This window comes from Vibrio sp. B7 (assembly GCF_963888765.1).
GTDB lineage: Bacteria > Pseudomonadota > Gammaproteobacteria > Enterobacterales > Vibrionaceae > Vibrio > Vibrio anguillarum.
This window is the reverse complement of the sequence record NZ_CAWPKR010000011.1, coordinates 57,672-115,342: the sequence shown is the minus strand read 5'-3', so window position 1 is coordinate 115,342 and position 57,671 is coordinate 57,672. Positions and strand designations below refer to the sequence as shown.

Genomic DNA, 57,671 nt, shown 5'->3' with positions numbered 1-57,671 from the left:
TTTAGACGTATCGATGTGGGATGCATTGATTTTGGAAGCTGGGTTTCTGACCTTTTTCTTTATCTACACCACACTGTTTAACTGGGGATATGATCGAATTCAGCCCTATCAACGTTGGATTGAGCGAATGGCCAAATAAAGAAGGGCGGTTTTTTAAAGGGGCAAGGCAGCCAGCAGAGTCTCGGCTGCCTTTGCAGGCTAGATTAAGAGTTCAAAACGCGCAGCACGCGCTCTGCATGCTCGGCCACTTCGATGCCTTCATCCGTCAAATAGCCACCATCAGGTAATGTACATAGACCTTTTTCGTAAAGACGTTGAACGGCGGATTGCATGTCGTCAGACGCATCATTACGGACTTTAATACCAGTCGCAGCGCTGCTTAAATCAAATTGGAGGAGTAGATTGAGCTCGGCGATATTTTGTTGAGTAAATTTCATCTCGACACCTATATAGTGAATGATTTTTTGTCACCATAGATGGCAGCGCTGTTGGCTGCAATCAGTTGTTGTAAGAAATGTTATCTGCAACCAAATTGGGGATATTTCACACAGTTATATTCATCATTGGTTTGCAAGAGAGTGGCTATCTATAGATGCTGGATATGGGCTACCAATAAATTTTTATGATTTTCATCACGCTAAACACATTTTTTGTAAACATAGAAAATAGCTCTTGAATTGTCATAGGAATGGAGCGATTATCCGCGCCTTATATAACTTGTTTCAAAATGTTACTTGCCATGAACTTAAACCAATTTGATTCCCTATTGCCACCGCAAATGGCAGAGCGCGCCGCAGAAACTGGCGTTGGAAAAGCGACGAAAGATCCGATGAAGTCTTTCCTTCTTGCCATTTCTGCTGGCATTCATATCGGTATTGCTTTCGTTTTTTACACTACAGTGACGACAGGAACGGGCGATATGGCTTGGGGTCTGAGTCGTTTTATCGGCGGCTTTGCGTTTAGCTTAGGTCTTATTTTGGTGGTGGTCACCGGTGGTGAGTTATTCACTAGTTCAGTGCTAACGTTGGTTGCACGTGCGAGTGGCAAAATTTCTTGGAGCATGCTGATTAAAAACTGGGTCATCGTCTATTTTGGCAACCTTGCTGGTGCGCTGATGCTTGTCGCTTGTATGCTTGTTTCCAAACAATATATGTTTGATGGTGGACAAGTTGGCCTCAATGCGATGGCCATTTCTCAGCATAAGTTGCATCACGAGTTTATGCAGGCAGTAGCGCTTGGCATTATGTGTAACGTGTTGGTGTGCGTGGCGGTCTGGATGACTTTCAGTGGTCGCACCTTGACTGACAAAATTATGGTGATGATTTTACCTGTCGCCATGTTTGTCGCCGCGGGTTTTGAGCACTGCATCGCTAATATGTTCCAAGTTCCAATGGCAATTGGTATCAAATATTTTGCACCCGCTGAGTTTTGGCAGATGACGGGTGCCAATATCGCCGACTACGCAGACCTTAACTTAATGGGTTTTTTGATCAATAACCTATTACCCGTGACGATTGGCAATATCATCGGTGGGGGTGTTTTTGTTGGCATTTGGTACTGGTTAATTTACCTTCGAGATGGCTCTCACGAATAACTCCTGATTGAAGAGATGATCTTAGAAGCGGCTTTAAGGGCCGCTTTTTGTTGTCATCCCTAAACCATCACCTTAGGTGATGTTGACTGCTTCTGCTAGTGTTTATTCACTATTTATACCTTTAAAACAGCTTATCCACATTTTCTGTGGATAAGCTGTTTTAAAGCCAGTGTGTAAGATCAATTCTATCAAGAAGTGCACAAAAACCCAGCAGTGGGCAGTGCATCATGCACTGAAGTGGGGCGAATATAACACCGATTCCTGAGCGGTGATCGACATCTAACCATACCTCATCTTATTAACAATGGCGTTACATTTCGGTTGTCATTTGAGCGTTTAGCGGGAAGGAATTCGTACCTCAATCCTATCTTGCAATTCATTTTGTTTCTTTTTTGTTTCTTGTTTAACGTTTGTGAAAAGAAATTAAACTGACACAACTACTCACATTTCTATACATAAATTCTTAATCAAACACAACTCCGTGTGAGCTCAAAAAAGTAGTGGATTCCTTGCTATATAAGGTAGGAATCGATTGAACCCTACAAAGAGTATGGTCTAACATTTCGTATCAGAAATGGTAATAAGCTGAGCTCTGTCGTCGAGCTGCTCAAAATGACTGAAATACAAAACAGGCAAATGTATGAGTGATGTTAATAAAATAGAGAGTAATGAGAAACGTTCGCTTGAGTGGAAGTCTTTCCTCTTAATCACAGTGGTTCTCTTTCCGATCTTAAGTATCGCCTTTGTCGGCGGTTATGGATTTATTGTTTGGATGCTGCAAGTGTTCCTCTTTGGTCCTCCTGGTGCGCACGGTTAATTCCACGGTTCACCCGTAATCCTTTTGATCGAAAATTTAAGAGAGCGAATCATGAAATCATTGTTAGTCAAAATTTGGCGCACTATGACTCGTCCAGCCGTGCACATCAGCCTTGGTGTGCTCACGATGGGCGGTTTTATCGCCGGTGTGATTTTCTGGGGCGGTTTTAATACTGCACTGGAAGCCACCAACACAGAAGCATTCTGTATCAGCTGCCACACAATGCGCGACAACGTTTATGTTGAGCTGCAAGAAACCGTGCACTGGAAAAACCATTCAGGCGTACGTGCCACTTGCCCAGACTGCCACGTACCACACGAATGGACCGCTAAAATTGCGCGTAAGATGCAAGCCTCTAAGGAGGTATTTGCGCAAGTTTTTGGTGATTTAGGTACCCCTGAAAAATTCGAAGAGCGCCGTATTGAATTGGCCAAGCATGAGTGGGAGCGCTTTTCAGCCAACAACTCATTGGAATGTAAAAATTGCCACAATTACGATTCGATGGATTTCGAACAGATGTCGGCAACCGCGCGTATTCAGATGAAACAAGCAGCGGAAAAAGATCAAAGTTGCCTAGATTGCCATAAAGGGATCGCCCACAACCTGCCTAAAAATATGGATAGCTCAGGTGGACTGATTGGCGAGCTAGAGCAGTTGGCATCTAAAACCGATTACTCGGTCGGCAAGCAAGTGGTGAGCGTTCGCTTCTTACCTATTTATGAAGATGCGCAAGCCAAAGTCGAAGCAGGCCTTCTGAACCCAGCATCGGCAGTCACGGTATTGGATGAGAAAGGCGAGATGATTCAAATCGAAATTGATGGTTGGCGTAAAGCAAAAGGCTTTGGTCGTGTGATCCAAGAAGATTTTGGTATGAACATCGCTGTGGGCTCCTTGATGAAAGAAGCGGCACAAAATGATGCAATCGTCACTGTTGGTGAAAAGCGTGTCGATGATCTCACCGGTCTACCTTGGGAAAAAGTAAACGCGAAAGTGTGGATGAAAAAACAAGCCATGCTCGATAGCGTGGATCCAATTTGGGAAAAAGCGGGTGAGGCCTATAAAACGAACTGCTCTGTCTGTCATAGCCAACCGGATGAAGCGCATTTTGATGCGAATACTTGGCCGGGCATGTTTAACGGCATGATGGCATTCGTCAACTTCGACACAGACAGCGAAGCGTTAGTCTTGAAGTATCTACAAAAACACTCTTCAGATTTTGCTGAAGGTCACCATTAATCCACGTCAAACGGAGTTTTAAATATGGCGATTACACGAAGAAGTTTTCTTAAAGGTGTAGCAACCACCAGTGCGGCGTCGGTTATTGGGCCAAGTTTATTGGTCTCGACATCGGCTAACGCGGCAGAAACAACAGGCAGTTGGAAAGTATCAGGCTCTCATTGGGGTGCATTTCGCGCACATGTGTATGGCGGAAAAGTACAATCGGTCAAGCCGCTAGAGTCAGACACGCACCCCACTGATATGCTCAACGGAATCAAAGGCATTATCTATAGCCCATCACGAGTGCGTTACCCAATGGTTCGCCTTGATTGGCTCAAAAAACATAAATACAGCGGCGAAACACGTGGCAACAACCGTTTTATCCGCGTCACTTGGGATGAAGCGTTGGATCTGTTTTATCGTGAACTTGAGCGCGTACAAAAAGAGTACGGCCCTTGGGCGCTGCATGCAGGACAAACGGGTTGGAACCAAACGGGGTCATTTCACAACTGTACAGCGATGATGCAACGCGCTGTAGGTATGCACGGTAACTTCATCACCAAAGTGGGCGATTACTCAACAGGTGCAGGCCAAACCATTCTTCCTTACGTGTTAGGTTCGACAGAAGTGTATGCCCAAGGAACCTCTTGGTCTGAAATTCTTGAGCATTCAGACAACATTGTTTTGTGGGCGACCGACCCGGTAAAAAACCTGCAAGTTGGCTGGAACTGTGAAACGCACCAATCCTTTCCTTATCTTGATCAGTTGAAAGAAAAAGTGGCGAAAGGAGAGATTAACGTTATTTCGGTTGATCCAGTCAAGAATAAAACCCAGCGCTTCTTAAACAGTGACCATTGGTACATTAACCCACAGACCGATGTGGCGTTTATGTTGGCGGTGGCACATGTGTTGTATAACGAAGATCTGTATGACAAGGCGTTCATCAAAACCTATTGCTTAGGATTTGAACCTTTTATTCAGTACGTTCAAGGCGAAACGAAAGATAAGATTGTTAAGTCGCCAGAATGGGCCGCCGAGATTTGTGGCGTAACAGCCGATAAGATCCGCGAATTTGCACGTATGCTCGTTAATGGCCGAACTCAGTTACTGTTTGGTTGGTGTATTCAGCGTCAAGAGCATGGCGAACAGCCTTACTGGGCTGGTGCGGTTGTGGCTGCGATGGTTGGTCAAATTGGCCTGCCAGGCGGGGGGATCTCCTACGGGCATCACTATTCTGGCATTGGGGTTCCATCAACCGGTTTTGCCTCGCCCGGCGGTTTTCCACGTAACCTAGATACGGGTTCAAAACCGAAATGGGACAACGAAAACTACAACGGCTACAGTAAAACGATTCCTGTTGCCCGTTGGGTCGATTGCTTGCTAGAGCCGGGTAAAGAGATCCGCTACAACGGTTCGAGCGTAAAACTACCTGATTACAAAATGATGGTTATTTCAGGCAATAACCCGTGGCATCATCACCAAGATCGTAACCGAATGAAGAAGGCGTTTCGCAAGCTTCAAACCGTCGTCACGATCGATTTTGCTTGGACGGCGACTTGCCGTTTCTCCGACATCGTTCTTCCTGCCTGTACTCAGTTTGAGCGCAATGATATTGATGTATACGGTTCTTATTCGGGCAAGGGTTTGATTGCCATGCACCGCTTGGTTGATCCTTTGTTCCAATCACGTACTGACTTTGAGATTTTCACTGAATTGACGCGTCGCTTTGGCCGCCATGAAGAGTTCACACGCGGCATGGATGAGATGGAGTGGGTCCGTTCGCTCTATGACGAGTGTAAAAAAGCCAACGCGGGTAAGTTTGATTTACCAGAATTTGAACAGTTTTGGCAGCAGAGCGTACTGGATTTTGGTGAAGGCCAACCTTGGGTTCGCCACGCCGATTTCCGTAAAGACCCTGAGATAAATGCATTGGGTACACCGTCTGGCTTTATCGAGATTACGTCACGTAAGATTGGGCGTTATGGCTATGAACATTGCCAAGATCACCCGATGTGGTTTGATAAAACCGAGCGTTCGCACGGTGGCCCAGGTTCAGATAAGCATCCATATTGGTTACAATCTTGTCACCCAGATAAGCGTTTGCACTCACAAATGTGTGAGTCAGAAGAGTATCGCGCGACCTATGCTGTCAATGGCCGTGAGCCCGTGTATATCAACCCAATCGATGCGAAACAAAAAGGCATTAAAGCAGGGGATTTAGTTCGCGTATTTAATGATCGCGGCCAGCTATTAGCTGGTGCCGTCTTAAGCGATGGCTACCCGCGCGGCGTGATCCGTATCGAAGAGGGGGCGTGGTATGGCCCGTTGAATGAAAAAGAGGGAGCTATTTGCACCTATGGCGATCCAAATACACTCACACTCGATGTCGGCTCATCTGAGCTGGCGCAAGCCACTTCAGCCAATACTTGCATTGTCGATTTCGAGAAATTTACTGGTAAAGTACCACCAGTGACGTCATTCGGTGGACCAATCGAAGTGGCGTAATTCCGTCATTAGCTCAACGAAACGCCAGCAAACATGCTGGCGTTTTACTTGTCACATCCAAACTTGTACCTTGGGCGTTCTCATTGTTGAATAAAACAGCATACGGAGCCACGTCAAAGAGAAAACGTGATCAAAACAACTTACATGCAACGCGAATTCATTAGACACTGCCAGAACAACAATTTGTACTTTGTACTGAGGTGTTATGACAACGATCACTCTGCCATGTCATCGAGAAGTTGAGTTACTTCAACCGGATTTGATTGCCCAATTGCAAGGCGATGAGATCAGTTTTTCATATTCAGGAATACATAACTCGCCCATTTCCGATCACTACTCGCTGTTTCGCACTCTATTTGACGTTGAATCGGACGCACGAGTGATTGGTGACGGTTTTCAAATGCTAGCGCAAACTGCAGGTTCGCCGCATCATCCGGTGGATGTGGGGCGTTGCCCTGACAATAGCTTGAGCTACCGGATTTACCCGCTGCAAGACAGCCAACGTTATTACAACACGCTGGTGATTGAACAATCCACCGGATACCAACTGTTTGGTTTTACCTCTTGCCACCGTTTTGCTGGCTATTTTGAAATTCTTGAGGGAAGGACGGGCACCTATTTAGTCGCTTCCATTGACGGCGAGCAGACCCATCCACAAGATTGGACAAATAACAGTTTAGAATCCGTCGTTATTTTGCAAGGTGATTCATTATCAGGTTTGTATCAACAGTATGCGCAATATATTAGTTGTCACCATACGCCGCGTGCTGGTGTGGCACAACCTGCGCCCGTTGGATGGTGTTCATGGTATGCCTATTATGCCGATGTTAATGAACAGCACATCCTAACCAACCTTGCGGTAATGCAAGGAGAACTTTCGGGGCTAGAATGGGTGTTGCTGGATGATGGCTATCAGGCGTTTATGGGCGATTGGTTGACGCCGTCTGATAAGTTTTCTCGTGGTGTTAAAGCGCTGATCCAAGAGATCAAACAAGCGGGCAAAAAACCTGCAATTTGGCTCGCTCCCTTCATTGCACAAGCTGAATCTCAATTGTTTAAGCAACATCCAGATTGGTTTGTACAAAATGCTCAAAGACAACCACTGAAAGCTGAAGAAGTAACCTACGGTGGCTGGCGCTGTACACCTTGGTATGTGCTGGATGGCTCTCATCCTGACGTGCAGGAATACTTAACCCATGTGATCAAAACCATGAAAGAAGAGTGGGGGGTTGAGCTGTTTAAGTTGGATGCGAACTATTGGGGAGCACTTAAAGGACGGCGTTATCAGTCGGGAGTGACGGGTGTTGAAGCGTACCGTTTAGGGATGCAGGCGGTAGCAGAAGGCGCGGGAGAGGCATGGTTACTTGGATGTAACGCGCCGATGTGGCCGTCACTGGGTTTAGTAGATGCCATGCGTGTTTCGGACGATGTCGAGCGTTCGCCACAGCGCTTTGAACAAATCGCTAAAGAGACTTTTTATCGCAGTTGGCAGCACCGCAAGTTATGGCAAATTGATCCTGATTGCGCAACACTGACGTCGCTTGCGAATCAATCGACCGATCGCATCAGCTATGAATTTCATCACAATGTATTGCTTGCGTGTGGTGGCTTATTGCTTTCAGGTGATCCACTCCCAGAATTGACCTCTTTTGCTAAGCAGAGCCTAAATAAGTTAATGATTAGGCGCAAACACAACCAAGATGCGGCTAAGCCAACTTCATTGGCTCTCAATCACCTATTTTTAAAGTTAACAGAACGCAATGATCTGCACTGCTTATTCAATTACCAAGGTGAGGCGTGTGACTATACCTTAACAGCGAGCCAGCCAGTGGATTGGTACGACTACTGGACAGGAGATAAGCTTTCGCCAGAGCCAGTCAAAGTATTTGAAGTCTCCTTGGCAAGTGGCTTAACCAGCCGAGCAGTGATTACCTCTTGTTAGTGGAGTGCCCTTGTTAACAGAGTGCTCTTGTTAAGAGTGCTCAGGTTAACTGAATGATTCGGGGTAGCGGAATGCTGCGCTAAATTAGCCATAATTTCTTAACCACAAGCCATGACAAATTCTGAAAATCAGGTAAAGTATCGGCCTTTGTGAGCAATCTCGCCTATCACCTTCGATAGGCCATCAAATAGCATTAAAATAGGAAGAAAGATGATTTTCGTTGTCGGTCATAAAAACCCAGATAGTGATAGCATTTGTGGTGCATTAGTTGCTGCTGAATTACTTAAAGCACGTGGTCTAGAAGCAACGCCTGTTCGTCAGGGTGAAATTAACCGTGAAACTCAACACATTCTTGCAACAGCCGGTGTTGATCAACCTGAACTTCGTACTAGCGTCGCGGGCGAAAAAGTATGGCTTGTGGACTATACCGATCTTGCGCAAGCACCTGATGACATCAACCAAGCGGAAATTCTCGGTATTGTTGACCATCATCGCCTAGGCGACGTAATGACAGTGAATCCGCTAGAAGCATGGATTTGGCCGGTCGGCTGTACCTGCACTATCTTGTTCAACCTATTCAAGATGGAAAATGCACCAATCACACGTCCTTTAGCCATATTGATGATGTCTGCGATTTTGTCTGACACGGTCGGTTTTGCGTCTCCAACGTGCACACCAAAAGATAAAGAAGCTGTGCTGGCACTGGCTGAAATTGCTGAGGTTGAAGACCTTGATGCCTTTATTAAAGCGCTTTTGATTGCGAAAACAGACATTGAAGGTTTATCTGCCGCTCAACTTGTTGAGAAAGATTTGAAAGCTTATCCATTCAACGGCCGTGATGTGGTGGTTGGTCAAGTGGAATTGGCAACGCTTGAACAAGTCGATGGCATGATTGACGCCATTCAAGCAGACCTAGTTCGTCGCTGCGAAGAGGAAGGCCTTGCGTTTGCCGCCGTGATGTTGACCGACATTACCACCGCGCAGACTCGTCTTCTTTATACTGGTGAATGGGCTGAAAAACTGACTAAACACGAACAAGATGGCATGTTGATGATGAAAAATACCTTAAGCCGTAAGAAACAAGGTTGGCCTTGGCTGCAAGCTGAATTGGCTTAATCCTTTTTATCATCTTATTGTTTAAGATTCTAAATTTAACGCCTGCAGTGCTACACTGTAGGCGTTTTTATATTCCCCAACTTTCGCATGGAGCCGGGCTATGGCAGACGCATTAACCACAGAACAGATAGAAGCAATCAATCGCTATAATGAAGAAGAACGTTTTAAATACTGCATTAAAGCCATTGTTGCAAACCGTGAAGTTTGGATACTAAAAGATGAACACGGTTGTGTCATGCTCAACACAGAAGAAGATGATTGTGTTCCTGTGTGGCCTAACCAAGAGTTTGCCAAGGCATGGGCAACAGGCGAGTGGCAAGCGTGTGAAGCGGAAGCGATCTCTTTGAACAAATGGCACAGCCGTTGGACTTCAGGCCTAGAAGAAGATGAACTGTCGGTGGTGGTGTTCCCCAATGAGAATGAAGAGGGCGTTGTGTTATTTCCCGACGAATTTGATTTTGAATTGAAAAAGCAAGCCAGTAAAACGCGCTAACTCAAAGAGCTTCTGATAGAAGCTCTTTTTCCAACACGATTAAATGTTAGATGGCACTCTCCGGCTGTCAGACAAAGTACTTCACAATGCTCTTGACAGCCCTGCCATAGGCCTTACTCCAGTCTAGGCCTCAACGCTTTCCAAATACCCTGAATTCCAGTTTGTAACGCTCGTTTTGCCGTTACAAACCGCATGACACAGTGGGATGGGTGAATGTATTTTCAGACAGTTTTGATGTGTACCCAAAAGTGGCATTACTGGCTTAGTTTGACAATGAAGTGCAGCGCAAGGTACTCACTGTCTTTTACCTGAATAGAAGACGTCAGTGGCAGGCTGGGACTGCTAACAGTACTTCTCTTTTTCTGACTGTCCCCTATGCTGTCTCCACCTCACGTTTTGTATTAGGTAACCTATGGAAAGCTATTAGTATGAGAACAAGGTGGTTTACTTTCACCAGCACGAAATGGGGCAGAAGTGTTTCAGCCAGAACGGGCTGAAACCTTAAAGCTTTAAACACTTGAACGCGAATATGCCAACTCTGAAAATTGAATAATGTGGACAAAGAGCATTCCTTTAGTCCACAGTCTTGGTACAGCAGAGAACTTATGTTAATTATTGAAATTCATAGCCAAATACTCAGCTAAATTTCTTCACTTAACCATGTCGCATACTGCTTAGTGTAGTAGCTGACAATTAAATCTGCTCCAGCTCGTTTTAGCCCAATAAAAGTTTCGTTCACCACTAACTTTTCATCGAGAGCACCAGCTAGAGCCGCAAATTTAATACTCGCATACTCTCCACCTACTTGATAAGCGGCTAACGGTAAATGAGTCTCTTGCCTTAAGCGGGAAAGCACATCTAAATAAGGTGTGCCTGGTTTGACCATAAGGATATCAGCACCTTCAGCTTCATCAAGAGAAGCTTCGAGTAAAGCTTGTCGACCGTTGGCATAGTCAAGTTGATAGCCTTTCCTATCACCATTGAGTTCACAATCTACTGCCGTTCTAAATGGCCCGTAAAAGGAAGAAGCAAACTTTGCTGAATGTGCCAAAATTGCCACGTCATGATAACCGGCGGCATCAAGACCCAGACGAATCGCTTTTACTTGACCATCCATCATTGCTGAAGGAGCTAACATGTCTGCACCCGCTTGAGCTGCTGTTAAAGCTTGCTTGACCAAGTTTTCAACCGTAAGGTCGTTACACACTTTACTACTCTTTATTACTCCACAATGCCCATGATCAGTATATTCACAGAAACAAATATCTGGAATAACCATCATATCAGGCACAGCAGACTTTATTATTTTAATCATACGTGCAAGTAAACCATGATCATTCCATGTGTCGCTTCCTTGCGCATCTTTAGTATGAGATATTCCAAAAGGCATCACATAGCGTATACCTAAAGCATGAAGTTCTCGGACCTCATCCGCTAAATGAAACTCTGGGATTCTGCTTATGCCAGGTAGAGTAGAAATTGGCACAGGTTGCTCTATATGCTCCTCGACAAATATAGGATGAATTAAATCACCTAGCTGCACATGATTTTCTCTTAATAAGTCTCGCATAGCTTCGGAACTTCGGAGGCGTCTTAGGCGTCGTATTGGGGCAGTATTCAAAATATCATATCCTAATTTAAGTTACTCGATACAAAGGTTCGTTAGTCAGAGCTTATGATTTCTCTTTAGTAAAAAATCACTTTTTGATCTAAAAAATACAGTTTTTTCACTCTGATTTTCAATACAAAATCAGTCAATAGTTATGTCAGAAATGAGGTGGCAGCCTACTACACAATACTTTTCTATATTCAGGCTTCGTATAACTTTTAGTATGGAAACATATGCCTTCAAAATTTAAAAGAGCATTTGTACTAAACGATTTTGGAGAAAAACTATTTTAGCAACACGCATCTATCATCATAAATGAAATACTCTCAACGCTAACGAAACTAATTCCCTCCCCTTTTAGGGGAGGGTTAGGGTGGGGTGAACACTGTCAATCCTCCCCTTCAAGAGGAGGGCTAGGGTCTGAACACCCCCTCCTAACCTCCCCCTAAAAGGAGGAGGAACAGTACTGTATCTGAATCGTTCACACGATATTGTCTTCCGACATTAAATACAGAGCGGCTATTTAAAGCTGGGCGCTTTGTTGAAGTGGCTCTCAATCATTCTTTGAGTGATGGGATGAGTTGGATTAGACAATACTTCTTGTGTGTCACCCGATTCGACTACTTCGCCTTCGTGCATCACCATAATTTTGTCTGTAATGTGTTTTACAATACCAAGGTGTTGCGAGACATACACAAACGAGACACCCATCTCTTCTTGCAGTTCTAGAAATAAGTTAATCATCTGTGATCTCATTGCCATGTCTAACCCGTTTAATGCTTCATCAGCCACAATGATCGACGGTTGTAGAATCAGTGCTCGTGCCAAGCAAATCCGCTGTTTTTGCCCGGTGGCGAGCATTTGCGGGTAGAAGTAGGCGTGCTCTGGCAATAACCCAACGCGCAATAGCGTATCTTTCACGCGCTTCATGCGCGCTTCAGGTGGCATATTGGTGTTTCTTTTGAGCGGCCCTTCTAGAATACGACCAATTTGAATTCTTGGGTTGAGCGATGTGTTCGGATCTTGAAAAATCATTCGAATCAGCTTACAGCGCGTGGAGTAATCCTTGTGTTCCAATAACTCTCCATTAACGCGTATCTCGCCAGCCGAGGGTTCAACCATCCCCGCAAGCATTCGTGCCAATGTCGATTTACCAGAACCATTTTGGCCAATAAAACCAATGGTTTGTCCCGCTTCTAACGTAAAGCTAACCGGTTTGACTGCATGCTGAATTTTCTTGCGAAACAGACCTGAACGGGTAATGAAATCTTTAGTTAACCCGTTCACTTCTAATAATGACGCACTCATGACTGTTGCTCCATATTGAGTGGGAAATGGCAGGCAAACTTATGATTTTTAATACGTTGTGGATACGGTATTTCAACGCATTGGCGCTGAGCATAGGGGCAGCGAGGCCCCAATCTGCAACCAATCGGTAAATGTTGCAAGGGTGGAATGGAACCCGGTAAGGATTGCAATTTTTCTTTATGCGGTATCCAATCACTAAAATCGGGCATCGCTTTCAGTAGTGCGGCCGTATAAGGGTGTTTGGGTTCACTCAATATTTTCTGGGTATCGGCTGACTCAACAGACTGACCGCAGTACATCACTGTAATACGGTTAGCCCATTGGGTAATGGTGGTTAAGTCGTGGCCAATCAATAGAATCGTGGTGTTATTGACCTGATTCATCCGGCTTAGCAGGCGCAATATCTGTGATTGGGTAATGGGGTCCAAATCGTTCGTTGGTTCATCAGCAATCAAAATTTTTGGTTTGGTTGCGATAGCCATCGCAATCATCACCTTTTGGCATTCACCATCAGTTAGCTCATAGGGGTAGCTACTCATGATGCGCGCGTGCTCTTTGATTCCTACTTTATGTAAAAGGGCAATGGCTTGTTTTTTACGCCATGTAAAACGCTGCCACCATTTGCCTTCAAATGTGCGCGATGGAATTGATTCAATCAACTGTTTTCCCACTTCATCTGAAGGGTCTAAGCAGGTTGACGGTTCTTGAAAAATCATCGCGATGTCGCGGGCAATCACTCGCCGGCGTTCGCGCGGCGTCAGCTGAAGTAGATCAATGTTACCTAAGCGCATGCGGTCGGCGGTGATGGTCCAATTATCTTTGCATATTCCTACGATGGCTTTAGCCACCAAGCTTTTTCCTGATCCGGATTCTCCCACCAACCCGCGAATTTCGCCTTCGTTCATGGTTAAGCTCATGCGATCGACTGCTTTTACCATGCCTTGTGGCGTATCAATTTCGATGGTGAGATGGCGAATATCTAATAATGGCATTATTCCACCCCTGCATTCAGAGCTTGTCGTACACCTTCACCGACTAAGTTGATGATGATCACCGTAAACATAATCGCTAAACCGGGGAGAGTGACTGTCCACGGTGCGAGGTAAATCAGCTCAACTGAATCACCTAAGATGGTGCCCCATTCGGTGCTTGGTGCTTGAGCACCCAAACCAAGAAAGCCCAAAGCGGTGATGTCTAAGATGGCAATGGATAACGCGAGTGTTATTTCGTTGGCGATGACAGCAAGGACATTGGGTAAAATGGAGTTCCACAACAGATAAAAGTCATTGGCACCATCTAAACGTGCGGCGAGGATATAGTCTTTTTCTACTTCGTTGTGTACGGCAATATACACCGAACGAACAAAGCGAGGGATGAGTGCCAAACCAATCGCAAGCAAAATATTGAACTCGCCAAAACCGAGCAGTGCCACAAAAATAATGGCAAGCAGCAATGATGGAATCGACATGACCGTGTCGAGTAAGTGGTTCAATGTACTGGACAATAATCCTTTGGTCATGCCTGCCATAATGCCGATAAAACAGCCGATCACAGCCGCGATAGCGGTGATTAAAATAGCGGCAGCGAAGGTATATTGGGTACCATCAATCAACCGTGACAAGATATCTCGGCCTAAATCGTCGGTACCTAAGAAAAATTCGACAGTACCCGCAGGATCCCAAGAAGGCGGTATTAATAGGTTGCTCGTTTGCAACTGCGGATCATGAGGGGCTATCCAAGGAGAGGTGAGGGTAATCAACACAATGAGTCCTAAGCACCACAAGCCAAACATCGCCAAACTGTTATTGCGATAGCTGCGCCAAAACCGCTCAAACTGAGTCGGAATATGCTCTTCCTGATAAATGTTATTTGTTAGCATACCATTCCTTTCTTACCAGCGGGTTAACCATAGCGCCAATCAAATCAGACAGAATGTTTGCTGTGAGAACGAGCGTACCAACTACGATCACGCCGGCTTGAATGGAGACATAATCTTGGTTAGATAATGCATCGAGCAGCCAACGGCCGATTCCCGGCCAGTTGAAGATGGATTCAGTAATAATTGCTAGCGTTAACATACTCGATAACTGAACCCCGAATTTAGGAATAATAGGTGGAATTGCATTTCTCAGCACATGCTCGGTGACAATTTCGTAATCACTTAAACCCTTAATTCGAGCGGCGCGTATATAGTTCTGAGCCATTACATCGGCCACCGAAGAACGCATCAGGCTCACCACTTGTGTCGTCGGTGCTAGAGCCAGTACCAAGCAGGGTAAAATCATATGTTCAATAACACTTTGCAAAGCATGAGCACGGTAGTTGCCTTCAGCGAAAAAAGCATCGATCAGAGCGAAACCTGTCACGTGTTCCACTTGGTAGAGCAGATCATAACGTCCTGAAACAGGAAACAGCTCATAATGCAGTGAAAAGACCATGATCATTAACAAAGCTACCCAAAATAGCGGTGCTGAATAGCCGGACATTGACGTGAAGGAGATGACGGTATCAATCCATTTACCTTGCTTCATTCCTGCGAGCGTACCAATAGGGAGACCAATTAACAAAGAGAGAGTAAAAGCAATGAGGCATAACTCCAGCGTTGCTGGAAAGACCATCGCCAGTTCGTCCACAATCGGGACACCACTGTGATTGACGCCAAAATTCAGTTGCAGTAGTTGCCCTAAATAGGTTGACCAACCTGACCAAAATCCATGAGCGGTTAGAGGCGACTGTGGATCTAAGCGCAGCAGCGCAAACCCGACCATAGTCAAAATGAGTAACGTGATAATAAATAAGTTGAGTCTGCGTACCGTATATAAAAACACTATTCGATCCTCTCAACCGTATTGAATGGTTGTACATTAAATGGGCTGAGTTTAAAGCCCGTTAATGTTTTGCTGTACGCTTTAAATTGCATGCCGTGTGCCAATGGGATAACCGGGAACTCTTCGTTTAAAATATTTTGTGCCTGTTTGTATAAGTTAAGGCGATAGCGCGACTTGTCTACTTCCAAGGCCAAATCGAGTAGAAAATCGAAATCACTATTGCACCACATCGAGGCATTGAGTCCTGAGCGATCTGAATTACATGAGAGCAGTGGACGCAAAAAGTTATCTGGGTCTGCGGTATCGCCATTCCAGCCCGTTAAAATCAGATCAACGTTGGCGTGCTGGGTCAAATTTGAGCGATCGAGCCGGTCTTCCGTGATGATATGCAATGTAATACCAATGTCGGCAAGGTTAGCGTTAATTAACTCGGCGGTTTTACGTGGGCTTGGATTATAGGCATGAGACTCTGCAGGAACAGACATCGTCAATTCCAAGTTGGCGTAATAGCCAGCCTCTTTAAGTAATGCGATCGCGTAGTTACGATCATAGCGAATTTGAATACTGTCCTTTTGATAGGCCCAAGAGGAGGGGGGAAGAATGTTATAAGCAATACTTCCTGTACCGTAATAGACCGAGTCCAAAATATTTTGGCGGTTGATCGCAAAATTAAGCGCTTTACGCACGCGAACATCACTGAGCGCAGGGTGAGAGGTATTCACAGCAATATAAGACACGTTCATCGCAGGCTTGGCATCAAGCTCTATTTCCGATTGCTGCTTGATAATAGGGATTTGGCTTGAAATAGGCGAGCTGAGCACATCGCATTCATGGCGTAGTAGTTTGGCGAGTGTCCCTGTACCTCGGTTGGAGACATCAAATACAACTTGTTCCATCTTCGCCACGCCATTCCAATAAGCGCCATGACGACGGAGGCGGATAAGGTCATTCACTTTAAATTCGTCTAGATAAAATGGTCCGGATCCAACAGGATGGCTGTCGATCATGCTTTTTTCATCTTCAATCACTAATTGATTAGCATACTCATAGGAGAGTATGACAGCGTGACTGGTGGCGATATTGGATAAAAAGGAGTTGTCGGGACGGCTGAGGGTAAATTTAACCGTGAGTTCATCCAGAGCTTGAACATCGATCAGCAAGTTTTTGAAATCAATACCAGCAAACCATGGGTAGACGCCACTATTGACGTAATGAAATGGGTTGGTTGGGTCAATGATTCGGCGAAAGCTGAAGACCACATCATCGGCATTAAGAGCGCGAGTCGGTGTAAACCAAGCGGTTGATTGAAATTGAACGCCATCGTTTAGCTTGAATGTATACTCTGTACCCTGTGGATTCACTGTCCAACTCGTGGCCAGACTGGGTATCGGTTGTAAGGTTTCTGAATCCAATTGCAACAGCGTGTCGTAAATCTGTGGGCTGAGAGCTTCAGACGTAATGCCGCTCTCAACCAATTGTGGGTTAAAAGTGGTGGGATTGCCGTGACCACAATATACGAATCCGCTCTGGCGAATTTTACTATGGTCAATTTGTTCGCTACAGCCTATCAGTAGGCTAAAGCTGCATATTCCTAGTGCGAATCGTATCAATGTTTTCATAAAGAGAAATAACTGTGAGAAGTAGGGCAAACAAAGCCAATCATTATGCCTCAAAATCCTGATAATCTACCATTTTTTGTTGATCTAAACCTAGGGTTAATCATCATTGCTGCCGACGAGTTGATATTTTCTCACCATACCTCTCAATTGGTGGTAGCTCAAGCCGAGTAATTCTGCAGCTTGTCTTTGATTAAACTTACTGGCATTGAGCGCGGCACTCAGTAGTTGTCTGTCCTGATCCTCCTGCCACATTTTGTAATCCATCGGAAATTCAAAGCCAGTGGTGTAAGTATGGCGATCTGTGGAGAGATTGCCAGTAAGGTCATCTGGTTTGTGCCACTCATTAGCAAAAGGGTTAAAAACCAAGTTTTCAATCGGATGGGAGGCCGTTCCGTGTTGATAGACAGCACGCTCCACGACATTTTTAAGTTCACGCACATTTCCCGGCCACAAGTAGTGTTGAAGCTGATCTGCCGCTTCTGCACTAAACCCGACAAAGAGCGCTAAGTTCAGTTCACGGCACATCTTAATCGCGTAATACTCAGCAAGTAGCATAATATCTTCTTTTCGCTCTCTTAGCGGTGGAAGCTGGATCACATCAAAGGCCAGTCGGTCGAGTAAATCAGCTCGAAACTTTCCAATTTCAGCTAATTGTGGAAGATTAGCATTGGTTGCACAGACGATACGGACATTCGCATTAAGCCGTTGGCTACCGCCGACACGTTCGTAATGTCCATATTCAATCACTCGAAGTAGTTTCTCTTGTACAGCAAGCGGCGCGGTGGCGAGTTCGTCCAAAAAAAGAGTTCCACCTTCTGCCCGTTCAAATCGTCCTTGGTGACGTCCTTTGGCTCCGGTAAACGAGCCTGATTCATGACCAAAGAGCTCAGAGTCAATTAACCCTTCACTCAAGGTTGAACAGTTTAACGAAACCAGTGGTTGGTCCCAACGTTTGGAAAGATAGTGTAAGCGCTGAGCGATTAACTCTTTGCCCGTTCCCCGCTCGCCAATAATTAATACCGGCCTATCAATCGGTGCAAGCTTAGAGACTTTATCCAGTACCGATAAAAATTGAGGCGCTTCACCCAGTAAGTTTTGTTGCATGTTCACTCTCCACACTGTGATTGAAAGGGTGGTTAAATTCACCAACTCTTGGCGAAAATCATCATAGCACAGTAATCTTATTCTATGAGATATTATCTAATTTATTGATTATCAATAGATTTATATATGGCATGAAACTTGGTTATCTCTTCTCGTCTTAACGTTTTGAGCGATTCAAAATAGCTCACCAATAACTACATCGTCATGAACAACTAATCAGGAGATTGAACATGGGTATTTTTTCTCGTTTTGCCGATATCGTAAACTCGAATATCAGTGCACTGTTAGATAAAGCGGAAGATCCTGAAAAGATGATCCGCTTAATCATCCAAGAGATGGAAGACACCTTGGTAGAAGTACGCACCAATTCGGCCAAAGCTATTGCGGATAAGAAAGAGCTCGCGCGTAAAGTGGATTCTATGGCCTCTCATATTGAAGATTGGCAACAGAAAGCGACCTTGGCGCTTGCTAAACAGCGTGAAGATCTCGCTCGCGCTGCTTTAATTGAAAAAAAGAAATTGCAAGAAATGCAGAAAGGCTTGCACACTGAACAAACCTTGGTAGAAGAAACTATCGATAAATTGACTGGGGAAATCGGTAAGTTAGAGGCCAAAATTGCCGAAACACGGGTGAAGCAACAAGCTTTGGCACTTCGTAGCCAAACTGCGCACAACCGTCGTGATGTGCAACGTCATTTGCATACTAGCCGTACTGATGAAGCGATGGCGAAGTTTGAACAGTACTCGCGTAAAGTCGATGAACTTGAAGCTGAAGCCGATCTCTACGCTATGTCCGGTAACGCTAAGTCACTCGACCAAGAATTTGCTGAACTTCAAGCGCAAGATGAAATTGAACAAGAGCTAGCAAAACTGAAACAGCAAATGGACAAAAACCAATAACGAGGAGTGGCATATATGTCATCATTTTTTATCGCAGGTCCACTGATTGTCTTTTTGATTTTTGTTGCACCGATATGGCTTTTTCTGCATTACAGAGGTAAACGACATAGCAGCAACTCATTGTCACAAGAGGATTTAGAGCGGATTAAAGCGTTATCTGAAAAAGCGGAAAAACTGCAAAGCCGTGTTGAAACCCTTGAACGCATCTTAGATGCTGAATCACCGACTTGGAGGCAAAATCATGGCTAGCCGAGAACTCTATAAAGATCCGGTCAATGGCAAAATAGCTGGCGTATGCGCTGGGCTTGCTAATTATCTTGGGTTAGAAGTTTGGTTGGTGCGTATATTGGTCATCTCAGCTGCACTACTCGGTGGCGGTTTTTTAGTGCTTTTAGCTTATATGGCTTTGATGCTGATGTTAGAAAAGCAGCCTACTCAGTATGTTGAAACGCTAAAAGCCCAACGCGAACATACATTGAAGAATAAGCCTTGGGAGCAAGGACAAACCGCCGAAGCTTTGCTGGCGACATTGGATCAAGATTTAACTCGAGTGGATCAGAAAATCCGTAAAATGGAGGCTTATGTCACCTCTGAAGCATTTAAAGTCAATCGTGAGTTTAATCAGCTTTAAAAAGCAAAGCTAGGCACGTAGATTTGCAGTGTCATTGTTCAACTGACACCGCAAATGAAGGTAAGGGTAAGGAAACAAAAAATGAAGCATCATACAGAAATGACTTGTGCATGGGCGATGAATCACCCTTTAGAGCGCGATTATCACGATAATGAGTGGGGCATTCCCGTTTACGATGATGTCAAGTTGTTCGAATTTTTGACGTTAGAAGGTGCGCAAGCTGGGCTGAGCTGGATTACGATTTTGAAAAAGCGCGAAGGTTATCGCTTAGCCTTTGACGGCTATGATCTTGAAAAACTTGCTCAGTACGACGAAACGCGGGCACCTTACATTATCGAACATTTCGATGTGGTGAAGCACAAAGGAAAAATTGCCTCTGTCTATTCCAATGCACGAGCGGCTTTACTGTTGCAGCAAGAGTATGGTTCCTTATCCAAAGCATTGTGGCAGTTTGTGGATGGTCAACCAGTGCTCAATCATTGGCAGCAGATTAGTGATATCCCTACATCGACGCCCACGTCTAAGGCGATGAGCCAATTTCTAAAGAAAAAAGGCTTCAAGTTTATTGGCGAAACGATTTGTTATGCTTTTATGCAGGCGGTGGGTATGGTGAACGATCATTTGGCTGATTGCCCCAAGCGTTAATTTTTCAGGGCAACCTAATATGCAAAAGACCGCTGAATCTCCAGCGGTTTTTTGGTTTTCCGCTGATGTTATGCACGCAGAGCGAGCTGTGCAGTGTAGCGTTCTAATCCCGCTTTTAGATCAGCGATCAGATCGTCGATATCTTCAAGACCAATATGCACTCGGATCAATGTACCTGCAAAGTGCGGGTGTGCGACGGTTCTTAAATTATCAAAGCTTTTGGGTTCATTAGCTAAAATCAAGCTTTCAAATCCACCCCATGAAAAGCCCATACTAAAATGTTGCATGCCATCGAGTAAGGCTGTCGTAGCTTTTACATCACTGGTTTTTAATACAAATGAAAACAGCCCGTTACCACCAGTGAAATCACGCTGATAAAACTCATGTCCAGGACAAGTCTCTAGCGCAGGATGGCGAACATGATCCACTTCAGGTTGCTCTGCTAACCAGTGCGCAATGGTTAAGCTATTTTGAGCATGCTGACGTAAGCGAACATCTAACGTTCTTAGCCCTCGTAGCCCTAAATAAGCGTCATCAGGTGAGACACATTGCCCCATTAAATAGCTTTGCTCTCGCAATTGATCCCAGCATTTTTCATTGGCAATCGCTGTTCCTAACATCACGTCTGAGTGGCCAACAATGTATTTTGTCGCCGCTTGGATCGAAATATCAACACCATGTTCAAAAGGTGAAAAGTTCACGCCCGCCGCCCAAGTGTTATCCAGCATGACAATGATGTCATGTTCATGTGCAACCTGCGCTAAGGTTGGGATATCTTGCACTTCCATCGTGATCGAACCGGGTGATTCAGTGAACAACACTTTGGTATTGGGTTGGATCAAAGTACGGATCCCTTCACCTATGGTCGGTGGGTAGTAGGTCGTTTCTATGCCCATTTTTTTCATGATTTTTTCACAAAAATCACGAGTAGGTTCATAGCAAGTGTCGACCATCAGAATATGGTCACCCGTTTGCACAAAGGAAAGAATACTATTGGCAATGGCGGCCGCACCGCAAGGGAAAAGCGCGCAACCGACGCCACCTTCAATTTCCACCATTGCTTCTTGGAACGCAAAGTGCGTATGAGTACCACGGCGTCCATAAAAGAGTGTTTTATTAGCCCGATTGACAGTGGCCTGATTTTTTTCAGCCACACTATCAAATACAACGGTAGAGGCGCGCTGAATAGGTGGGTTGACAACGCCATTGGTCCACTTTTTACTGCGACCCGCATTGACCAACTGTGTTTTTTTACCTTCTGACATCCGAAATCCTTGTCTGGGAGAGAGTTCGTTATTTAAAACATGGAGTTGCCTAGCTTGGCAACCCCAGTTAGATAAAAAGTTTATAGCAGAGGGTTAAACAGATAGAACAATCGTTCAAAAAACCTATGATACAGTGGGCGTTGCTCCCATATTGGTAGCTCAACCAAGTGAGATTGTTCTATATAGTGTTGCTGTAGCCAATTCATTTCCTGAGTGAAGGATTGGTCTTCAATCGCGAGCGTGACTTCAAAATTGAGCCATAGGCTGCGCATATCGATATTCACTGTACCGACAAGACAGAACTGGTTATCGATCACGACGGATTTCGTGTGCAGCAAACCACCGTAGAATTCGTATATTTTCACCCCTGCTTCAAGTAGCTCGCCATAGAATGCGCGTGATGCCCATTTGACCATCAATGAGTCATTTTTGTGTGGAATAATGATCTCAACATTGATACCGCGCTGAGCGGTCATTTTTAGCGTTGCTAATAGGTCTGCACTAGGCACAAAGTAAGGGGTAGTGATCCTAACGGATTGGTTTGACTGATTAATCGCCAGTGTTAACACTTGAGAGATTAAGTTTTCTGGCATACCAGGGCCTGAAGGGACAACCTGTACAGGATGATGGGGCTGATCCGGACCAATTGTGCATTCTGGTTGTGCTGGTAACATACGTGTTCCCGTTTCCACCTCCCAATCCCAGCAATGTACTGCGGACAGCACATTGACCGCAGGACCAGTGATCCGCACCATGATATCGACCCATTGACCCACACCGGAGTTTTGTTTGAAATAGGCCGGGTCAACCAAATTCATCGAGCCTGTGTAGGCAATTTTATCGTCGATAACAATGATTTTACGATGTTGGCGTAGGTCTAAGCGGCGTAAGAACATCCGCCACGGGCTCACTTCTAACGCTTGGACGACTTCAACTCCTGCGTCTTTCATCATGGTATACCAATGACTTTTGAAAAAGCGGGGGCTCCCTGCGGAATCAAGCAGCAGCTTAACGTGCACATCCCGTTTGGCCGCTTGGATCAGAGCCGACGCAACCGAATCCGCCAATCCACCTGGGTGCCAAATATAAAATACCATTTGGATGTTAGTGTGAGCTTGTTCGATGTCGGCAATGATGGAATGCAGAATTTCGTTAGGGGAGGTTTGCAGTGATAACGTATTACCACTTAAGGCCGGAATCCCCATACGGTGGTTACACAGTTCATCAATTTTATAAATTTGAGCACCCATTCCCTCAGGGGCATGAGCCTGGCAATCGTTAAGCTGTCTAAACCAATCACCAAATGGAGCAAACATTTCCTTCGCACGCTCTGCACGCTTGCGCCCTAAATTTAGCTCACCAAAAAGAAAGTAGCAGATCACTCCCACAATCGGAATGATATAAATCACCATCAGCCAAGCCAGAGAAACACTCACCGCTCGGCGTTTCAATACAACGCGTAGCGTGACTGCGGCGACCAAAAACCAATAGAGTGCGATGCCTGCTAAAGTAAGAACGTGGTAAACCTTGTCCATGCCATTAATCTTGTCGATAGAATAAGTCACGATAGTAAAGGGAAAGGGAAAAGTAAGGAAGTTTATCGCGTGAATAATATGAAAATAGTAACAGATGAATCGTGTTACTAAAGTGATCATAGCAGTTTAAAAAAATGATCTGAGGATAAAAAAGCAACAATTGAACTATAAAACTACGGTCTAATCCATAATTTATATCGTTCGGACTTCCAATTTTAATCTCAAACTGTTTTACTTGCCACCATCACAGTGCGACTAAAAATTATAACTTGTGTAATTAAAAGTTTACACTCACTTTTAGCACTGCCTAACAAACACAACATTGGTAAATAGTTTATGGCAAGTAGTTCAAGAGGTCATTTCTCATCGAGACTTGGTTTTATTATGGCGGCTGCAGGTTCTGCGGTTGGCCTAGGGAATGTGTGGGGTTTTCCGACCAAAGCGGCAAGTAATGGTGGCGCGGCATTTTTAGTGATTTATTTGGCAATGGTATTCTTGCTGGCGTTTCCGATGCTGGTTGCGGAATTGACGATCGGGCGACATGGACAATCTAACCCCATCGCTTCTTTAAGAAGTATCTGGACCAAAAATCGTGCGGCGGCGGCACTGTTTGGCATTATTGCGATGATTGCCTCATCGATGATCCTCAGTTTTTACTCCATTCTTGCCGGATGGCTTATGGGTTTTGCGGCATCCCCTATATTAGGCCTGTTGGGTTTACAGACGGCGGCCGATTGGTTAGTGAATTTTAGCGGCTTACGTAATGTTTTACTGGCTCTCGCATTTTCTTTGCTTACTATTTATGTTGTGCGAAAAGGTGTCGCGGACGGCATTGAAAAATGGTCTACCCGTTTGATGCCAGTGCTTTTTATTCTATTCGGCGCCATGATTGCTTATATCTTTACCCAAGATGGGGCAATGGAAGGATTGAAGATGTATTTGATCCCTGATATTGCGCACATCACTCCCAGTTTATTAGTAGACGCAATGGGGCAAGCTTTCTTCTCTCTCTCTTTAGGCGTTGGAGCGATGATCGTTTATGGCTCATATCTTAAGAAAGATGTTAATTTGCCAAAAACAGCGGCGCAAGTCGCGGCGATTGATACGGGAGTGGCGTTTGCAGCTGGCCTTTTGATTCTCCCAGCAATGTTTGTGGCTAAAAATCATGGTGTCGAAATTTTTGATGATGCAGGCAACTTGATGAGTTCTGGCGATTTAGTCTTCACCGTGCTGCCTGCGATGTTTGATAATATGGGCAGTGCAGGGGTGTTGCTCGGTTTTGGTTTCTTTATTTTGATGGTTATCGCAGCGCTAACTTCTTCAATTTCTATGCTAGAAGTACCAGTATCTTGCGCGCAAGATGAACTAAAAATGACTCGTAGCCAAGCAACATGGATGATCGGTGGAGCCATTGCGCTGCTGAGCATCATCATTTCCCTTAACTTTGGGGCGTTATTTAACCTAGTGGCTAACGTCTCGACCGTCTATATGCAACCTTTATTAGGTGTGGTTTGGGCTATTGTGGTGGGTTGGGTTTGGCATCGTAATAAATTGCTTGATGAGATCAAACAAGGTAACCCAGACATTGCACAAAGCCTATTCTGGAAAATTTGGCCATGGTACGTGCGTTTTGTTTGCCCCGTGGCGATTTTAATGGTCTTTGCTTATTCATTAATTTAGCGCATTCCTAAGGCTCTCATCCGAGAGCCTTTTTATCATCCTACGGCCTTGAACCTTGCATTTATTGGTATCTGTGTTGTTTAACGCTATACTCAGCCGCCTATTCTGCAGTTAGTGATTCACATGTTTGATATTCTTTATACTCACAACGATTTTCTCATCATCAACAAGCATCCCAATGTTTCTGTGCACAAAGATGACGGGGATACAATGCTGCTGCAAGAAGTGGGTAAGGTTTCAGGTGATGGCCAGCTCTACTTAGTTCATCGGTTGGATAAAATGACATCCGGCATTTTATTGCTTGCCCGCCACCAAGCTGCGGCCAGTGAGTTGTCTAAAAACTTTGCAGCAAGGGAAGTCGAGAAATTCTATCTTGCCATTGGCAGTAAAAAGCCTAAAAAGAAACAGGGTTTGATAAGCGGTGATATGGAACGCTCTCGACGTTCGTCGTGGAAGTTAGTAGCGACACAAAATAACCCTGCCGTAACGCAGTTTTTTTCCTGTTCTGCTGAGCCGGGTGAACGTCTCTTTTTATGTAAACCTTTTACCGGAAAAACCCACCAAATTAGGGTTGCTTTGAAATCACTCGGCTCTGCGATTGTCGGTGACCCGATTTATCATTCTCATGATGATTCAGATAGAGGCTATCTACACGCTTTTGCGTTACGTTTTTGCTATCAGGATCAGTGGTATCAATTTATCTGCGACCCACGCAATCAAGTAGCGATGGGGCAGAAATGGAACTCAGACATTGTTAGCCAAGGGATTGAATCTTGGTTAACACCTTGGAATCTAGTTTGGCCGAAAGTAAACAAATGACAGAACAAACAATGCAACGCTCAGCGCTTTCTCACTTTTTTACCCATATTGAGCAGCAGCTCTCCTGCAATACAGGTGAAATTCGCCGCTTATTTCATGGCCGAGGTCGTCAGTGGCCAGGTCTAGAACAGCTCACCTGTGACTGGTTGCAAGGGCAGTTAGTCGTCAACTTATTTAAAAATGTCGAAGAAGATTTTCTCGCGGAGTTAAAAGCGGGTTTGTCGCACCTAACAACCAGTCCGTTATGGCTAGAAAAGCAAGGTAGTTGTGTCTTACTTCAGCATCGATATGCCGATGGCGCGCCTTCAGAAACAGTATGGGGAGCGTTAGAGCCTTTCCCTGTGGTGGTCGAAAATGGCTTAAAGTACCAATTGAGCATTGGGCGTAACCAGAATTTTGGGCTGTTTTTGGATATGCGCTACGGCCGTGAGTGGGTTTCATCTCACGCTAAACATAAAAATATACTGAATCTATTTGCCTATACTTGCGGTTTTTCAGTAGCAGCTATTGCTGGTGGTGCTGACCAAGTTGTGAATGTCGATATGGCCAAAGCATCACTGGCTAAAGGCCGTGAAAACCATCAATTAAATGGCCACAATCTCAATTCAGTGAAGTTTCTTGGGCATGATATTTTCAAGTCTTGGGGAAAAATCAAAAAATCAGGGCCATATGATCTGATTATTATTGATCCTCCTTCGTTTCAAAAAGGCAGCTTTGCGCTGACTAAAGATTATCAACGTATCTTACGCCGTTTACCTGAGCTGTTAGAACAAGGCGGCGAAGTGCTTGCATGCGTTAATTCACCAGCCGTAACCTGCGACTTTTTAATCGAAGGGATGAAGGTGGAAGCGCCATCACTTACTTTTCAAGCTCGCCTAGAAAACCCACCAGAGTTTGAAGATATTGATCCGCAAGCCAGCCTGAAAGCACTGATTTTCTCCTAAGTAGAATGGAGACTAGGTAAGATCACGCCATAATAAAGTTGGTTATGGTGTGATTGCTCCTGACTTCAGGAATTATTAATTTTCCAAAATATGTTCAATCGGTGAGGGTTTAGAATAGATGAATCCTTGGATAAGATACACAGCACGAGTAGCAAGATAATCAACTTGGTCTCCGCGTTCAACGCCTTCAGCAATAATTTCAATATTAGCTTCTTGTGCTGAGAGAATAATGGAATTGAGTACCTTTATTTTTAAGTCGTCAGTTCCAATCGTATCAATAAACATCTTGTCTATTTTAATACAAGAAATACCAAGATTTTGTATATATGAGTAACCACCGTAGCCTGTCCCAAAATCATCAATTTTGAACTTATAGCCTTTTGCCATAAGATGAGATAGTGCCCTACCTGCATTTTCAATATTAATAAATGGCGTTCTTTCTGTTATTTCAAAATGAATCTGTTTGGTGGTTGGCCAATTGAGTTCTTCTAGTGTTTCTGCTAAGCCACCACTTTCAATATGGGCTGGCACGATATTGATACTCACCCATTGCTGCACATCGAATTGTTCTAAATCATCAATTACTTTTCTTATGATTTGATTCGTTATCTGGATGATTAAACCGGATGTTTCCGCCGGACCAACGAACTCATTTGGTGGAACCATCTCCTTGCCTTTGCACCAACGAACTAAGATCTCATAGCCAACAACTCTCTCTTCTCGGCTATCAAGAATGGCTTGGTAGTAAGGGATGAATTGTTTATCTTTAATGCCTTTAAGAATTAATCCTTGAATTGAGTTTTTATAATTTCTGAACTTTAAATAAAAAATAGATAATAAGATGCCAATTGCTAGCGCAATGGGATAACCCCAATATATTAATTGGTAGTAAAGATATTGGTTGAATTCTTTACCAGCAGAGAGTGTTTCTTGAATATCAAACTCTTTTATGGTGTAACTAATGGTTGTGATGTGGTCTTGGTAAGCGATCTCTTTATTGCCTCGACTCATTCTCAATCCATTTAAACTAGGCGATAAATAATGAAAATTTAATAAAAAGCAATTTATACAATCACCTTTTAATATCTCTTCTTGCCAGCTACTGTCTAATATCCAAAAAATTCGATTACCTTCTTTTTGATAATAAATAAGTAGCTCTTTTTCTGTATTAAAAAGTGCGGGAGTGGTGGACATGTAAAACCCTGAAGAGAGGTCATAGGCTTTCAACTCATCCGAAAGTTGTAATGGGAAACCGACAGTCGAGCAGCTACGCCCGTCTTTGTTGACAACTGCGATCATTCTAATAAATCGGTTGTAGTACTTGGAATCACGAATTAATGACATATCGCTTGCTTGGCATTCATAATTTATCTGAGCGACTTGATCTAAAATCATATCATTTAAGCTCTGAGCTCTATTGGCCAAGTAAAGATTGACGGTATCGAGTTTGCTTTCCAGCACATAGCGTGTCAACGGATTGATTAATATCGGGATGGCTAACGAAAAAATAAGAGTCGGGATCAGAAAGAGTAAGATCGCTATTTTAACGGGTCTGGTCAAAGTCATAAATGCAACCTTAGGCATCGTTATGCCACTGCGTTAGTAAGTGCGCAGTTTAGCATGCCACTGGTTCAATTGATGAGAATTTCGAAGAGTTATACGATTACCCAATGTATTACATTATCTGGATTTGAAGCCGTAGTTCGAAGCCAAAAGTGATACCGTTAATCATGGTTGTATTCTTGACGTGAGTGAGTGTTAGAGAGTGTTTGAAATCCAGAATAAATGCGGGTAATGGTGGTGAACCAGCATGCGCCGCCGAATAGATAAGCTACTAAGGCAAAATGTTGAGGAAAAAGACAAAACAGGACGAAACAAGCAATCGTTTCCGTACCCTCAGTCAAGCCTGACATGTAATACAGTGATTTATGCTTGTAGATAGGGCTGTGGATGTTTCGCTTGCTGGCCATCACGGCGAAGGCAAGAAAGCTGCTTCCCGTACCGATAAAAGAAAAGATCAAAAAGGCGCCAGCTACCGCATTGTGCTCAGGTGAAGCCAGCACAAAACCAAACGGGATGAGCGAGTAAAACAGAAAATCTAAACTGATATCGAGAAATCCTCCCGCATCGCTGACCCCTTGAATTCTTGCCAACGCACCATCAAGGCCATCTGCTATTCGGTTTAGTATGATGAAAATTAATGCCAGCGTGTACTGCGAGAAAGCAAGTGCAGGAAGTGCACAGCAACCTAAAGCAAAACCCCAGAGTGTCGTTTGGTTCGCTGTAATGCCTAAGCGATGAAGCCCTTGAGCTGTTTTCTCTAGTGGCCAACGAATGATTTTGACACTAAATCGATCAAGCATGTGCGCTCTCCCATGAGCAGGTTAAAATGCGGCTGTTAGGCGGAACATCGTCTTTATCGTGCGTGACCATCAAGGTCGGAATGCCTTCGGCGACCAGTTGATTGAAGACCCAATCCCTAAATTGGATCCGCAGTGCTTTATCTAACTTACTAAATGGTTCATCCAATAGTGCCAGTTTAGGTTGAGTCAGTAGCATGCGAGCTAAGCTAATACGTGCTCGCTGCCCCCCAGATATCTGTTCTGGGTAAGCATTGGCAAGAGGTTCGAGAGAAATTTTCTGTAATGCTTTTTCTGCTTGAGACTGCCGTTCATGGCCTTTTACCGAGTTGGGCAAGGCAAAAGCCAAATTTTGCCAAACCGTCAGATGTGGGAAGAGCAGATCATCTTGAAATAAAATACCGACTTGCCGCTGATGTGCAGGCCGCAAAGTGATGTCGACACCGTCCAGTATGACTCTGCCTTGGAAGCTAAAATCCCTCCCCAAATGACCCGCAATTACATTAAGTAGCGTTGATTTTCCACAGCCGCTCGGCCCCATTAAGCTGACAATTTCACCAGGGGAGATGGTGATATTTAAATCCGATAAGAGAGCTTCACCATTTTGTTTATGGATGGCGAGGTTTTCGAGGCAGAACGTCATGAGTAATGGCTTCCTTACGGGCAGTTTTTTTAACGATAGGGTTCATGGTACGGCGATGAGTTTGTAGGCGGCTGATCACAATCGCCAAGGTGAAAAAAATTAAAGGAAGTAGGGCTTGCCAAATGGCATAGATGGCGGTGACTCTGCGGTCAAAGCCACTCGAGAGCGCAACGGCTTCGGTAGTAATAGTAGCGATCCTTCCTGCGCCGAGCATCAAAGTCGGCAAATATTGCGCTAAGCTCACACTCATTCCAACCGCTGCCGCGTAAACGATGGCTGGCAAGAGTTGCGGCGTTTTAATTTGCCAAAATACTTGCCACGGCGTTTTTCCTAAACTTAACGCTGCTTTAGTCAGGTTTTGATTGTAGCTTTGCCACGGGCCATCCAACGCAAGGTAGACAAAAGGAAAGGCGAAGAATACATGTGACCATGTAACCCAAAGCCAATACTGATCGCTGGCTAAAAAGAGTGTGGCGATCTGCATGCCAAATAACAGTGAAAGTTGAGGAATGAGCATTGGCAAGGCGATCAAATAACTGGGTAAATGACGCTGATATTTGAGCTTATACTCATGAGCGAGTAGAGATAACACCAGCGCAATCACAGTGCTGAATAGCGCTAATTGTACGCTTTGATAAATGGTTGGTGCGATATTCCACCATTCGTTGTCCCAAAAACGGGCACTGAACTGGCTGGGCCATAAGTCTGGAAAGCGCCAACGTTGTGCAAAACTCCAAATCACCATTAAAGGCAACATCAGCAGAGATAAGGTAATGATGAATAAAAACAGTGATTTTCCTGGCAAGGAAAGCGCATAGCGGCCTGAGTATTGCCAGCGTTTGTAGTGTTGCGTCGAACACTTTTCGATGAAGAGAACGATCAATAACATGGCGCTTGCAAGTATAAACAACAGAACGGCGCCAGCGGCGGCGCGAGGAATTAAGGCTAAGTTAGGGTCACTAAACCACTGCCATACCAATACTGCAAACGTTGGTGGATTATTGGGGCCTAAAATGAGCGCCAAATCGACAACGGATACGCCGTAGGCAATCACGGCAAAGAGGGCAAACCGCAGTTTATTTAACCACTGTGGGAAGATCACTTTTAGCCATAGTTGGGGTTGAGAATAACCCAGCGAAGCCGCTGCTTGTTGCAGTTTATCAATGTTTAATTGCTGCAAGATGGGGATGCTCATCAGCAGTAAAAAAGGAACTTCTTTAAGTGCTAACGCTAAGGTTAACCCGACTGCGTGAGGGTTGCGTACTAAAAGTGAAGCGCCATCTCCCATGAATGAGGTTCCAAACAGATGATACAAAAGGCGATCCGTCATGCCGCTTGGCGAGAATAAAAAAGCAAAACCAATGGCAAAAGCGACGTGAGGCATAGCCAGTAGCGGTGACAAAGCGTTCTCTACTTTTGACCAGTGACGGCTGTGCCATAATGATTGCAATATCACAAAGCAGATCGCTGCGGCGAGATAGGTACTGATTAACGCAGAACCTATGCTAAGTAGTAGAGATTGCCCGACTCCCGACCATTGTAAGATGGCGATGTAGCCATCTAGAGAAAAGTGGTGCAAGCCAACGGGAGGAATATAGCCCAATGAGGAGAGTATGACCCCAAGTAGGCCGGGAACAACTGGGGCAATACAGATGACAATAATCAGCAAATAGCTTGCTCTAAACATCGGGCTTTATCTCAGTCTCTTTAGTGGCCGTAGCGTTGTTGCCATTCGGCTTCAAGCGCCGTTTGCCAACTTGGATGTGGCTCGGCGATTGATTTAAACAGCTGAGTTTTCTTAGCGCTGCCACTTAAGAACTCATTTTGTAATACCGATGGATCTCCCCAAATGGAAAGATCTCCTTTACGAGATTGTGCTTCCGGACTGAGTAAGAAATTGATCGCAACCAATGCGCCTTCTTTGGCGCTAGCATTCCAAGGAATGGCGAGAAAATGAATGTTAGAAAGAGCCCCTGTTTCAAACGCGTAGGAGCGGGTAGAGGCCGCTAGCGTTCCATTTGCTTGAGCGGAAAAAACAGCATTGGGGTTAAAGTTGATGGAAAGATCAAGCTGACCATCATCAAGCAATTGCAGCATTTGAGCGGAACCGCTGGGAAACTGCTTGCCTTGACGCCAGGCCACAGGATGAAATTCATCAAGATAGCGCCAAAGAGGTGCTGTCACTATGGCAAAATTTTGTTCATCCACAGGCTTAGACAGGGCAACATCGTTCTCTGTTAGTTCAATCAATAAGGCTTTAAGGAAACTGGTGCCATGAAACTCAGGAGGACGAGGGTAACTAACACGATTCGGAAACGCCTTTGCGTAGCTCAACATTTCTGAAAATGAACGGGGTGGGTTATTGAGCTTTTCCTGATCGTAAATAAACACCAGTTGTCCTACACCCCAAGGCGCTTCAAGGCCAAGAGTCGGCTCTGAAAAATCTTGATCGATCGGCAGTGAGGAATCAACATATTGCCAGTTAGGTAAACGCTCCGTAAATGGACCATACAATAAACCATTATTTTTCATGGACTTAAAGTTTTCACCATTAATCCATACTAGATCAACACTGCCATTATTATTTTTAGCGGCCGCCTTTTCTGCAATAAGCCGTGTTGTTGTCTCGGCAATATCGGTCACTTTCACCTGTTTTAACTCGATACCGTAGCGATCTTGAAGCTCGTTGCCTGCCCAGCGGATGTACTCATTAATCTCTTGGCTTCCTCCCCACGCGTGAAAGTAAACGGTTTGTCCTTTAGCTGCATCTATGGTTTGTTGCCAAGTTTGCGCTGACGCGGAAAGTGCGAAGGCACACGTGCAGAGTAAGGTGATGAGCTTTTTCATAATTATCCTTAAAGATCGCTTTATTCAGTGACTTAGTGAATAGACCGGAGATATTTCCATGTTCATTCATTATGAACGAAAAAAAACAAAAGATCTGAATTGGTGAGAAAAAGCAGAAGTCGCAGATAGGTGAATGATGTGTGAGGTGGTCTACGGAAATGGCAGCCTGATGGAGAAGACTGCCATGAGAAGAATGACTGAAATTAATTTACCCAATCACGTAAAGTAAAGGTGAGCGTGTGAACCTCATTTTTAAGCGTTAGGCTGTCTTTAGTCAGGTTGATCTCGCTCCAATCTGACAATGTTTGAGAAAACGCCTGCTCGGTATCCATGACATCACCGATACACATCATCATGGTCATGCCCATTTTTTCGATGCGGAATTGGTTGTCTTTTAGCTCGGCTTGCCCAAAAAAGTTATTGCAACCTGCGTTACCGCTAGCCATCATCTTTTCGCCGATTTCTAATCGCGGTGCTTTTTGTTTGTCATTATTGACCACGTCCTTGCCATCAATTTGCACTAGTTGCCAATTGTGATGCTGCAAATCTTGAGCGGTAATACTTTCTACATCACCATTACTTGCACAGGCACTCACCAATACCGGTAGCGAAATTGCGGCTAGCCATTTTTTTGAACTAAACTTCATCGTATTAGACCCTAGAATTTGGAAAACGCGCATAGTATATAAAATTGAGTACTGTTTTTGTCAGTATAAGGTGATTGTTTTATATGCGTCACAGTTTGCAATCAGGAAGTGACACACGTTACTCTTATGTGGCGGACATTAAATTGGAAAAATAATTGAGTAACCATGGAGCAACTCGAATTTTTTAAAGTGCTGAGCCCTTGTATCGGTGTATGTTCAGTTGATGACAAAGGTTATTGCCAAGGCTGTATGCGTAAAAGGGAGGAGCGTTTTAACTGGCTCTCAATGACTGCTGCGCAGCAACTGCATGTCATAAAATTATGCCAACAGCGCTATAAGCGGAAAAAACAGAAACAACAAGCGCAAAACAACGCAGATTCCGAGCCAGAAACGAACCCGCAGCGCGATCTGTTTTAATCAATTACTTCATTCCCCAAAAATCACTGACCCAACCACCAGCATGTTCATCAAAATGATTACCGTGAAAACGTTTATTCACATCGGGTTGTTCCATGTTGGGTTTTTCTGTCAGAAGCTGTTGAATATAGTTCGCCATTGGATCCGTACGTTGGTGCCGCGTTACAACATCTTTTATCAGTTGTAATCGATAAGTGGAACTTGCGCGTTTCATTTCTATAACCTCCATTGTTGTGGTAACCAATAGAAAAAATAGAAGCGATCCAGTACAGCGTCAATCAAAGATCTGCTTAAAATTTGATCAATTTTGTGATTAAAAATTAACCACCTGATTTGGCTCGATTAAAGCTCTTTAAGCCATAGAATCTATTTAAAGAGAGATCGCTCTCGAAATATTGTGATTGCTTTTTAGTGTTGCAACCGAATGAGCGACCCCATCACATAAACATATTTATAAAATCAATAATATCCACTCTGTTTTAATGAAAGCCTGTTTATACGTATGAGTATGTTATGAAACTAAAAATTGTTACTAGCGCAATACTTGCTTCTATTGCCGCTTCTTCTTTCGCTGCTGATGGCGATATTCATCAAGTTACCATTCTTGGTACTTCCGATATTCACGGGCATTTTATGCCATGGGATTATGCTGCTGACAAACTGAATATGCAGGGGAGCCTAAGTCAAATCGCCACCAAGGTTAAACAGATACGAGAGCAAGATAAAAACGTTATTTTAGTGGATGCGGGAGATACGATTCAGGGAAACTTTGTTGAAACGTTTAAGCATGAAGCCGTAGACCCTATGATGCTCGGTTTTAATGAGATGAACTACGATGTTTGGGTGCTGGGTAACCATGAGTTTGATTTTGGTTTATCGGTATTAAATCGCTCCCTGACTCAATTTAAAGGCCGAGCGTTAGCCGGAAATATTCAGAGGCCCGATGGCAATCCATTCTTACCCGCCGCAACAATTATTGAAAAAAATGGCGTCAAGATCGGTATTATTGGAATGGATACTCCGATGACACAAGTGTTTGCTGAAGGCACTAATCGCCTTGAAGGCATGAGCTTCACTAACCCAACACTTGAAGTGAAAAAAGTGATTGGGCAGATAAAAAATGATGTCGATGCGATCGTTTTGGTTGCGCACATGGGGCTGGATAACGAAAACGACATCAAAGATACGGGCGTATCTGATATTGCCAATGCTAACCCGGAAATCGATGCCATTGTTGCTGGCCACATGCACACTAAAATTGATAAAGCGACGGTAAACGGTGTCATCATTACCGAGCCTGACAAATATGGACGCGTTTTATCTCGAATCGATTTCCAATTTAAAGAAAAGGATGGCAAATACACGCTCGTTCATAAAGACAGCTTCAATTACCCTATAAAAGGTGTTGATTCTGATTCGAAAATGGAAACGCTGTACGCACCTTATCATCAACGCTTACGAGAAAATGCCAATCGCGAAATTGCGATACTTGACGGAGTCGACTTGGTTCCTGATGATGAAATACGCGGTATCCCTCAAGTGCATATTCAAGATACCGGCATCAGTGCGCTGTTTCAGGAAGCCAGTTTTTTCTACGCGCCAAAAGCAAACGTGATCGCACTGCAAATTGATAATGACCAAGCTCAACTTGATACTGGCCCAATCAAAGCAAAAGATATCGCGTTTAACTATCAATATGCTGGTGGTGAAATTACGGTTTACCAAATGACGGGTAAAGAGCTGCGCACCTACATGGAATGGGCCGCTGGGTATTTCAATTCCGTCTCGCCAGGCGATGTGACTTATAGCTTTGATCCAAAGCGGCGCGCATCGAAATACTCAACCAATGATTTTTTTGCGGGTGTCACTTACACCATTGATCTTACTCAACCTGCGGGTAAGCGAATTAAAGATCTGCGTTTTGCTGGTGGACAACCGATTGATGATACTAGTGATATTCGGTTGGGTATGAATAGTTACCGAATGGGGCATTTGACGCAGAAAGGGGGTAGCCTTGAAGGGCGGTCATTCCCGATTCTTTTTGACTCGGAAGCGGAATATGGCGAAGAGGAAGGAACTATTAGAAACCTAACGATCCGCTATCTCACCCAAGAGAAGCAAGGCCGCTACGAAGGGAAACCAATGCAACGTTGGAAGCTGGAAGGTTTGCAAGGGTATGAATCGGAACGTGCCATCGTGAAAGCTCTAATTAATAGTGGCCAAATTGATGTACCAAGTAGTGATGATGGGCGTTATAGCAATATCGCCTCGATCAATGTTAAAGCACTGCTCTTTACCAATAAGGCCGCGGCTGAAGAGGCGATCAATGCGCGTATTTTGCAAAGTAGCCAAGCTTCTGATGCTGAAAAACAGCGTATCAATCGAGATATTGTATTGCTCAAGGCATTGAATGCTAATGTTTTAGATTAGCTAAAGTTTTAAATTAACGGTTAAGGCTCTGGCCAAAAGTCAGAGCCTACTACTTTAACGACTAACTCATCAATAACCAGAATCCAACGCCTATCATCAATGAGCCTGAAATACGGTTCATTAGACGCACATTTTTTGAATGCCCTAGAGCTCGTTTTAACCCCTTGCCACCTGTTGCGTAAAGTGTCATGCAGACAAATTCTGAGACCATGATAATGGACACCAGCAGTAATAGTTGAGGTGCAAGTGGTACTTCACTATTAATAAAAGGCGGAAGTAGGGAGATCATAAACGCCCAGCCTTTAGGGTTAGCAATCGCGGTCACAAAACCTTGCATGACAAGATCCCAGTCTTTGTTATGGGGAGTGACTTGTGAGTCGCTACTGAGGGCGAGCTTGCCTTTTGAGCGCCACATCTGAATGCCTATATAGCCAAGATAGATGGCACCGATGGTTTTGAATCCGGTAAAGAGCCAAGGGTAATTGAGCATAATCGAAGCCATCCCCACAACGGCTGCGATGGAAACGAACGCCACACCGACGATCTCTCCCATCATCATCCATAAAGTTCGGCGATAACCAATACTCATCCCAAGACTCAGTGCCAATGTCATGCACATACCTGGAGTAATCGAAACAAAAAAGAATGTTGGTATAAATGCCAGAAGTAAAGTACTGCTCATTAATCAATCCGTGTTGAGAGACAAGAGCTCTAGCATACACATTAATTACAATCTTCACTATTTCACTTTGCTGTGCAATTGACGACAGTGCTACTTACGGATTGAAACCAATAAAGATGACCGTTTGGGATGATGAAGCATAGATAGGATGCACAGGGATGAAAAAAGCCGCATTGCTGCAGCTCTTTCGTTGTTATGACTTACTTCTTACGATTTTTTAGTCGATTCATCATGTTCAAACGACGTTCTGCTGAGGCTTGATCCGGCTTTTCGTCATTTGGGTTGTTACGACGGCCTTGGCGATCTTTGTACGCCGCTTTTGTGTGAAGTTTTTCAATGTAGGCATCACGCTGTTTAGGTTCATAACCTGGCTGTTCAACACGGCGGATGCGTTGTTGGATAAGGTTTTCAACCTGAACAACAGTCAACTCTTCTTCGCGGCTGACAAATGAGACAGCATGTCCCTGTTTGCCAGCACGACCAGTACGACCTATGCGGTGTACATAATCTTCGGCGAGAAATGGCATGTCATAGTTAACCACGTGCGGTAGGTCGACGATATCTAAACCACGTGCAGCCACATCGGTCGCAACCATGACACGCACTTTGCCTTCTTTAAATTCTTCAAGAGCGCGTCGACGTGCACTTTGTGCTTTATCGCCATGACATAGCACGGCCTTGATGCCATCCAGTTTCAGCTCTTTAACCACTTCATTAGCCGTCTCTTTATAGTTCACAAATACTAAGACTTGTTGCCAATTTTTGCGGCCAATCAGTTCAGACAGCAGTTCCGTTTTACGCTCTTGATCGACAGGGTAAACCACATGCGCCACTGTTGCGGCCGTGGTATTGGCACGATCGGCATTAATGCGCTTGGGTTTGCGTAAAATATCGCCCGCCAGTTGGTTAAGCTGAGTGGATGTAGTGGCCGAGAACATCATGATTTGCGGTGAGGTTTCTACTTCCAGCATGATTTTACGCACGGGATTGATGAATCCCATATCTAAAATTCGATCTGCTTCGTCGAAAACCAAAAACTCAAGGTTGGCGAGTGAAACATTACCTTCACTTAAATGTTCTTCTAATCGGCCAGGGGTCGCGACCAAAATGTCCACACCCATTTCAAGCTGACGAACTTGAGAAGACATTTTATTTCCACCGTAGACAGCAGCGACACTGAGTTTGGTGTACTTGACGTAGTCTTTAATGTTCTGGGCAATTTGTGCCACTAATTCACGCGTGGGTGCCAAAATTAAGCCTCGCGCTGTTTTAGGCGAAGGTTGCTTGCCGCTATCTAACAGATGTTGAATAACGGGCAGTGCGAATGCTGCGGTTTTGCCTGTGCCAGTTTGCGCCGTTGCAAAAATATCATGCCCTTTACGAGCCTCGGGAATGGCTTGTCGCTGAATGGGGGTAAGTTTTTCATAGCCGCATTCAGTAAGCGCTTTAACAAGTTCAGGTGCAAAACCTTGAGATGAAAATGACATTTAACGGGTTCCTTAAGCAGACAGCCTACAGTTCTTAATTTTAGCCGTGCACTATATAGGATTTAGAGTGATTTATCTCACGTTTATCGTGATCAGTGATAAATTTCCCACATTATTTACCAATTGTATTTGAGTTCACAAATGAGATGAATTGGTGATTCATAGCGGTTGCCTATCTTTCTATTATGTTTTTACTTCAGAAGCCGATAATAAATGGTAGACTCTCAACACTTGCGTAGCATCATGATGACGCAGAAGTAATTAACCTTGATAAAGGATGCATAGACGCCATGGACAATGCAGATTTTGTACAGAAACGGCAATATTACCGCTTAAAGTATCCAAAGCGGGCAAGACCTACCGTAAAAATTGATGATCAGCTATTCCATGTCTGTGAAATATCAGAGCAAGGCATTCGTATTTCAATGCCGAGAGTGACTACCTTATATTGTGGTCTATCGATGTCTGGTACGGTGCAGCTACGCAGCAACAATACAGTCAAAATTGCAGGTCAAGTACTGCGCTTTCAACAAGATGAAGTCGTGGTTCAACTATCCAATGGTCCTGCTTTTAAGCACATGGTTGAAGAACAGCGTTATATTCGCCAAAGATACCCGTCTTACTTCTCGTCTTTACGTTCTGCTTAAATCAAAAACTGTCTGCGTTGAAACGAGCGGTGCGTGCTTCTGCGATTGTGCAGTGCGTGATGTGCATAAGTTCGGCGAGAGTGATTGATGGGTTTTGTTTAACAAGCCTTACCAACTTGGCTGATTTGGGTTCAAGCTGTTCCTGATATTCTGCCAGTTTGTCTTTGAGTCTCGTTATTAAAAATTGCATTACCAGTGAATCAAGTTCTCTGAGCCGATTTGCCAATAATTCAAGTTGCGTTATCTCACCACTGATTTGCCAATTTCTGGAACGTCGTATTCGTTTCAGGTCGCACTGATATTCTCTCGCCAGCATTTTTGCTTTTTTCGCATTTTCTCCACCAAGCCGATGAATCAATGAGGGGAGGGAAATCGTGATGATCATAATAGCCATGTTCTTGTTTGAATGACTTTCCGTTATAACACGGTCTTATAAAACGGTGAAACCCCGATAGTTGGTAGCTATCGGGGTTTCGAATTTTTAGATTTCTCGGATGGTAAGGCCGATAGTCTTTATGCAAAAGGTTGGATTTTATCCAACTAATTCCTTGGTAGGAAATTAGATGCGGATGAAGTCCATGTGCTCAACTTTTGGCTTGAACACGTGACGTTGAACGTCTTGTGGCTTAACTTTTACTTCTGCGCCATCAATTACTAGAGTAATTGCTTCGTAGAATTCTGGTTTGTCCATTTGGTTGATCACGTCAGAATGATCCAGTGCGATAGCAACTGGCGCTGCTTCACCACCGTAAACAACTGCTGGGAATTGGCCCGCGTGACGTAGGCGGCGGCTCGCACCTTTACCTAGTTCAGTACGTACTACTGCTTCGAATTTCATAGTTTTTACACTCAAATTAGTAAAAATAAACTTCACATCTGCAATGCGACCTTGCTGATGTGGTATAGCTTTGATAGTGAATCAATGATTACTAACAAAACGAGCGCGGATACTAGCACTCTATCTAAGATGGGGCAATAGAAAATCCCTTGCAGCATCGATTTATTGCAGTGTTACGAAGGACCGTGACAGTCTTTATTGTTTAATGTCGAGTTCGATTTCGTCCATTAAACCGAACGAAAAGTTAGCACCGCTTTTAACCCCCCCATGGTGCTAGTCGATAGGGTTAGCGTACCGCGATAACTGTGCGCCATTTCACTGACAATATTCAACCCAAGCCCAGATCCAGAGGTTGTTTCGTCTAAGCGCACGCCACGTTGTACCGCTTTAGCCAGATCTTGCTCAGCAATACCTGGGCCATCGTCTTCAATGTGGATTTCTACCCAGCCTTCTTCTCGATTTTTTGCGTGAACTCGAACCAAAGAAGCTGCCCATTTGTAGCTATTTTCCAGTAGGTTGCCGAGCATCTCGTCGAGATCGGTTGGGTCAACGGCAACCTCTAGATCAGAATCCAACTCATTAACTAACGTGATTTCACGCTGTGCGTAAATTTTGTCAAATGCCATAGAAATAGCATCTACCCGTTCGCTTGGATTGGCTTTTACCGCAAGAATATTCATTGAGCCAGCCATGCGCGCGCGGCCTAGATGGTAGTCAATCTGCTTTTGTAACTGTTCAATCGGTGTTCTGAGTTTCTGCTGTTGTGCGAAATCAAGATGATCGATCTCATTGCGCAGTACAGAAATCGGTGTTTTTAAAGCGTGAGAGAGATTGCCTGCATGATTACGTGCACGTTCAAGCAATTCTTGATAGTGGAATAACAGTGCATTCAAATCATTGACTAACGGAAAGACTTCTTTTGGGTACTCGTCACTGAGACTGGCTTGTTGACCTTTGCGCAATGCGGCCAGCTCTTTTTGCATTTTCCCTAGCGGCCGTAATGACCAACTGACTTGCAAGCCAATCAGCACCAATACACCACTGAAGAGCAGACCTAGTATCATCCACAATTGGCTAATTACGCTGTTTAAAGTGTCTTGTAATGGCGCTTCATCAAGACCGATGGTAATGGTGATAGGAGAAGGGAAATCTGGTAAGTAGATGATTTGTTCAATGACGATCAGTTTTTCATCTCTTGCGCCTTTGACGATGCTTTTCAAGCCATGTTTTTCGCTGATAAGGCGCTTATCCCACAATGAGCGAGAACGAAGCGATTGATCATGGCTTGAGGCCGTCCAATAAAGGCCGCTGTAGGGTTGGCTAAAACGAGGGTCTGAAAGGCGCGACGACAGTACTAGATTTCCTTGCGGTGTCGCTTCCAAGTTCGCCGTGATTTCATCCATCGCTAAGCGTAGCTGACTTTGCACATCATTGACTAGGTAGTCTTTGATCAGTGTGGGAATGCCAATTCCCGCCGCTAAAATCATGGTACCTAACCAAAACGTTGCCGCGAGCAGTAAACGACTTTTTAAACTGAGGCGCTTTAAGGCCGAGGTTTTATTTTGCATTAAGCTGGTATCCCAGTCCTCTCACGGTTTTGATAATGTTGTTATTGATTTTTTTACGGATGCGGCCAATAAACACTTCGATGGTGTTGGAGTCTCTATCGAAATCTTGTTTGTAGATGTGTTCCACCAGTTCAGTCCGTGAAATGACTTTGTCGGCATTGTGCATGAAGTAGGCAACCACTTTGTATTCCAGTGCCGTCAAGCTCACCGCTTGACCTTGCCACATCACTTTAGAGGTTCGAGTATCAAGGCTTAAGTCACCGATTTGCATCACAGGGGAAGCGTTACCTGATGCTCGGCGCAGTTGTGCGCGGATACGAGCGGTTAATTCCACCATCTCAAATGGTTTGGTGAGGTAATCATCCGCTCCTGCATTTAAGCCCTCGACTCGTTGAGTCAAACCGTCTCTTGCACTGAGGATCACAATGGGCGTATTGATGTTTTCATCTCGAATGCCTTTCAATACGGTGAGCCCATCGAGCTTGGGTAAACCGAGGTCAAGCACAATCACATCCCACTCTTCTGATGTGGCGCGATAGAGTGCATCAATGCCATCTTGTGATAATTCAGGCACCCAGCCGGTCTGTTCAAGCGCTTCTACAATTTGTTCCCCAAGACGAGGATCGTCTTCGACTACCAATATTTTCATGGTTATTCTCTATTTTTTGATGATGTCGCGTAGGTTCCTGCCACGAATAGCCATTAGTTCTAATGTGCTTGCATTATATTCTACGCGGATAACTCGGTTGTCATGCATCAGTTTTAATTCGTAGACCCATTCACCATCATCTTCATCTAACTCTACTTTGATAACTCGACCATTGAGTTCTTTATCTATCGTGGCATAAAGCTCAGACAATGGATGAATTAAACCTTTTTGAACTGCCGCGTAGACCTCGTCTTGATCCTCATCAATCTCTACCTTGGTTCCTGGCTTATAAGTGTCTTGAACCCAATCGTGTACATCACTGCTCGCAGCTAAAGTGGGTAAGGATAATGATGAGAGCAGCAGTAAGCGTGCGAAAGCTTTACCCTTTTTGAACAACATGTTGCGCCCCCTGTAAATAATAAGATGAACAGAGTATAAATAACCTTACATGAATAGAAAGTGAATCATCGGTTTTGTAGCTCATCTTCAAAGATCTTATCGCGCATTTTCCAAAATCGTCTCACTTTTCGCGCAATGACAAATTGTGGTGGACGAAAACGGTGTTGATGAGCCACCACTTTGCTTGGTGAAGATTGATCAAAAGGGCGATGCTTATCGGCTAGGTGTGGTCGCACAAATTGGTCGTGGAACACCTGTTTCTGTTTCTTGGTGGTTAGTGGCCAAAATTCGTGGACTTGCGCATCGTTCTCACCACGATAGGTAACGCGCAGTTGCGCTTTTCCACTTGCATCTTTATGTACATTCAAATCCATTTCGATACATTCAAAAACCAATGCATCTTTGAGATTGAGTGCTTCTTTGAGCTTTTTATCAGGGTCAACCAGTGTTGTGTCACATTCATGGCAGATACGTGCGGCGATATCGTTGTCAGCCCCGCACTCACCGCAATATTTTGCTCTAAAACGGTAACCACAGTGTTCTCGTTCGCCACTTTCTTCGTCTGTAAAATAGCCTTGGCAACGTCGACCATAGTGTTCAAGCAAAAAACCAGCGGCATCGAGTTTACCCCAAAAGTTGTTATTAAAACCGCAGGCCGGACAGGGAATGGTAATAATTTCACTGTTGGGATCGGGCTTTGGCTCACCGACTTCTGGTTGATAAAGATCATAGTTATTGCCCGCATAATCCAATACCAAACATTCGGTTTTTCCTGCAGATAAGCGTAGCCCACGCCCGACAATTTGCTGATATAAACTGATGGACTCGGTGGGGCGTAAAATCGCAATCAAGTCAACATGCGGAGCATCAAAACCTGTGGTCAATACCGACACGTTAACTAAGAATTTGATTTGGCGCTGTTTAAACTGCTTGATGATGGTGTCGCGCTCAGGGGGCGGCGTGTCACCAATGACGATGGCAGTTTCGTTATTGGGCAGTAATTGCACAATTTCTTGGGCGTGGCGAACGGTGGCCGCAAAGATCATTACTCCCTGTTTTTGCTGTGCTAGTTGGATGATTTGTTGAACAATCTGTGGTGTGGCACGTTTCGATTGCTCAATCACCATGTCGAGTTCGGCTTCTTTGTAGCGCCCGGTATTGGCGGGTTTTAGCTGCGAAAAATCGTAACTGAGCACGGGGGCATCAACCATTCGCGCTGGCGTTAAAAAAGCTTCATCGAGCAGATAACGGATCGGTAGCTCAAAAATACAGTCACGGAAGAAGCGAGGCTCCTCACTGCGCACTTGGCCGCGAGTGTGGTATTGATAAATCCAGCCCATGCCTAAACGATAAGGCGTAGCGGTTAACCCCAACACTTTAATCCCCGGGTTGAGCTCGCTTAAATGGGTGATCACCTTTTGATAGCTACTACTTTTCTCATCCGGTACGCGGTGGCATTCATCAATCACCAGTAATGAAAATTGATTTTTAAAGGCATCTAAATTGCGCACCACGGATTGTACCGAAGCAAAGACGACCTGTTGATCGGTCTCTTTTCGTCCTAAACCTGCCGCAAATACCGCGCCTTGCAAACCGTAGCCCTCATATTTGGCATGGTTTTGCTCTACCAGTTCTTTCACGTGCGCTAGTACTAAGACTCGTCCTTTGGCAAGCCTTGCCAGCTCAGCAATAACCAAACTTTTTCCTGCCCCCGTCGGTAGTACAATTACGGCGGGCGTAGTGTGATAACGAAAATAGTGGATCACGGCTTTGACCGAGTCCGATTGATAAGGACGAAGTGTGTACATAACTCGCGTTTTCTCTTGTTGAACGCTGGATAAAAACAGTGAAATAGATCAACTATTTCATTTTAGCTGCGTATAATACCTGACTTGATTTAGATGAGGTAATCATGCGGTTAGATAAATTTTTGTGTGATGCGTTAGGTGCGACACGTAAAGAAGCCACCAAGATCATCAAAAGTGGTGATGTCACAGTAAATGGTAAGACGCAGAAAAGTGGTTCATTGCAGGTGACGCAGGAGTGTGAGGTGGAGTGGCAAGGTCGTGAGTTAATCTTGCATGGCCCGCGCTATATCATGTTACACAAACCCGCTGGCTACGTTTGCTCACATGAAGACGGCTTCAATCATACGGCATTTATTTTGCTCGATGAAGTGAATGTTCAAGACTTGCATTTTGCAGGACGTTTGGATGTCGATACCACAGGTTTGGTTCTGATCACCGATGACGGCCAATGGTCTCATCGCATTACCTCGCCAAAACACAAATGCGACAAAACCTACCGTGTCTGGCTTGCCGATCCTATTGAAGCGAATTATGTCGAACAATTCTTAACGGGCATTGAACTGCGTAATGAGCGTGAGCCAACCTTGCCTGCGCAATTGGAAGTCGTCGGTGAGAATGAATGTTTACTGACCATTCATGAAGGCAAATACCATCAAGTTAAACGCATGTTTGCTGCTTTAGGCAATAAAGTGGTTGGCCTTCACCGTGAGCGCATTGGTCATATTGTGCTAGATGAGGCACTAGAGCCCGGTGAATACCGTTATTTGACTGACCAAGAAGTGGCTTCTATTGGGGCTTGAACGACCTAGCTTTACTGCAACTTCATTCCTTATTTATCTGGAGAACTATGACTTCATCTCAACCTGTTACAGCGAATAATACGCCGCACATTAGTTTTTTACTCTTCTTAGTCTTAGGCGCAATTGGCGCATTAACGCCGCTGGCGATTGATATGTATCTGCCAGCCATGCCAGCGATTGCTAAAGATCTCGGTGTGAGTGCTGGAGCGGTACAAATGACGCTGACTGCTTATACCGCTGGTTTTGCGATAGGCCAACTATTGCATGGCCCGCTGGCCGACAGTTATGGCCGTCGCCCAGTGCTGCTGATCGGCGTATTACTGTTTGGTATTGCTGCCACTGTGAGTGCGACTACGCAAGGTATTGAAGCGTTAACGTATGTTCGCGCTGCGCAAGGTTTTGCTGGAGCAGCGGCGGCTGTGGTTATTCAAGCGGTGGTGCGTGATATATTTGATCGCGAAGATTTTGCCCGCGCCATGTCTTTTGTCACCTTAGTGATGACCGTTGCCCCGTTAGCTGCGCCGATGATTGGCGGACACTTGGCCATTTGGTTTGGTTGGCGTTCGATATTTTGGGTGTTGGCTATTTTTGCCGCGGTGGTGATTGCTCTCGTGGTTTGGAAAATTCCAGAAACACTCAGTGCAGAAAATCGTCAACCGCTGCGCTTTCGAAATACCATTCGCAACTATGTGCAGTTAAGCCGTAACCCAGTCGCGATGGGGCTTGTTTTTTCTGGTGCTTTCTCTTTTGCTGGTATGTTTGCCTTTTTGACCGCAGGCTCTTTTGTCTATATTGATATTTATGGAGTCGATCCTGATCAATTTGGTTACCTGTTTGGCCTCAATATCGTCGCGATGATTATCATGACCAGTTTAAATGGTCGAATGGTGAAACGAGTCGGTTCCCACGCCATGCTACGCTTTGGTTTGTTGATTCAGTTGTGCGCAGGTATCGGGCTATTTATCGCGTGGTTACTCAACCTTGGTTTATGGGGCATTGTGCCTTTTGTGGTGCTTTTTATTGGTACATTGTCAACGATAGGCAGTAATTCAATGGGATTATTGTTAAGTGGTTATCCGAAAATGGCGGGTACCGCTTCTTCACTGGCTGGAACGTTGCGTTTTGGCACAGGCTCAGTGGTTGCAGCGATTGTCGCGATGATGCCTAGTGATGTTGAGTGGCCGATGATTGTGGTCATGACGGCGTGCTCGGTACTTTCATCTCTTTTTTATTGGACATTAGGAAGAAAGGCGTAATGTCAGAGTATTACCTCGAAATTCAACGTGTAGTGAATACAGCGCTGCAAGAGTTAACAGCAGAACACCAAGCGAATAAGCTGGTGAATGCGCCTTTAGCTAATAATCACTTTTTGGTGCATTGGGTGAGTAAGGCATTGAAAGCACAACGCTTTCATCGCTGTGTGGTGGATGATTTAAATCGTTGGCAGAAAGCTGGACGTTCGAAAGGCAACCAATCTGAATTACTGTTTATCTTCAAACGCATCTCAGCATTTTACGGTAAGTTTTTTGCGCAAGACGCGGATAACATCATTACCGATAAGAAAATTGACGCGTTTTTGGAATTCATGGAAGCGGCTCACTGGGAGGTGACAACATGTGATCCATTGGTGAATGAAGGCAAATTACAGCTTTTTACCGATGGGCAAAACTCATTGGCTTTGTGCGCAAATCAGTGTGAATCATGCTTTGATGGTGAACTGCTCGTGAAGCCGATGAACTGGTTTGTGCGGGGCCATCATGCTGATTTCGTCGAAAAGGCCAGCAGTGCTGGCTTTATGGTGCACAAACGTACCGATTATAAGTCGAATGTGAAATATCATGGTGAGTATTTGATATACCCAAGCAACCATGGCGTGCAATTGGCTGAAATTCCATTAGGCTTTCCTATTGATTAGTATGGAATTGAAACCCAATAAGTTGCAGAGCTAGCGATTTCGCTAGCTCTTTTTTTGTGCCTTTTTGACGATGGCTTTGACCATGCCATTAAAAATAAAAAGGTGGGCAGGCATCATCGCGAACCAGTAAAGTAACCCTAAGAATCCTTTGGGGTGCCACCATGCGGTCACATTGAGTTCTCGCGTTTCGCCTAGATCTTTAATGGTAAATTCCAATCGCCCTAATCCTGGGCCTTTCATCCCAAAAAGAAGAGACAAAAACTGTTGAGGTTGGCAGCGGATCACTTTCCACGAATCAATAAAATCGCCAACTTGCAGTTCCGGGCCACAAGGGGAGCGGCGCACAGGTTTGCCACCACCGAATAAAAGATCTAGCCATTCGCGTGTACGCCATAGTGCATTGGCAAAAAAATAGCCTTCTTGGCGGCTGCCTATGGTTCGGATAACATCCCATAAAGCCTCAGCAGAGGCGCTGGTCTGAATCGTTGCTCCTGCCTGTTTAGGATAGTAGCCAAAACCGGGTTGCCAACGCTGTAGGGCACTTGGATCAAATCCCCACACCTGCGAGCGTGTAAATTCCCCTTCATGTTCGATTATTTTGGTGACAACGTCACGATATGAGATCAGTCTTTGAGGATAGCGTGCTTCAATGGCTTGTGAGTCGGCAATGTAATCATGATCTAAACCGGCAAGTAGTGCTCTGCCAATATTAGAGGGGACGGAGGTGACAAGACCTAGCCAGTAAGAAGCCATTTTTGGGGTTAATAGTGGGGTAGACCATAACCGAAAAGGTTTCTGCGTTGCCTGACAAATAATGGCAAATTGTTCGCGGTAGGAGAGGGTGTCAGGCCCACCGACTTCAAACAATTGGTGTGCAACGGGCTGTTCATTAGCTAATTCAAGTAGATAATGATTGAGGTTTTCTAGCGCTATCGGATTTGCTTTGGAATCAACCCATTTGGGAGTGATGAGCATCGGTAAGTTGTAAACAAAATCACGCATGATTTCAAATGCGGCTGATCCCGGTCCAAGAATGACACCGGCTCTTAACTCGGTCACTGGTACAGGACTTTTCCTAAGTAGATCGCCGGTCATTTTCCGTGCTTTGAGGTGCTCTGAGTTTCCGGTTTGTGGCTGAATCGCACTTAAGTAGATCAGGTGTTTGACTTGGCTAACCTCAAGGGCTTGTTTAACGTTTTCCGCTAACGACAATTCATAGTCGACGAAATCATGTCCTTGCGCCATACCGTGCACTAAAAAATAAACCAGTTCAAATTGTGGGATAAGCGCAAGTGTCGCCTCTTTATCGGTAAGGTCTAAATAACGCAAGGTAAGGTTGGGATGAGATATGGCACGTGAGGTTAAGTCGTCAATGTGCCTAGCTGCGGCCGTTACTTGAAAACCTTGCGCTAATAGCAAAGGTAACAGTTGTGAGCCGACATAGCCTGATGCGCCGAGTACTAACACTTTTTTCATGACGGTCCCTTCAAATAAGATGGTTAGATTATGCTCACAGACGTATAATAGCGACTTCATTTTTTCTGTGCTATCAATGTGTTGAATTTGAGGTGATCGGTTGTCTGTTTTTTCGCAAATCATGCTACATACAAGAGGCGATTTTTTCCGTCGCTTAATGGCTATCGCTCTGCCGATCACCTTGCAAAGTATTATGTTTTCTAGCCGTGGTCTAGTGGATGTTTTGATGCTAGGGCAATTAGGTGAGGCTGAAATTGCTGCGGTAGGCGTTGCCGCTAGAGCAACTTTTGTCACCACCATCATGCTAGTGGGCGTGACAACCGGAGGCGCACTGTTAACAGCTCAGTATTGGGGCGCAGGAAACAAACAGGGCGTGCGAGAAAGTACCGCACTTACGTGGTTAGTCGCTAACCTATTTGCTGTCATGACGGTGGTACTATTTTTACTGTTTCCAAGTCAAATTATGGCACTAACCACGGATTCCGAGACCGTTAATGCGCTAGGTAGCCAATATTTGGTTATTACCTCACTCAGTATGTTTGCTGTAGCTTGCGTCAGTAGTACGGCAGTAGGGTTGCGAGCGATGCATAAACCAGGGCTCAGCACGTTTTTTAGCGGTATTGGTATTGTTTCAAACGTGTTTTTAAACTGGGTGCTGATTTTCGGCAAATTGGGTTTTCCCGCAATGGGAATTGAAGGTGCGGCGATTGCTACCGTGCTAAGTGGTTTTATTGAAGTCGCGTGTTTATACGGTTACCTCTATGCTAAGAAACATCTGTTAGCGTTTGGAATTGACGATATCCGAGCCATCATTGAATGGCCTACCATTTCTCGTTTTTTGAAGCTTTCGTTGCCAACCACCTTTAATTTCCTTGCATGGGCAGGCGGTTTATTTGCCTACCATGCCATCATGGGGCAGAGTGGTGTGCAAGGCTTAGCGGCGTTATCGGTGATGACGCCAGTAGAATCGATTTCATTGAGTTTACTTATTGGGATGTCGAATGCGGCTGCGGTTTTAGTCGGTAACCAACTTGGCGCTAAGCAGTACGATGCCGTTTATTATCAAGCCTTGGGCTTAACTATCATCAGCCTTCTTGTGGGCGTGGTTGTCGCTGCTGCTTTGTATGTGGTGCAGATCCCTATCCTGAACTCTTTCACCGCCTTGACGGATGAAACCCGTGCTTTATCTGAAGAGTTTATCGTGATACTGAGCCTTGGCATCATTTTACGTTCCATTCCAATGACGGTGATTGTTGGCGTGTTGCGAGCTGGCGGTGACGTAAAGTTTTGTCTTTATCAAGATTTAGTCGCGCAGTGGCTGATCGGTATTCCGTTAGCCGCATTTTGTGCGATTGTGCTTGGGGCTAAGCCTGAAGCCATCTATTTATTGTTTCTCGTTGAAGAATTGATTAAATGGGGCGGTTCTCTTTATCGAATGAAAAGCAAGAAGTGGATGCGAAATTTGATTGAAAATTAGACACAACGCAGTCAGGTGGTGCAATTTGATGCACATAATGTGATCCGGTATCCAAAATGCTTTCTACTGCAGGAGAATTAGTGTAGATTCACAATCCAATTTTAGTCGATTGCGAGCGATTTGATGTTACAGCTGACCAACCTGTGTAAAGGCTATCTAGATGGCGATGAATTTCATCCCGTGCTACAGGGGGCAGAGTTAACATTAAACCGAGGCGACCAAATCGCATTGATGGGTGAAAGTGGTTCGGGTAAGAGTACATTACTCAACCTTATTGCCGGATTAGATATTGTCGATTCTGGCGAAATTTGGTTTCCAAGTTTTGCCATGCATGACACGTCAGAAAGTAAGCGTACCGCTTATCGCCGAAATAACATTGGTCATATATTTCAGCAGTTTAATCTTCTTCCCACCCTCAATCTCGCGGATAATATTCGCTTTTGTCGTCAGTTGAAAGGAATGCCGGAAGACCAAGGTTTACTGCGTCAAATTCTTTCTTCGCTTGATTTAATGCCGTTGCTAGGCCGATACCCTGAAGAGGTTTCTGGTGGGCAGCAGCAGCGTGCTGCGATCGCGCGCTCCTTGTACATGGAGCCTAAGATTTTATTAGCAGATGAACCAACCGGTAGTCTTGATGAGCGTAATGCCGAGGCGGTGATGCGTTTATTGACGACCTTAACTCGCCAGTTGGATTGCACGTTATTATTGGTGACGCACAGTGAAAAAGTCGCGCAGCATATGGATGGTCGCGTACGTTTACAAGGAGGGTTGTTGCATGTTATGGCCCGTAGTTAAGGCGCTACTTGGTCATTATCGGCGTTATCCTTTACAAATCATCCTAGTATGGCTGGGTTTAACGCTTGGCGTTTCATTGTTGGTGGGAGTGACGGCCATCAACCAGCATGCTCGTCAAAGTTATGAACATGGCGAAAAGCTGTTTTCTAATCCATTACCTTATCGTATTCGTTCCAAGCATATTGCCAATAAAATCCCCCAAGGTTTCTATATTCAGTTGCGCCGTGATGGATTTTCTCAGTGCGCTCCTTTTGAAAACCATCGTTTGACGACAAAAAATGGCACGGATATTTCGCTGATTGGGCTTGATCCCGTCGCGATGTTGCCAACCAATAGCGGCCTTCCTCTATCGGAATTTTCGACAGTATCATTGATGAATCCGCCGTATCCTATTTTGGTGAGTGTTGATCTCGCTCGTCTCCAAGGTTGGCAAACGGGTGATTTTATCGTGCTTGATGATGAATCAAAGTTAGGTCCTATTCAGATCGATCAACAAGATCTCATCAACGGAACACGCGTTATTGCGGATCTATCCTTGGTGCGTATGCTCAAGAAAAGTTCGGGCTTATCTGTTATTGCTTGTGGTGATATGCCGCCAGAGAAACTGAAAAGACTAAAAGATAATTTACCTAATGGTTTGACGCTAGTCCGTAGTTCTCGCACTGAGCTGGAATCACTCACGCGTGCTTTTCATCTCAATCTCAATGCAATGGGTATGTTGGCATTTTTGGTCGGGCTATTCATATTCTACCAAGCCATGTCTTTATCTTTAATCCAGCGTCAACCTTTAGTCGGGTTATTACGGCAAGCGGGCGTTTCTGGCTGGCAGCTTACCCAAGCATTGGTGATTGAGTTGTTTGGCATGGTCCTGCTTAGCTGGATATGCGGTAACGGATTGGGGTTATTATTGGCCAATCAACTTATTCCAGCGGTTTCAGCCAGTTTGGGTGACTTGTATGATGCTAATGTCGGTTTATCGATTAGCTGGAATTGGCAGTGGAGTAGTTACAGTTTAGCCATGGCGTTGATTGGTGCATTTGCGGCGTGCGCTTGGCCCCTCGTCCGGTTGCTAAAATCGCAGCCTATTCGTCTTTCGGCTCGTCTCTCTTTGCTTCGATTTGCTGGCACAGAATTTCGCCTGCAAGCCCTTGTTGCTTGCGCATTGACTGTCGCGGCGATTACCGTGTATCAAGTTCCACAAACGCAACTTTCTGGTTTTGCAATTATTGCGTTGATGTTGCTCAGTGTTGCGCTGTTTACGCCTTATCTTATTTGGACGCTGTTCAACAGTTTTTCCTACTCACTCGCTTGGGTAAAAGCGCGTTGGTTCTTTGCCGATGCAGCCGCTAGTATGAGCTATCGCGGTGTCGCAACTATGGCATTTATGATTGCTATGGCGGCGAATATTGGCATTGAAACCATGGTTGGTAGCTTTAGAGACACTACTGAAAAATGGTTAAACCAACGTTTAGCGGCCGATATTTATGTCTATCCTACCAACAGTTCAGCATCAAGAATGAGCAGTTGGTTGAAAGCGCAGCCTGAGGTCAATGATGTTTGGTGGCGTTGGGAAAAAGATTTCGCCACTGACAAAGGTGCATTGCAAGTGGTCAGCACAGGTATCTCCGATGGTGAGTTAGACTCGTTGACGGTTAAACTCGCTGTTCCTAACTATTGGTATGATTTACACCATTCAAAGAGTTTGATGATCAGTGAATCCATGGCGCTTAAATTAGGCATTAAGCCTGGTGATTTTATTGACCTTTCTGAGCCTTTGGGCCAAAAGTGGCAAGTCGTGGGAGTGTATTACGATTATGGTAACCCTTACCACCAAGTCTTATTGTCACACCAAAATTGGTTATTTGCGTTTGCCAGTACGGGAAATGTTGCGCTAGGAGTGGTTTTGCACGAAGGTGTGAATGACCAAGGATTAAAGAAGCGACTAGAATCGGTATTTAGGTTGGGCCCTGAGCGGATTTTTGATAACAATCACATCCACACTCAAGCGATGCGGGTGTTTGATCGAACCTTTGCCATCGCCGATACGCTCGGGCGTATTACTTTGTTGATTGCCGTGTGTGGTATTTTCTTTGCTACGTTAGCCGGAGAGGTTTCCCGCCAGCGACATGTTTCGCTACTGCGTTGTTTGGGTGTTTCTGGTAAAGAGCTGGTGGTGATTGGCAGCTTGCAGTTGTGTGTTTTTGGGGCGATAGCGCTCGTGATTGCAATGCCGTTAGGGCTTGCACTCGCTCGTCTTGTGGTGGACATTGTGATTAAACAATCCTTTGGTTGGACAATCCAACTGCAGTTAATCCCCGGGGAGTATTTGAAAACGGCAGCATGGGCGATGGTGACCTTGATGTGCGCAGGTGCAATCCCGGTCATTCGTTTAGTCAGAAGGCCACCGATTAGCTCATTTAGAGACGCGTTATAAATGATGAAACGATACCTCGTACTTTTGTGCTCTTTGTTGATTGCTGTATTGTTCTGCCTCTATTCGTGGCACCAGTATTGGCAGGCACAGCAAACGATTTCAGAATATGCCGTTTCTGAAACAGCTTCTAAGCAAATGGATACATCATCAATATCGAAGGAGCACCCATTCGAGTTCGTGCTTCCTAATCGCCCGGTACGACTTCCTCAAGATTTCAATTTTCATCAAGGTTTTGAACATGAGTGGTGGCATTACTTTGCGAATGTCAGTGATGAACATGGGCAGCAATATGGGATCCAGTGGAGCTATTTTCGTCTCGCTAACGAAGCTCGAGATGCTAATGGATGGCTTAGTCCTCAGCTTTATCTTGCTTATGTGGTGATCTCTTCAAAGAATGAAGTCTGGCGTGAACAGCGGATTGCGCGGGGCGGAATTGGTCAAGCCGGCTTAGAATTAAAGCCGTTTAAAATGTGGATTGATAATTGGAACTGGCGCGCACCGGGGACGACTCCATTTCCTGGAGTATTAGATGTAGCGACGGACACGTTTTCACTCTCATTAAAAAATAACCTTTCCGGGCCATTTGTATTACCTGGTCAGCAGGGATACCAAAAAAAACATGATTCACTCTCTTTAGCCTCATATAGTCTCCAAGCACCGTTTTTGCAGGTCAAAGGTGTGCTCAACTTAGGTGTTAACTCTCAACCCATTCAAGTCACAGGTAATGCATGGCTGAGCAAGGAGTGGGGTAATAATCTACTGCCTAACGCTAAACAGGGATGGGATAAGTTGTTCGTTAAACTCGATAGCAAAACAACCTTATTGGTTAATCGCTATCGTTATTTTCAGCAAGAGCCCTATTTGTTTGGGGCAATTGTGAAAGATTCGGGCACCACGATCGCACTATCTGCTGATGAAATTGATTTAGTTCCTGTCGTTTCTGCCGCGTCGGAGAATGAGCGTGACATCCCGTTACAATGGGTGGTAAACATTCCTAAATATAATATTCATCTGGTGACGAAAGCGGTGAATCGCGATTTGTGGTCACCCTTTCTGATCCCTTATTGGGAAGGCCCCATTATCACCGATGGTAGTCATAAGGTGACGGGTTTCATGCAACTAACGAGCAACTAAGTTCAAATATTTGCGGAATCTAAAGGTCAAGTTGTTCTTGACCTTTTGTGTTTTTGTGATCCTTTTTTGTTTTGTTGTAAAATTGTTATGTATGAAAACTAATCAGCAATGGAAAAATGGTGAAAACCAAGGAATATACGTTGTATTGTTATGCTTGACTCGGAAATTCCGATTCTTAATATCTGAACAAGCGATTTTTACTTCTATCAGCTACTGTATAAACTCTGTCATATTCATTTGTTAATGGTTTATTAACATGCATAACTATAAGGACGATATCATGAGTGATGTGATTCGCGACTTTTTCAAGATGGAATCAGCAGGTGGTATTTTGCTGGTTATTGCTGCTGCAATTGCAATGATGATTGCTAACTCACCGCTAAATGATGTTTACCAATCTTTTTTACATTCCTACGTGTTTGGAATGTCAGTGTCGCATTGGATCAATGATGGCTTAATGGCCGTATTCTTTTTGTTGATTGGTTTAGAAGTCAAACGTGAATTGTTGGAAGGTGCTCTTAAATCCAAAGAAACGGCTATTTTCCCAGCCATTGCTGCCGTCGGCGGCATGCTTGCTCCAGCATTAATTTACGTGCTGTTTACGGCTGGTGATGCACAAGCGATTCAAGGTTGGGCGATCCCAGCGGCCACTGATATTGCGTTTGCGCTAGGTATTATGGCGTTATTGGGTAAACGTGTTCCGATCAGCTTAAAAGTGTTCTTGCTGGCGCTTGCGATTATTGATGACTTAGGGGTTGTGGTCATTATTGCGCTATTTTATAGCGGTGATCTTTCTACCATTGCGTTAACCGTCGGTTTCTTAATGACTGGTGTGCTTTTTGTACTAAACAACAAGCATGTTACCAAAATTAGCCTTTACTTAATTGTCGGTGCGATTTTATGGTTTGCCGTACTTAAATCTGGTGTTCATGCAACCTTGGCTGGTGTAGTGATTGGTTTTGCTATTCCGCTGAAAGGTGATAAAGGCGAATATTCTCCGCTAAAGCATCTTGAGCATGCGCTACACCCGTATGTCGCTTTTGGTATTCTGCCATTGTTCGCATTTGCCAATGCCGGGATTTCACTGGAAGGGATCTCCGTATCTAGCCTCACGTCAATGTTGCCTTTGGGCGTGGCTCTTGGCCTATTTATTGGTAAGCCATTGGGTATTTTTACCTTCAGTTGGGCTGCGGTGAAACTCGGTGTCGCTAAATTGCCTGAAGGGATCAATTTCAAGCATATTTTTGCCGTGTCAGTGCTATGTGGTATTGGCTTTACAATGTCGATTTTTATCTCGTCATTGGCTTTTGGACCGACCAATGCTGAATTTGATACGTTTGCACGGCTCGGTATATTAATGGGCTCGACCACTGCCGCGATTGTAGGCTATATATTGCTTCGTTTATCTTTGCCAAAAAACGCATAAGAATATAATCAGCCCTCCGTAATACGAGGGCTGATTCATTTTATAAACTAACCATTTGATTTATCAATATTCTTAATCAATAGAAAATTTAAGTTTTTATCGATTTATTGAAAATTATTGCCAGCGTAATTATTTTTTGATATTTTTCGCACCAATCTCGGACAGTAGCTTCTGGGGGACACGCGTAATGACCATTCAGGCTGATTGTGACATTACGTAGGGTAGGTATCAGCAAGTCCTTTTGTTGATAGACGGGATACTCTTGCAGCGGGAGCTGCATGTGAATGGGAAACCCAACATTGAACTCATCATCACTTAACACACTGACGTTAATCAGCTTTGTACTTCCTCTATGCCCTGTGCTTGAAGACAGTTCTATCACCGAACCTTGATTCTCTGATTTAGTAATCTTTCATCGAAGACGATGAACCAATTTCCGTTTTTGCCCTTTGGCTAATACGGAGCTTATTGCTATGTCATATTTCCTTATATTCAAACCAAACCAAGGAAATAGGCGGAAATTTTCACATTCAAGGGGAAGGGAAATGAGCACAGCCTTTGAAGTCGATAACACTATCGCAAACATTTTTTCATCTCAGGTACCTGTTGTTGAAGGTATTTATGATCTCACACCGGACCAAATTCTACTCGATCAAATTGAGCATGAATCTGAAGTTCGTTCATACCCACGCCGTCTACCGATTGCCATCAAGCAAGCTTATGGTGCGTTAGTAGAAGATACGCGCGGACAAATTTTCCTCGACTGCTTAGCGGGCGCGGGAACGTTGGCGCTTGGGTATAACCATCCTGAGATCAATCAAGCACTGAAAGAGCAGTTAGATTCAGGTCTGCCATATCAGACATTGGATATGACAACGCACGCTAAAGACAAATTCATCAAGCAAGTAAAAGCATTTTTGCCTGAAGAGTTTGCAAAAAATTCCGCGATTCAATTTTGTGGACCTTCTGGTGCGGATGCCGTTGAAGCGGCTATCAAGCTGGTGAAGCAGACAACGGGTCGTAATACCATGTTTGCGTTTCGCGGTGCTTACCACGGGATGACCAACGGTACGATGGGTATGATGGGCAACCTGAATACCAAAGCTCGTCGCACAGGGTTAATGTCGGATGTGCATTTTATGCCATTCCCATACAACTTGCGCTGCCCGTTTGGTTTAGGGGGCGATGAAGGTGCCAAAGCGAGCATTCGCTACATCGAACGTCTGCTGAACGATGACGAAGCAGGCATCATGAAACCGGCGGCCATTATTGTTGAACCTGTTCAAGGTGAAGGTGGCGTTATTCCCGCTCCAGCATTCTGGCTGCGTGAACTACGCCGTATCTGCGATGAACACGGTATTTTATTAATTTTCGATGAAATTCAGTGTGGCGTGGGTAAATCGGGTTACCGCTTTGCATTTGAAGAGTCTGGCATTTGTCCTGATATTCTTTGCCTATCTAAAGCCATTGGTGGTGGTCTACCAATGTCTATTCTTGTGTTCAAGAAAGAGATCGATACTTGGAAACCGGGTGAGCACACAGGCACGTTCCGTGGTAACCAATTGGCCATGGTTTCTGGTGCGAAAGCGTTAGAAATTATTTTACGTGATAACCTCGTTGAACACGCTAATGTCGCGGGTCAGTACCTACGCCAAGGGCTTGAAGCGATTCAACGCCGCGTGAATTGTATTGCTGAAGTTCGTGGCAAAGGTTTGATGCTCGGCCTTGAAATTCGTAAACCAAACGGTGAAATGAACAAATTTGGCGAGCCAATGGCTGATGGCCAATTAACACTCGCTATCCAACGCGCGGCACTTGAGCGTGGGTTGATGGTTGAAAAAGGTGGCCGTGAAGGATCCGTTATTCGTTTCTTACCACCGATTATCATCTCATTCGAGCAGATCGATTTTGCCCTGCGCACTCTTGAAGCGGCGATTTTAGCCGCAGGTGGCGGCGAGAAAGATCCAGAGCCAGAAAATCAAGCGTGGAAGAAGCATTTTATCCAAACCGGTGAAATGGGCAGCAATGAATTTGCCGATGTGATGAACCATGCCACTTCTGCGATGAAAGCTGTTTTTGAACAAGCCAAAGCGCCTTATTCAGGTTTGGATCCAAAGCAGCTTGAAGAAGCGATTTACGCAGTAGATTTGGATAACAAAAATGCGCCATTGAAGGATGTGATCTCTGAAATGGCAGATCTGGTAGCCAAAAATTCCATTAT

Annotated in this window: 53 protein-coding genes (2 of these 53 cut by a window edge); 27 read left to right on the top strand and 26 right to left on the bottom strand. The window is 44.7% G+C overall.

Annotated features, from left to right (window positions below):
- Positions 1-139 carry the 3' end of a PACE efflux transporter gene (locus AACV32_RS05590; protein ID WP_013857051.1) on the top strand. Its footprint begins 305 nt before the window's first position, so only the last 139 of its 444 coding nucleotides appear in the window; the start codon falls outside the window, past its left edge; it ends in the stop codon at positions 137-139.
- Positions 140-203: 64 nt separating this feature from the next.
- Here the strand turns inward: AACV32_RS05590 and AACV32_RS05585 are convergent, their stop codons facing one another.
- A complete protein-coding gene (locus AACV32_RS05585) occupies positions 204-437 on the bottom strand; it encodes a TIGR02647 family protein (protein ID WP_010318620.1) in 234 nt (77 codons plus the stop codon).
- Positions 438-739: 302 nt separating this feature from the next.
- Here AACV32_RS05585 and focA point away from each other — a divergent pair, with 302 nt between their 5' ends.
- From focA to AACV32_RS05550, 7 genes are all read left to right on the top strand, one after another.
- Positions 740-1,594 (top strand): formate transporter FocA, encoded by an 855-nt coding sequence (gene focA / locus AACV32_RS05580; protein WP_026028023.1) that lies wholly within the window; start codon positions 740-742, stop codon positions 1,592-1,594.
- Between the two features lie 640 nt (positions 1,595-2,234).
- On the top strand, positions 2,235-2,411 hold the full coding sequence (gene torE, locus AACV32_RS05575; protein WP_010318622.1) for a trimethylamine N-oxide reductase system protein TorE: 177 nt from the start codon (positions 2,235-2,237) through the stop codon (positions 2,409-2,411).
- A gap of 51 nt (positions 2,412-2,462) precedes the next feature.
- Positions 2,463-3,647, top strand: a complete 1,185-nt coding sequence (gene torC, locus AACV32_RS05570) for a pentaheme c-type cytochrome TorC (protein WP_026028567.1) — start codon at positions 2,463-2,465, stop codon at positions 3,645-3,647.
- A gap of 24 nt (positions 3,648-3,671) precedes the next feature.
- On the top strand, positions 3,672-6,134 hold the full coding sequence (gene torA / locus AACV32_RS05565; protein ID WP_170894743.1) for a trimethylamine-N-oxide reductase TorA: 2,463 nt from the start codon (positions 3,672-3,674) through the stop codon (positions 6,132-6,134).
- Positions 6,135-6,339: 205 nt separating this feature from the next.
- Positions 6,340-8,076 (top strand): glycoside hydrolase family 36 protein, encoded by a 1,737-nt coding sequence (locus AACV32_RS05560; RefSeq protein WP_017049865.1) that lies wholly within the window; start codon positions 6,340-6,342, stop codon positions 8,074-8,076.
- 210 nt (positions 8,077-8,286) lie between these two features.
- Positions 8,287-9,192 (top strand): manganese-dependent inorganic pyrophosphatase, encoded by a 906-nt coding sequence (locus AACV32_RS05555; protein ID WP_017049864.1) that lies wholly within the window; start codon positions 8,287-8,289, stop codon positions 9,190-9,192.
- 100 nt (positions 9,193-9,292) lie between these two features.
- Entirely contained in the window at positions 9,293-9,685 is a 393-nt protein-coding gene (locus tag AACV32_RS05550) for a DUF2750 domain-containing protein (protein ID WP_017047713.1), read from the top strand.
- A 640-nt stretch (positions 9,686-10,325) separates the two neighbouring features.
- Here the strand turns inward: AACV32_RS05550 and hemB are convergent.
- The 7 genes from hemB to pspF all read right to left on the bottom strand — a co-directional run bounded on the left by hemB (position 10,326) and on the right by pspF (position 18,153).
- Positions 10,326-11,306, bottom strand: coding sequence for a porphobilinogen synthase (hemB, locus tag AACV32_RS05545; RefSeq protein WP_017044676.1), 981 nt, complete (start codon positions 11,304-11,306; stop codon positions 10,326-10,328).
- A 507-nt stretch (positions 11,307-11,813) separates the two neighbouring features.
- Positions 11,814-12,602 carry a peptide ABC transporter ATP-binding protein gene (locus AACV32_RS05540; protein ID WP_013857043.1) on the bottom strand — a complete coding sequence of 263 codons (789 nt, stop codon included), beginning with the start codon at positions 12,600-12,602 and terminating at the stop codon, positions 11,814-11,816.
- Entirely contained in the window at positions 12,599-13,594 is a 996-nt protein-coding gene (locus AACV32_RS05535; protein WP_010320232.1) for a peptide ABC transporter ATP-binding protein, read from the bottom strand. Before AACV32_RS05535 ends, AACV32_RS05540 begins: the two co-directional genes overlap by 4 nt.
- Positions 13,594-14,481: an ABC transporter permease subunit gene (locus AACV32_RS05530; RefSeq protein ID WP_013857042.1), complete on the bottom strand. Its 888-nt coding sequence runs from the start codon at positions 14,479-14,481 to the stop codon at positions 13,594-13,596. Before AACV32_RS05530 ends, AACV32_RS05535 begins: the two co-directional genes overlap by 1 nt.
- Entirely contained in the window at positions 14,468-15,430 is a 963-nt protein-coding gene (locus AACV32_RS05525) for an ABC transporter permease (RefSeq protein WP_013857041.1), read from the bottom strand. The genes AACV32_RS05530 and AACV32_RS05525 overlap by 14 nt, the downstream gene beginning before the upstream one ends.
- Positions 15,430-17,049, bottom strand: coding sequence for an ABC transporter substrate-binding protein SapA (gene sapA / locus AACV32_RS05520; protein WP_038149069.1), 1,620 nt, complete (start codon positions 17,047-17,049; stop codon positions 15,430-15,432). Before sapA ends, AACV32_RS05525 begins: the two co-directional genes overlap by 1 nt.
- Positions 17,050-17,145: 96 nt before the next feature.
- Positions 17,146-18,153 carry a phage shock protein operon transcriptional activator gene (pspF, locus tag AACV32_RS05515; RefSeq protein ID WP_170894742.1) on the bottom strand — a complete coding sequence of 336 codons (1,008 nt, stop codon included), beginning with the start codon at positions 18,151-18,153 and terminating at the stop codon, positions 17,146-17,148.
- Positions 18,154-18,383: 230 nt separating this feature from the next.
- Here pspF and pspA point away from each other — a divergent pair, with 230 nt between their 5' ends.
- The 4 genes from pspA to AACV32_RS05495 are packed head-to-tail and all read left to right on the top strand — an operon-like array spanning position 18,384 to position 20,328.
- Positions 18,384-19,052: a phage shock protein PspA gene (gene pspA / locus AACV32_RS05510; RefSeq protein WP_026027628.1), complete on the top strand. Its 669-nt coding sequence runs from the start codon at positions 18,384-18,386 to the stop codon at positions 19,050-19,052.
- 15 nt (positions 19,053-19,067) lie between these two features.
- Entirely contained in the window at positions 19,068-19,301 is a 234-nt protein-coding gene (gene pspB / locus AACV32_RS05505; RefSeq protein ID WP_026027627.1) for an envelope stress response membrane protein PspB, read from the top strand.
- The gene (gene pspC / locus AACV32_RS05500; protein ID WP_013857036.1) at positions 19,294-19,683 is read left to right on the top strand and encodes an envelope stress response membrane protein PspC; all 390 of its coding nucleotides are present in this window, start codon (positions 19,294-19,296) and stop codon (positions 19,681-19,683) included. Before pspB ends, pspC begins: the two co-directional genes overlap by 8 nt.
- A gap of 54 nt (positions 19,684-19,737) precedes the next feature.
- Positions 19,738-20,328 (top strand): DNA-3-methyladenine glycosylase I, encoded by a 591-nt coding sequence (locus AACV32_RS05495; protein WP_017049862.1) that lies wholly within the window; start codon positions 19,738-19,740, stop codon positions 20,326-20,328.
- 68 nt (positions 20,329-20,396) lie between these two features.
- On the opposite strand, the gene AACV32_RS05490 is transcribed toward AACV32_RS05495, so the two are convergent.
- Together AACV32_RS05490 and cls are read right to left on the bottom strand one after the other, a co-directional pair.
- A complete protein-coding gene (locus tag AACV32_RS05490; protein WP_170894741.1) occupies positions 20,397-21,593 on the bottom strand; it encodes a cystathionine beta-lyase in 1,197 nt (398 codons plus the stop codon).
- Between the two features lie 80 nt (positions 21,594-21,673).
- Complete coding sequence (cls, locus tag AACV32_RS05485) at positions 21,674-23,128, bottom strand: cardiolipin synthase (RefSeq protein ID WP_170894740.1); 1,455 nt, start codon at positions 23,126-23,128, stop codon at positions 21,674-21,676.
- A gap of 336 nt (positions 23,129-23,464) precedes the next feature.
- On the opposite strand from cls, the gene AACV32_RS05480 reads away from it, so the two are divergent.
- The 3 genes from AACV32_RS05480 to AACV32_RS05470 all read left to right on the top strand — a co-directional run bounded on the left by AACV32_RS05480 (position 23,465) and on the right by AACV32_RS05470 (position 26,571).
- Entirely contained in the window at positions 23,465-24,808 is a 1,344-nt protein-coding gene (locus tag AACV32_RS05480; protein WP_013857032.1) for a sodium-dependent transporter, read from the top strand.
- A gap of 123 nt (positions 24,809-24,931) precedes the next feature.
- Positions 24,932-25,627, top strand: coding sequence for a TIGR01621 family pseudouridine synthase (locus AACV32_RS05475; protein WP_017046192.1), 696 nt, complete (start codon positions 24,932-24,934; stop codon positions 25,625-25,627).
- Positions 25,628-25,638: 11 nt separating this feature from the next.
- Positions 25,639-26,571: a class I SAM-dependent methyltransferase gene (locus AACV32_RS05470; RefSeq protein ID WP_026029089.1), complete on the top strand. Its 933-nt coding sequence runs from the start codon at positions 25,639-25,641 to the stop codon at positions 26,569-26,571.
- A 75-nt stretch (positions 26,572-26,646) separates the two neighbouring features.
- On the opposite strand, the gene AACV32_RS05465 is transcribed toward AACV32_RS05470, so the two are convergent.
- The 6 genes from AACV32_RS05465 to AACV32_RS05440 form a co-directional block, all read right to left on the bottom strand.
- The gene (locus AACV32_RS05465) at positions 26,647-28,137 is read right to left on the bottom strand and encodes an EAL domain-containing protein (RefSeq protein WP_170894739.1); all 1,491 of its coding nucleotides are present in this window, start codon (positions 28,135-28,137) and stop codon (positions 26,647-26,649) included.
- A 158-nt stretch (positions 28,138-28,295) separates the two neighbouring features.
- Positions 28,296-28,934 (bottom strand): CDP-alcohol phosphatidyltransferase family protein, encoded by a 639-nt coding sequence (locus AACV32_RS05460; RefSeq protein WP_170894738.1) that lies wholly within the window; start codon positions 28,932-28,934, stop codon positions 28,296-28,298.
- Positions 28,927-29,574: an ATP-binding cassette domain-containing protein gene (locus AACV32_RS05455; RefSeq protein WP_170894737.1), complete on the bottom strand. Its 648-nt coding sequence runs from the start codon at positions 29,572-29,574 to the stop codon at positions 28,927-28,929. Before AACV32_RS05455 ends, AACV32_RS05460 begins: the two co-directional genes overlap by 8 nt.
- Entirely contained in the window at positions 29,540-31,261 is a 1,722-nt protein-coding gene (locus tag AACV32_RS05450; RefSeq protein ID WP_170894736.1) for an ABC transporter permease, read from the bottom strand. The genes AACV32_RS05455 and AACV32_RS05450 overlap by 35 nt, the downstream gene beginning before the upstream one ends.
- Positions 31,262-31,281: 20 nt before the next feature.
- Positions 31,282-32,421, bottom strand: coding sequence for an ABC transporter substrate-binding protein (locus AACV32_RS05445; RefSeq protein ID WP_064625074.1), 1,140 nt, complete (start codon positions 32,419-32,421; stop codon positions 31,282-31,284).
- A gap of 203 nt (positions 32,422-32,624) precedes the next feature.
- Positions 32,625-33,068, bottom strand: a complete 444-nt coding sequence (locus AACV32_RS05440) for an META domain-containing protein (RefSeq protein ID WP_026028018.1) — start codon at positions 33,066-33,068, stop codon at positions 32,625-32,627.
- A 165-nt stretch (positions 33,069-33,233) separates the two neighbouring features.
- On the opposite strand from AACV32_RS05440, the gene AACV32_RS05435 reads away from it, so the two are divergent.
- A complete protein-coding gene (locus AACV32_RS05435; RefSeq protein ID WP_170894735.1) occupies positions 33,234-33,485 on the top strand; it encodes a DUF1289 domain-containing protein in 252 nt (83 codons plus the stop codon).
- Positions 33,486-33,489: 4 nt separating this feature from the next.
- Here the strand turns inward: AACV32_RS05435 and AACV32_RS05430 are convergent, their stop codons facing one another.
- Entirely contained in the window at positions 33,490-33,699 is a 210-nt protein-coding gene (locus tag AACV32_RS05430) for a hypothetical protein (RefSeq protein ID WP_026027723.1), read from the bottom strand.
- 299 nt (positions 33,700-33,998) lie between these two features.
- Between AACV32_RS05430 and AACV32_RS05425 the strand changes: the two genes are divergently transcribed.
- The gene (locus AACV32_RS05425) at positions 33,999-35,915 is read left to right on the top strand and encodes a bifunctional metallophosphatase/5'-nucleotidase (RefSeq protein WP_170894734.1); all 1,917 of its coding nucleotides are present in this window, start codon (positions 33,999-34,001) and stop codon (positions 35,913-35,915) included.
- Positions 35,916-35,976: 61 nt separating this feature from the next.
- Here AACV32_RS05425 and AACV32_RS05420 read toward each other — a convergent pair whose 3' ends face one another.
- Both AACV32_RS05420 and AACV32_RS05415 read right to left on the bottom strand, forming a co-directional pair.
- Complete coding sequence (locus AACV32_RS05420) at positions 35,977-36,597, bottom strand: LysE family translocator (RefSeq protein WP_170894733.1); 621 nt, start codon at positions 36,595-36,597, stop codon at positions 35,977-35,979.
- A 200-nt stretch (positions 36,598-36,797) separates the two neighbouring features.
- A complete protein-coding gene (locus tag AACV32_RS05415) occupies positions 36,798-38,084 on the bottom strand; it encodes a DEAD/DEAH box helicase (RefSeq protein WP_026027722.1) in 1,287 nt (428 codons plus the stop codon).
- A 290-nt stretch (positions 38,085-38,374) separates the two neighbouring features.
- On the opposite strand from AACV32_RS05415, the gene AACV32_RS05410 reads away from it, so the two are divergent.
- The gene (locus tag AACV32_RS05410; protein WP_017046184.1) at positions 38,375-38,731 is read left to right on the top strand and encodes a PilZ domain-containing protein; all 357 of its coding nucleotides are present in this window, start codon (positions 38,375-38,377) and stop codon (positions 38,729-38,731) included.
- Position 38,732: 1 nt separating this feature from the next.
- On the opposite strand, the gene AACV32_RS05405 is transcribed toward AACV32_RS05410, so the two are convergent.
- The 6 genes from AACV32_RS05405 to AACV32_RS05380 form a co-directional block, all read right to left on the bottom strand.
- Positions 38,733-39,125, bottom strand: coding sequence for a ribosome recycling factor family protein (locus tag AACV32_RS05405; protein WP_017047699.1), 393 nt, complete (start codon positions 39,123-39,125; stop codon positions 38,733-38,735).
- A 165-nt stretch (positions 39,126-39,290) separates the two neighbouring features.
- Positions 39,291-39,569, bottom strand: a complete 279-nt coding sequence (rplY, locus tag AACV32_RS05400) for a 50S ribosomal protein L25 (protein WP_010318386.1) — start codon at positions 39,567-39,569, stop codon at positions 39,291-39,293.
- A gap of 227 nt (positions 39,570-39,796) precedes the next feature.
- Positions 39,797-41,137, bottom strand: a complete 1,341-nt coding sequence (locus AACV32_RS05395; RefSeq protein WP_013857021.1) for an ATP-binding protein — start codon at positions 41,135-41,137, stop codon at positions 39,797-39,799.
- Positions 41,127-41,786, bottom strand: a complete 660-nt coding sequence (locus AACV32_RS05390) for a response regulator transcription factor (protein ID WP_010318384.1) — start codon at positions 41,784-41,786, stop codon at positions 41,127-41,129. The genes AACV32_RS05395 and AACV32_RS05390 overlap by 11 nt, the downstream gene beginning before the upstream one ends.
- A 9-nt stretch (positions 41,787-41,795) precedes the next feature.
- Complete coding sequence (locus AACV32_RS05385; protein WP_010318383.1) at positions 41,796-42,185, bottom strand: PepSY domain-containing protein; 390 nt, start codon at positions 42,183-42,185, stop codon at positions 41,796-41,798.
- Between the two features lie 65 nt (positions 42,186-42,250).
- Complete coding sequence (locus tag AACV32_RS05380; protein WP_170894732.1) at positions 42,251-43,993, bottom strand: DEAD/DEAH box helicase; 1,743 nt, start codon at positions 43,991-43,993, stop codon at positions 42,251-42,253.
- Between the two features lie 104 nt (positions 43,994-44,097).
- Between AACV32_RS05380 and rsuA the strand changes: the two genes are divergently transcribed.
- Genes rsuA through AACV32_RS05365 form a run of 3 tightly spaced genes read left to right on the top strand, consistent with a single transcriptional unit; the run spans position 44,098 to position 46,708 of the window.
- Complete coding sequence (gene rsuA, locus AACV32_RS05375; RefSeq protein ID WP_017044313.1) at positions 44,098-44,793, top strand: 16S rRNA pseudouridine(516) synthase RsuA; 696 nt, start codon at positions 44,098-44,100, stop codon at positions 44,791-44,793.
- 47 nt (positions 44,794-44,840) lie between these two features.
- Complete coding sequence (locus tag AACV32_RS05370; protein ID WP_170894731.1) at positions 44,841-46,049, top strand: Bcr/CflA family multidrug efflux MFS transporter; 1,209 nt, start codon at positions 44,841-44,843, stop codon at positions 46,047-46,049.
- Entirely contained in the window at positions 46,049-46,708 is a 660-nt protein-coding gene (locus AACV32_RS05365; protein WP_017049847.1) for a DUF2913 family protein, read from the top strand. The genes AACV32_RS05370 and AACV32_RS05365 overlap by 1 nt, the downstream gene beginning before the upstream one ends.
- A 42-nt stretch (positions 46,709-46,750) precedes the next feature.
- Here AACV32_RS05365 and AACV32_RS05360 read toward each other — a convergent pair whose 3' ends face one another.
- Positions 46,751-48,244 (bottom strand): DUF2867 domain-containing protein, encoded by a 1,494-nt coding sequence (locus AACV32_RS05360; protein ID WP_026028563.1) that lies wholly within the window; start codon positions 48,242-48,244, stop codon positions 46,751-46,753.
- Positions 48,245-48,284: 40 nt separating this feature from the next.
- Between AACV32_RS05360 and AACV32_RS05355 the strand changes: the two genes are divergently transcribed.
- From AACV32_RS05355 to AACV32_RS05330, 6 genes are all read left to right on the top strand, one after another.
- On the top strand, positions 48,285-49,661 hold the full coding sequence (locus AACV32_RS05355; protein WP_017049845.1) for an MATE family efflux transporter: 1,377 nt from the start codon (positions 48,285-48,287) through the stop codon (positions 49,659-49,661).
- Positions 49,662-49,784: 123 nt separating this feature from the next.
- The gene (locus AACV32_RS05350; RefSeq protein ID WP_017050900.1) at positions 49,785-50,456 is read left to right on the top strand and encodes an ABC transporter ATP-binding protein; all 672 of its coding nucleotides are present in this window, start codon (positions 49,785-49,787) and stop codon (positions 50,454-50,456) included.
- A complete protein-coding gene (locus AACV32_RS05345; RefSeq protein WP_170894730.1) occupies positions 50,437-52,890 on the top strand; it encodes an FtsX-like permease family protein in 2,454 nt (817 codons plus the stop codon). The genes AACV32_RS05350 and AACV32_RS05345 overlap by 20 nt, the downstream gene beginning before the upstream one ends.
- Positions 52,891-54,024: a lipocalin-like domain-containing protein gene (locus AACV32_RS05340; RefSeq protein ID WP_170894729.1), complete on the top strand. Its 1,134-nt coding sequence runs from the start codon at positions 52,891-52,893 to the stop codon at positions 54,022-54,024.
- Positions 54,025-54,304: 280 nt separating this feature from the next.
- Positions 54,305-55,450, top strand: coding sequence for a Na+/H+ antiporter NhaA (gene nhaA, locus AACV32_RS05335; RefSeq protein ID WP_026028562.1), 1,146 nt, complete (start codon positions 54,305-54,307; stop codon positions 55,448-55,450).
- Positions 55,451-55,995: 545 nt separating this feature from the next.
- A protein-coding gene (locus AACV32_RS05330; protein ID WP_026028561.1) for a pyridoxal phosphate-dependent class III aminotransferase crosses the window boundary here: on the top strand, positions 55,996-57,671 show its 5' portion. 1,213 nt of this gene lie beyond the right edge of the window; the window shows 1,676 of its 2,889 coding nt (coding positions 1-1,676); its start codon is at positions 55,996-55,998; its stop codon lies beyond the right edge, outside the window.

Coding starts and splice junctions, on each gene's coding strand:
- AACV32_RS05585 (WP_010318620.1), bottom strand. CDS start 437: ATGAAATTTACTCAACAAAATATCGCCGAGCTCAATCTACTCCTCCAA.
- focA (WP_026028023.1), top strand. CDS start 740: ATGAACTTAAACCAATTTGATTCCCTATTGCCACCGCAAATGGCAGAG.
- torE (WP_010318622.1), top strand. CDS start 2,235: ATGAGTGATGTTAATAAAATAGAGAGTAATGAGAAACGTTCGCTTGAG.
- torC (WP_026028567.1), top strand. CDS start 2,463: ATGAAATCATTGTTAGTCAAAATTTGGCGCACTATGACTCGTCCAGCC.
- torA (WP_170894743.1), top strand. CDS start 3,672: ATGGCGATTACACGAAGAAGTTTTCTTAAAGGTGTAGCAACCACCAGT.
- AACV32_RS05560 (WP_017049865.1), top strand. CDS start 6,340: ATGACAACGATCACTCTGCCATGTCATCGAGAAGTTGAGTTACTTCAA.
- AACV32_RS05555 (WP_017049864.1), top strand. CDS start 8,287: ATGATTTTCGTTGTCGGTCATAAAAACCCAGATAGTGATAGCATTTGT.
- AACV32_RS05550 (WP_017047713.1), top strand. CDS start 9,293: ATGGCAGACGCATTAACCACAGAACAGATAGAAGCAATCAATCGCTAT.
- AACV32_RS05540 (WP_013857043.1), bottom strand. CDS start 12,602: ATGAGTGCGTCATTATTAGAAGTGAACGGGTTAACTAAAGATTTCATT.
- AACV32_RS05535 (WP_010320232.1), bottom strand. CDS start 13,594: ATGCCATTATTAGATATTCGCCATCTCACCATCGAAATTGATACGCCA.
- AACV32_RS05530 (WP_013857042.1), bottom strand. CDS start 14,481: ATGCTAACAAATAACATTTATCAGGAAGAGCATATTCCGACTCAGTTT.
- sapA (WP_038149069.1), bottom strand. CDS start 17,049: ATGAAAACATTGATACGATTCGCACTAGGAATATGCAGCTTTAGCCTA.
- pspF (WP_170894742.1), bottom strand. CDS start 18,153: ATGCAACAAAACTTACTGGGTGAAGCGCCTCAATTTTTATCGGTACTG.
- pspA (WP_026027628.1), top strand. CDS start 18,384: ATGGGTATTTTTTCTCGTTTTGCCGATATCGTAAACTCGAATATCAGT.
- pspB (WP_026027627.1), top strand. CDS start 19,068: ATGTCATCATTTTTTATCGCAGGTCCACTGATTGTCTTTTTGATTTTT.
- pspC (WP_013857036.1), top strand. CDS start 19,294: ATGGCTAGCCGAGAACTCTATAAAGATCCGGTCAATGGCAAAATAGCT.
- AACV32_RS05495 (WP_017049862.1), top strand. CDS start 19,738: ATGAAGGTAAGGGTAAGGAAACAAAAAATGAAGCATCATACAGAAATG.
- AACV32_RS05490 (WP_170894741.1), bottom strand. CDS start 21,593: ATGTCAGAAGGTAAAAAAACACAGTTGGTCAATGCGGGTCGCAGTAAA.
- cls (WP_170894740.1), bottom strand. CDS start 23,128: ATGGACAAGGTTTACCACGTTCTTACTTTAGCAGGCATCGCACTCTAT.
- AACV32_RS05480 (WP_013857032.1), top strand. CDS start 23,465: ATGGCAAGTAGTTCAAGAGGTCATTTCTCATCGAGACTTGGTTTTATT.
- AACV32_RS05475 (WP_017046192.1), top strand. CDS start 24,932: ATGTTTGATATTCTTTATACTCACAACGATTTTCTCATCATCAACAAG.
- AACV32_RS05470 (WP_026029089.1), top strand. CDS start 25,639: ATGCAACGCTCAGCGCTTTCTCACTTTTTTACCCATATTGAGCAGCAG.
- AACV32_RS05465 (WP_170894739.1), bottom strand. CDS start 28,137: ATGACTTTGACCAGACCCGTTAAAATAGCGATCTTACTCTTTCTGATC.
- AACV32_RS05460 (WP_170894738.1), bottom strand. CDS start 28,934: ATGCTTGATCGATTTAGTGTCAAAATCATTCGTTGGCCACTAGAGAAA.
- AACV32_RS05455 (WP_170894737.1), bottom strand. CDS start 29,574: ATGACGTTCTGCCTCGAAAACCTCGCCATCCATAAACAAAATGGTGAA.
- AACV32_RS05450 (WP_170894736.1), bottom strand. CDS start 31,261: ATGTTTAGAGCAAGCTATTTGCTGATTATTGTCATCTGTATTGCCCCA.
- AACV32_RS05445 (WP_064625074.1), bottom strand. CDS start 32,421: ATGAAAAAGCTCATCACCTTACTCTGCACGTGTGCCTTCGCACTTTCC.
- AACV32_RS05440 (WP_026028018.1), bottom strand. CDS start 33,068: ATGAAGTTTAGTTCAAAAAAATGGCTAGCCGCAATTTCGCTACCGGTA.
- AACV32_RS05435 (WP_170894735.1), top strand. CDS start 33,234: ATGGAGCAACTCGAATTTTTTAAAGTGCTGAGCCCTTGTATCGGTGTA.
- AACV32_RS05430 (WP_026027723.1), bottom strand. CDS start 33,699: ATGAAACGCGCAAGTTCCACTTATCGATTACAACTGATAAAAGATGTT.
- AACV32_RS05425 (WP_170894734.1), top strand. CDS start 33,999: ATGAAACTAAAAATTGTTACTAGCGCAATACTTGCTTCTATTGCCGCT.
- AACV32_RS05420 (WP_170894733.1), bottom strand. CDS start 36,597: ATGAGCAGTACTTTACTTCTGGCATTTATACCAACATTCTTTTTTGTT.
- AACV32_RS05415 (WP_026027722.1), bottom strand. CDS start 38,084: ATGTCATTTTCATCTCAAGGTTTTGCACCTGAACTTGTTAAAGCGCTT.
- AACV32_RS05410 (WP_017046184.1), top strand. CDS start 38,375: ATGGACAATGCAGATTTTGTACAGAAACGGCAATATTACCGCTTAAAG.
- AACV32_RS05405 (WP_017047699.1), bottom strand. CDS start 39,125: ATGGCTATTATGATCATCACGATTTCCCTCCCCTCATTGATTCATCGG.
- rplY (WP_010318386.1), bottom strand. CDS start 39,569: ATGAAATTCGAAGCAGTAGTACGTACTGAACTAGGTAAAGGTGCGAGC.
- AACV32_RS05395 (WP_013857021.1), bottom strand. CDS start 41,137: ATGCAAAATAAAACCTCGGCCTTAAAGCGCCTCAGTTTAAAAAGTCGT.
- AACV32_RS05390 (WP_010318384.1), bottom strand. CDS start 41,786: ATGAAAATATTGGTAGTCGAAGACGATCCTCGTCTTGGGGAACAAATT.
- AACV32_RS05385 (WP_010318383.1), bottom strand. CDS start 42,185: ATGTTGTTCAAAAAGGGTAAAGCTTTCGCACGCTTACTGCTGCTCTCA.
- AACV32_RS05380 (WP_170894732.1), bottom strand. CDS start 43,993: ATGTACACACTTCGTCCTTATCAATCGGACTCGGTCAAAGCCGTGATC.
- rsuA (WP_017044313.1), top strand. CDS start 44,098: ATGCGGTTAGATAAATTTTTGTGTGATGCGTTAGGTGCGACACGTAAA.
- AACV32_RS05370 (WP_170894731.1), top strand. CDS start 44,841: ATGACTTCATCTCAACCTGTTACAGCGAATAATACGCCGCACATTAGT.
- AACV32_RS05365 (WP_017049847.1), top strand. CDS start 46,049: ATGTCAGAGTATTACCTCGAAATTCAACGTGTAGTGAATACAGCGCTG.
- AACV32_RS05360 (WP_026028563.1), bottom strand. CDS start 48,244: ATGAAGTCGCTATTATACGTCTGTGAGCATAATCTAACCATCTTATTT.
- AACV32_RS05350 (WP_017050900.1), top strand. CDS start 49,785: ATGTTACAGCTGACCAACCTGTGTAAAGGCTATCTAGATGGCGATGAA.
- AACV32_RS05345 (WP_170894730.1), top strand. CDS start 50,437: ATGTTATGGCCCGTAGTTAAGGCGCTACTTGGTCATTATCGGCGTTAT.
- AACV32_RS05340 (WP_170894729.1), top strand. CDS start 52,891: ATGATGAAACGATACCTCGTACTTTTGTGCTCTTTGTTGATTGCTGTA.
- nhaA (WP_026028562.1), top strand. CDS start 54,305: ATGAGTGATGTGATTCGCGACTTTTTCAAGATGGAATCAGCAGGTGGT.